40 protein-coding genes, 15 tRNA genes, 2 rRNA genes and 1 riboswitch (1 of these 58 cut by a window edge) are annotated in these 57,671 nt (G+C 57.6%); of the genes, 7 read left to right on the top strand and 50 right to left on the bottom strand.

The window, feature by feature from the left end; translation table 11 throughout:
- From GZH47_RS20575 to GZH47_RS20545, 7 genes are all read right to left on the bottom strand, one after another.
- Window positions 1-630, bottom strand: the beginning of a protein-coding gene (locus tag GZH47_RS20575; RefSeq protein ID WP_162642795.1) for an outer membrane protein assembly factor BamB family protein. The gene continues 1,083 nt to the left of window position 1, outside the view; 630 of the gene's 1,713 nt are visible here — the first part of the coding sequence; the start codon lies at window positions 628-630; its stop codon lies off the left edge, out of view.
- A 177-nt stretch (window positions 631-807) separates the two neighbouring features.
- On the bottom strand, window positions 808-1,656 hold the full coding sequence (locus tag GZH47_RS20570; protein WP_162642794.1) for a bifunctional 5,10-methylenetetrahydrofolate dehydrogenase/5,10-methenyltetrahydrofolate cyclohydrolase: 849 nt from the start codon (window positions 1,654-1,656) through the stop codon (window positions 808-810).
- A gap of 66 nt (window positions 1,657-1,722) precedes the next feature.
- A riboswitch (ZMP/ZTP riboswitch) is annotated at window positions 1,723-1,801 on the bottom strand.
- Window positions 1,802-1,883: 82 nt separating this feature from the next.
- A complete protein-coding gene (gene coaD, locus GZH47_RS20565) occupies window positions 1,884-2,360 on the bottom strand; it encodes a pantetheine-phosphate adenylyltransferase (protein WP_162642793.1) in 477 nt (158 codons plus the stop codon).
- Window positions 2,357-2,869 carry a phosphoesterase gene (locus GZH47_RS20560; protein ID WP_162642792.1) on the bottom strand — a complete coding sequence of 171 codons (513 nt, stop codon included), beginning with the start codon at window positions 2,867-2,869 and terminating at the stop codon, window positions 2,357-2,359. The genes coaD and GZH47_RS20560 overlap by 4 nt, the downstream gene beginning before the upstream one ends.
- Window positions 2,870-2,937: 68 nt before the next feature.
- On the bottom strand, window positions 2,938-3,270 hold the full coding sequence (locus GZH47_RS20555; RefSeq protein WP_162642791.1) for a cupin domain-containing protein: 333 nt from the start codon (window positions 3,268-3,270) through the stop codon (window positions 2,938-2,940).
- A complete protein-coding gene (locus GZH47_RS20550; RefSeq protein ID WP_225446147.1) occupies window positions 3,270-4,355 on the bottom strand; it encodes a zinc-dependent alcohol dehydrogenase in 1,086 nt (361 codons plus the stop codon). The genes GZH47_RS20555 and GZH47_RS20550 overlap by 1 nt, the downstream gene beginning before the upstream one ends.
- An 80-nt stretch (window positions 4,356-4,435) precedes the next feature.
- The gene (locus GZH47_RS20545) at window positions 4,436-5,005 is read right to left on the bottom strand and encodes a GNAT family N-acetyltransferase (RefSeq protein WP_162642790.1); all 570 of its coding nucleotides are present in this window, start codon (window positions 5,003-5,005) and stop codon (window positions 4,436-4,438) included.
- Window positions 5,006-5,271: 266 nt separating this feature from the next.
- Between GZH47_RS20545 and GZH47_RS20540 the strand changes: the two genes are divergently transcribed.
- Complete coding sequence (locus tag GZH47_RS20540; RefSeq protein WP_162642789.1) at window positions 5,272-6,117, top strand: alpha/beta hydrolase; 846 nt, start codon at window positions 5,272-5,274, stop codon at window positions 6,115-6,117.
- Between the two features lie 318 nt (window positions 6,118-6,435).
- Here GZH47_RS20540 and GZH47_RS20535 read toward each other — a convergent pair whose 3' ends face one another.
- From GZH47_RS20535 to GZH47_RS20460, 16 genes are all read right to left on the bottom strand, one after another.
- The gene (locus GZH47_RS20535) at window positions 6,436-7,614 is read right to left on the bottom strand and encodes a peptidylprolyl isomerase (RefSeq protein WP_162642788.1); all 1,179 of its coding nucleotides are present in this window, start codon (window positions 7,612-7,614) and stop codon (window positions 6,436-6,438) included.
- A 67-nt stretch (window positions 7,615-7,681) separates the two neighbouring features.
- Window positions 7,682-10,279 carry a sugar-binding protein gene (locus GZH47_RS20530; RefSeq protein WP_162642787.1) on the bottom strand — a complete coding sequence of 866 codons (2,598 nt, stop codon included), beginning with the start codon at window positions 10,277-10,279 and terminating at the stop codon, window positions 7,682-7,684.
- Window positions 10,280-10,374: 95 nt separating this feature from the next.
- Entirely contained in the window at window positions 10,375-11,283 is a 909-nt protein-coding gene (locus GZH47_RS20525) for a phytanoyl-CoA dioxygenase family protein (RefSeq protein ID WP_162642786.1), read from the bottom strand.
- A 90-nt stretch (window positions 11,284-11,373) separates the two neighbouring features.
- Window positions 11,374-12,993, bottom strand: a complete 1,620-nt coding sequence (locus GZH47_RS20520) for an ABC transporter substrate-binding protein (RefSeq protein WP_162642785.1) — start codon at window positions 12,991-12,993, stop codon at window positions 11,374-11,376.
- A gap of 59 nt (window positions 12,994-13,052) precedes the next feature.
- Window positions 13,053-14,012, bottom strand: coding sequence for a carbohydrate ABC transporter permease (locus tag GZH47_RS20515; RefSeq protein WP_162642784.1), 960 nt, complete (start codon window positions 14,010-14,012; stop codon window positions 13,053-13,055).
- Window positions 14,013-14,033: 21 nt separating this feature from the next.
- Window positions 14,034-14,987: an ABC transporter permease gene (locus GZH47_RS20510; protein ID WP_225446146.1), complete on the bottom strand. Its 954-nt coding sequence runs from the start codon at window positions 14,985-14,987 to the stop codon at window positions 14,034-14,036.
- Between the two features lie 185 nt (window positions 14,988-15,172).
- Window positions 15,173-16,795: a response regulator gene (locus tag GZH47_RS20505; RefSeq protein WP_162642783.1), complete on the bottom strand. Its 1,623-nt coding sequence runs from the start codon at window positions 16,793-16,795 to the stop codon at window positions 15,173-15,175.
- Entirely contained in the window at window positions 16,788-18,566 is a 1,779-nt protein-coding gene (locus tag GZH47_RS20500) for a sensor histidine kinase (RefSeq protein WP_162642782.1), read from the bottom strand. Before GZH47_RS20500 ends, GZH47_RS20505 begins: the two co-directional genes overlap by 8 nt.
- 64 nt (window positions 18,567-18,630) lie before the next feature.
- On the bottom strand, window positions 18,631-18,831 hold the full coding sequence (locus GZH47_RS20495) for a hypothetical protein (protein ID WP_162642781.1): 201 nt from the start codon (window positions 18,829-18,831) through the stop codon (window positions 18,631-18,633).
- Window positions 18,806-19,930: a foldase protein PrsA gene (locus GZH47_RS20490; protein ID WP_162642780.1), complete on the bottom strand. Its 1,125-nt coding sequence runs from the start codon at window positions 19,928-19,930 to the stop codon at window positions 18,806-18,808. The genes GZH47_RS20495 and GZH47_RS20490 overlap by 26 nt, the downstream gene beginning before the upstream one ends.
- A 184-nt stretch (window positions 19,931-20,114) precedes the next feature.
- Entirely contained in the window at window positions 20,115-23,024 is a 2,910-nt protein-coding gene (locus GZH47_RS20485) for a golvesin C-terminal-like domain-containing protein (protein ID WP_162642779.1), read from the bottom strand.
- A gap of 191 nt (window positions 23,025-23,215) precedes the next feature.
- A complete protein-coding gene (locus GZH47_RS20480) occupies window positions 23,216-26,395 on the bottom strand; it encodes a sugar-binding protein (RefSeq protein ID WP_162642778.1) in 3,180 nt (1,059 codons plus the stop codon).
- A gap of 1,387 nt (window positions 26,396-27,782) precedes the next feature.
- Entirely contained in the window at window positions 27,783-28,454 is a 672-nt protein-coding gene (locus tag GZH47_RS20475; protein WP_162642777.1) for a TerC family protein, read from the bottom strand.
- Window positions 28,455-28,527: 73 nt separating this feature from the next.
- Window positions 28,528-30,375, bottom strand: coding sequence for an ABC transporter ATP-binding protein (locus tag GZH47_RS20470; protein ID WP_162645345.1), 1,848 nt, complete (start codon window positions 30,373-30,375; stop codon window positions 28,528-28,530).
- A 4-nt stretch (window positions 30,376-30,379) separates the two neighbouring features.
- Window positions 30,380-32,128, bottom strand: coding sequence for an ABC transporter ATP-binding protein (locus GZH47_RS20465; protein ID WP_162642776.1), 1,749 nt, complete (start codon window positions 32,126-32,128; stop codon window positions 30,380-30,382).
- Between the two features lie 210 nt (window positions 32,129-32,338).
- Window positions 32,339-33,208, bottom strand: coding sequence for a VOC family protein (locus GZH47_RS20460; RefSeq protein ID WP_162642775.1), 870 nt, complete (start codon window positions 33,206-33,208; stop codon window positions 32,339-32,341).
- 282 nt (window positions 33,209-33,490) lie between these two features.
- Between GZH47_RS20460 and GZH47_RS33865 the strand changes: the two genes are divergently transcribed.
- A complete protein-coding gene (locus tag GZH47_RS33865; protein ID WP_192043529.1) occupies window positions 33,491-34,849 on the top strand; it encodes a ParB/RepB/Spo0J family partition protein in 1,359 nt (452 codons plus the stop codon).
- 268 nt (window positions 34,850-35,117) lie between these two features.
- Here GZH47_RS33865 and GZH47_RS20450 read toward each other — a convergent pair whose 3' ends face one another.
- Window positions 35,118-36,011, bottom strand: coding sequence for a phytanoyl-CoA dioxygenase family protein (locus GZH47_RS20450; RefSeq protein WP_162642774.1), 894 nt, complete (start codon window positions 36,009-36,011; stop codon window positions 35,118-35,120).
- A gap of 328 nt (window positions 36,012-36,339) precedes the next feature.
- Here GZH47_RS20450 and GZH47_RS20445 point away from each other — a divergent pair, with 328 nt between their 5' ends.
- The 3 genes from GZH47_RS20445 to GZH47_RS20435 all read left to right on the top strand — a co-directional run bounded on the left by GZH47_RS20445 (window position 36,340) and on the right by GZH47_RS20435 (window position 38,578).
- Window positions 36,340-37,338 (top strand): NAD-dependent epimerase/dehydratase family protein, encoded by a 999-nt coding sequence (locus GZH47_RS20445; protein ID WP_162642773.1) that lies wholly within the window; start codon window positions 36,340-36,342, stop codon window positions 37,336-37,338.
- Between the two features lie 137 nt (window positions 37,339-37,475).
- Window positions 37,476-37,724, top strand: a complete 249-nt coding sequence (locus tag GZH47_RS20440; protein WP_162642772.1) for a hypothetical protein — start codon at window positions 37,476-37,478, stop codon at window positions 37,722-37,724.
- Window positions 37,725-37,750: 26 nt separating this feature from the next.
- On the top strand, window positions 37,751-38,578 hold the full coding sequence (locus GZH47_RS20435) for a sugar phosphate isomerase/epimerase family protein (protein WP_162642771.1): 828 nt from the start codon (window positions 37,751-37,753) through the stop codon (window positions 38,576-38,578).
- Between the two features lie 132 nt (window positions 38,579-38,710).
- Here the strand turns inward: GZH47_RS20435 and GZH47_RS20430 are convergent, their stop codons facing one another.
- The 9 genes from GZH47_RS20430 to GZH47_RS20390 form a co-directional block, all read right to left on the bottom strand.
- Window positions 38,711-39,280, bottom strand: a complete 570-nt coding sequence (locus GZH47_RS20430; protein WP_162642770.1) for a GNAT family N-acetyltransferase — start codon at window positions 39,278-39,280, stop codon at window positions 38,711-38,713.
- A 232-nt stretch (window positions 39,281-39,512) separates the two neighbouring features.
- A complete protein-coding gene (locus tag GZH47_RS20425; protein WP_162642769.1) occupies window positions 39,513-40,847 on the bottom strand; it encodes an LLM class flavin-dependent oxidoreductase in 1,335 nt (444 codons plus the stop codon).
- Window positions 40,848-40,930: 83 nt separating this feature from the next.
- On the bottom strand, window positions 40,931-43,153 hold the full coding sequence (locus GZH47_RS20420; protein ID WP_162642768.1) for an ABC transporter ATP-binding protein: 2,223 nt from the start codon (window positions 43,151-43,153) through the stop codon (window positions 40,931-40,933).
- A 12-nt stretch (window positions 43,154-43,165) separates the two neighbouring features.
- Window positions 43,166-44,059, bottom strand: a complete 894-nt coding sequence (locus tag GZH47_RS20415) for an ABC transporter permease (protein ID WP_162642767.1) — start codon at window positions 44,057-44,059, stop codon at window positions 43,166-43,168.
- 15 nt (window positions 44,060-44,074) lie between these two features.
- The gene (locus GZH47_RS20410; RefSeq protein WP_162642766.1) at window positions 44,075-45,004 is read right to left on the bottom strand and encodes an ABC transporter permease; all 930 of its coding nucleotides are present in this window, start codon (window positions 45,002-45,004) and stop codon (window positions 44,075-44,077) included.
- Between the two features lie 12 nt (window positions 45,005-45,016).
- Window positions 45,017-46,711 (bottom strand): ABC transporter substrate-binding protein, encoded by a 1,695-nt coding sequence (locus GZH47_RS20405; RefSeq protein WP_162642765.1) that lies wholly within the window; start codon window positions 46,709-46,711, stop codon window positions 45,017-45,019.
- A gap of 54 nt (window positions 46,712-46,765) precedes the next feature.
- Window positions 46,766-48,157 carry an LLM class flavin-dependent oxidoreductase gene (locus GZH47_RS20400; protein WP_162642764.1) on the bottom strand — a complete coding sequence of 464 codons (1,392 nt, stop codon included), beginning with the start codon at window positions 48,155-48,157 and terminating at the stop codon, window positions 46,766-46,768.
- 73 nt (window positions 48,158-48,230) lie between these two features.
- Window positions 48,231-49,502, bottom strand: a complete 1,272-nt coding sequence (locus GZH47_RS20395; RefSeq protein WP_225446144.1) for an MFS transporter — start codon at window positions 49,500-49,502, stop codon at window positions 48,231-48,233.
- Between the two features lie 62 nt (window positions 49,503-49,564).
- On the bottom strand, window positions 49,565-50,110 hold the full coding sequence (locus tag GZH47_RS20390) for an OsmC family protein (RefSeq protein WP_162642763.1): 546 nt from the start codon (window positions 50,108-50,110) through the stop codon (window positions 49,565-49,567).
- 359 nt (window positions 50,111-50,469) lie between these two features.
- On the opposite strand from GZH47_RS20390, the gene GZH47_RS20385 reads away from it, so the two are divergent.
- On the top strand, window positions 50,470-51,864 hold the full coding sequence (locus GZH47_RS20385; RefSeq protein WP_162642762.1) for a helix-turn-helix domain-containing protein: 1,395 nt from the start codon (window positions 50,470-50,472) through the stop codon (window positions 51,862-51,864).
- A gap of 31 nt (window positions 51,865-51,895) precedes the next feature.
- The gene (locus GZH47_RS20380; protein ID WP_225446143.1) at window positions 51,896-52,399 is read left to right on the top strand and encodes a VOC family protein; all 504 of its coding nucleotides are present in this window, start codon (window positions 51,896-51,898) and stop codon (window positions 52,397-52,399) included.
- A gap of 192 nt (window positions 52,400-52,591) precedes the next feature.
- Here the strand turns inward: GZH47_RS20380 and GZH47_RS20375 are convergent.
- The 17 genes from GZH47_RS20375 to rrf all read right to left on the bottom strand — a co-directional run bounded on the left by GZH47_RS20375 (window position 52,592) and on the right by rrf (window position 57,614).
- Window positions 52,592-52,662, bottom strand: a tRNA-Gly gene (locus tag GZH47_RS20375).
- Between the two features lie 12 nt (window positions 52,663-52,674).
- Window positions 52,675-52,751: transfer RNA gene (locus tag GZH47_RS20370), tRNA-Pro, on the bottom strand.
- 28 nt (window positions 52,752-52,779) lie between these two features.
- Window positions 52,780-52,856: transfer RNA gene (locus GZH47_RS20365), tRNA-Arg, on the bottom strand.
- 6 nt (window positions 52,857-52,862) lie between these two features.
- A tRNA-Gly gene (locus tag GZH47_RS20360) sits at window positions 52,863-52,937 on the bottom strand.
- Window positions 52,938-52,940: 3 nt separating this feature from the next.
- Window positions 52,941-53,027: transfer RNA gene (locus tag GZH47_RS20355), tRNA-Leu, on the bottom strand.
- A gap of 13 nt (window positions 53,028-53,040) precedes the next feature.
- Window positions 53,041-53,113 (bottom strand) — tRNA-Lys (locus GZH47_RS20350).
- 11 nt (window positions 53,114-53,124) lie between these two features.
- Window positions 53,125-53,200, bottom strand: a tRNA-Thr gene (locus GZH47_RS20345).
- Between the two features lie 45 nt (window positions 53,201-53,245).
- Window positions 53,246-53,322 (bottom strand) — tRNA-Asp (locus tag GZH47_RS20340).
- Window positions 53,323-53,364: 42 nt separating this feature from the next.
- A tRNA-Met gene (locus GZH47_RS20335) sits at window positions 53,365-53,441 on the bottom strand.
- Between the two features lie 26 nt (window positions 53,442-53,467).
- Window positions 53,468-53,543, bottom strand: a tRNA-Val gene (locus tag GZH47_RS20330).
- A 76-nt stretch (window positions 53,544-53,619) separates the two neighbouring features.
- Window positions 53,620-53,694: transfer RNA gene (locus tag GZH47_RS20325), tRNA-Glu, on the bottom strand.
- A gap of 19 nt (window positions 53,695-53,713) precedes the next feature.
- A tRNA-Ser gene (locus GZH47_RS20320) sits at window positions 53,714-53,804 on the bottom strand.
- A 4-nt stretch (window positions 53,805-53,808) separates the two neighbouring features.
- A tRNA-Asn gene (locus GZH47_RS20315) sits at window positions 53,809-53,884 on the bottom strand.
- Window positions 53,885-53,901: 17 nt separating this feature from the next.
- Window positions 53,902-53,977: transfer RNA gene (locus GZH47_RS20310), tRNA-Ala, on the bottom strand.
- A 13-nt stretch (window positions 53,978-53,990) separates the two neighbouring features.
- Window positions 53,991-54,067 (bottom strand) — tRNA-Ile (locus tag GZH47_RS20305).
- Window positions 54,068-54,182: 115 nt separating this feature from the next.
- Window positions 54,183-57,107: ribosomal RNA gene (locus GZH47_RS20300) — 23S ribosomal RNA — on the bottom strand.
- 390 nt (window positions 57,108-57,497) lie between these two features.
- Window positions 57,498-57,614 (bottom strand): 5S ribosomal RNA (rrf, locus tag GZH47_RS20295).
- Window positions 57,615-57,671: the final 57 nt, after the last annotated feature.

Here is a 57,671-nt window from a genome sequence, read left to right as displayed (position 1 = left end):
GTTCACCGTGATCGCGCCCGACTCGAAGGTGCCGACAAGCAGCATGCTGCCGAGAATGGTCATTCCGTTATGGCCGACCGCATCGCTCCCGGCTGTCCAATTCAATTTGCCAGTCGCCAAATTAATCGATGCCAGCCCGCTGTTCGATGACGCGTACAGCGTAGAGCCGTCCGCCTTGAGCGAGACGAGCTGCTTCTCTTTCGACTGATAGATGCGGGTGCCCGAGCCCGTCGACGGATTCACCTTATACACGCTGCCATCGGCGCTGCCCGCATAGACGAAGCTCCCGGCAATGACGGCCGAGCCCGGCAGCAGCTTGGCGCCGAACGACCACAGCGTCTTGCCGGAAGCGATGCTCCGCGCAACGAGTGCGCCGCTCTTGATGTAATAGAGATTGGTCTCGCCCACGGCGGGCGGATATTGGATGCGTTCCGTGCCGGAAGGGAGATCAAGCTCCGCGCTCCAGAGCGCCTTGGCCGTCGGTACTTTATTTTCGAAGCCGTAGTTCGTCTCCAGGCTGTAGCTCGGCTCGCTGCCGTATTGCGCGGAAGCCGTGCCTCCGGCCCCTAGCGATGCGGCGACCAGCCCGGCTGCAAGCACGCCGAGCAAGGAATGTTTAAATTTGCGCATAAGGATAAGCCTCCTTCGGAATTCGACTGCTGTCCACTCCTAGACGGGCAGCCGTTCCGAAAGGTTTCATCTCTTCCCGGGAAAATCCGGCTTCCAGCGTTCATGACAGCGCAAAGAAGCCAGCTTGAACCCCATCGGGAACAAGCCGGCTTCTGACCTTTGCAGCTCTCCTGCTTCTTAACCCCCGAACTTCTCCGCCGCGTCCACCGTATGCTTCAGCAGCGTCGCGATCGTTACCGGGCCGACGCCTGCCGGCACAGGCGTGATCGCGGAAGCATTCGCCATGCACGCCTCGTAATCTACATCGCCGACATTGCCGGGATTATATCCGGCGTCCAGCACGACGGCACCGGGCTTAATCCAGTCGCCCTGCACGAATTTCGGCTTGCCTACGGCAGCGACGACGATGTCCGCAAGACGGACGATGGAGGCGAGATCCTCCGTTCTGGAATGGCAGGTCGTCACCGTCGCGTCCGCGTTCAGCAGCATGGCGGAGACGGGCTTGCCGAGAATGGGACTTCTGCCGATGACGACGGCATGACGGCCCCGGATCGGAAGCTTGTAATGCGCCAATATCGCCATAATCGCCGCCGGCGTGCAGGATGGATAATCCGCGAAGCCGAAGGCGTTCTGCGCGAAGCCGAGCGTGGTCACGCCATCGACGTCCTTCTCGATCGCGATCGCCTCGAACGCCGCGCGCTCGTCGATCCCGTGCGGCACCGGATGCTGCAGCAGAATGCCGTGCACCGACTTGTCGTCGTTCAGTTTACGAATGGCGGCAATGAGCTCCTCCGTCGTCGTGCTCGCCGGCAGCTCCACGCGAATCGACGAGATGCCAAGCCGCTTGCACGCATTGCCTTTCATCCTGACGTACGTGGCGGAGGAAGGGTCCCCGCCGACCAGAATCGTAGCCAGACACGGCGTGATCCCCCGCTCCGCCAGCCTTGCGATGCGCGCTTCCAGCTGTTCCTTGATGCCGGCCGCGACCGCGTTTCCGTCCAAAATAAGCTTTTCCGCATGAGACATGTTCCATCATCCTTTCGGTTGTACGCTGCTAGAAAAACAGAAAGAGGCAAGGGAATATTGCTCCCTTACCTCTGCCCAGGCGTACGGCCGTATGAACGATGTGCTCCCCCGCGGTTCGCCGCGTTACGCCAGTCACACTCGCTATTGAATCGTTGGTAGTATTATACGCCAAGCCGTCCGTTCGGGCAACTGCCCGCCGTGCCTTGCGCTGCCCTCGCGCCGCTCCCTTACACCGTGAACGTCACCATTCGCGCATACGCATCCCGGTGCATGTATGCCTGTGCCAGCTCGGTTTTGTTCGATTGCAGGAACATGCGCACGAGCGAGCTGCTCGTCTGCGTGTCTTTCACGTACGGCGACAGGTAGACGGTGTCCGCCTTCGTCGTGCTGCGCATGTATTGCTCCAGCTGCAGCTCGTATTCAAGGTCCGTGGAATTGCGGATGCCCCGAATAACGGCTTTCACGTCGTTCGCGTTCACGTAATCCGCCACGATGCCCTCGAACGGCACGACGACCGTATTGCTCATATGCGCGATCGACAGCTGCACGAGCTCGGTGCGCTGCGCGATGTCGAAGTAATGCTTCTTGCTGCGGTTGTTCGCAATAATGACATGGACCTCGTCGAACAGGCTGCATGCCCGCTCAATGACCGAAATATGCCCCAGCGTGATGGGATCGAAGCTTCCCGCATAGACGACTTTCATCCCTGTTCCTCGCTCGGCACGACGGCATCGCGGATCTGCTCGAAGGTGAGCGGCGTGTAATCCCAATGCTCCACGCTGACGTTGAAGTAATTGACGCTCTCGTATTTCTGCCCATGGATATGCCCGTGCACGTTGACGTAAGGCATATGCTTGTTCATGTACATCGGCTCGTGCGAGAGGAAGAAGAAGTCCTTGTAGATGACCGGATGCTCGCTCACCTCGTCGAAGCCGACGTCCAGCCACCATTGGCGCGAGCGGCCCCGGTCGTGATTGCCGAGAATGAGATGCTTGTAGCCGTTGAGCCGCGATACGATGGCCGCCGTCTTGTCCCGGTTCAGAAACGAGAAATCGCCGAGATGAAACACCTTGTCGTCCTTGCCGACGACCGCATTCCATCGCTCGATCATCGTTTCGTTCATCTCGTCGACGTTCGAGAACGGCCGCGTTTCAAAATCGATAATATGCTTATGGCCGAAATGATGGTCGGATATGAAAAATACCTTTTGCAAGAGAGAACACGCTCCTTGGATGTACGCTGCCGCTAAGCTTCTGCTCGTACGTACGTTTCTACAGTACGTTACTCGCTGTCCGTAATGGTCGCCAGCAAATCCGCGCGCAGCGGAGTGAACGTTTCGACGACGACCGTATCTTCCAGCGCCGTCACCTCATGCACCGCGTCGCCGGGAATGACGAACTGCTCTCCCGCTTCGGCCACCGAGAATTCACCGTTCATCTCCAGCTGCAGCCTGCCGCTGACGACGTACGACAGCTGCTCGTGCGGATGCGAATGCGCTTTTCCGATCGCGCCGGACTTCATCGTTACCATCATGCTCATGATCGTCTTGCCCGGCTTGAAAATCTTCCGTTCGACGCCGGGACCCGACGTATGCCATTCCTCAAAACGCGGCATTATGCCCCACCTCCTGGTATAAGTAACACTTTCGATACATGGCCCGGCTGCTTCAGCAGCGTCTCGAACCAGCGGCCGCCTTCCTCAAGCGGCGCTTCGATCACGCCCTCGGCAAGCCCGATGCGTCCTTCTTCGATCCACTTGAGCGCCGTCCGGAAGTTCGTGGCGGAGTAGGCAAAAGCGCCCGTCATCGTCACTTCGTTCCGAATCGCGATATTGATCGGCAGCGTCGATTCTTCCTCGTGCAGCCCCGTGAACACGGTGCGTCCGCCGCCTTTGCAGGCAAGCACGCACTGCTTGCGCGTCGCGCCCGAGCCAACCGCGTCGATGGCGGCGTTAACGCCCGCTCCGCCGGTCAGCCGTTTCACTTCTTCCAGCGTATCGACGCCTGCTCCCGGACAGACGATATGCCTCGCGCCGAGCTTGGAGGCGATCTGCAATCGGTCCGCGTTCATGTCGACGGCGATCACGTCCTGCACGCCATGCTGGCGCACCGCTTGCAGCGCGAGCAGCCCGATCGGTCCCATGCCGACGATCAGCACCGTATCCGACGGTTTGAGCGCCGCCAGCTCCGCCGCGCGGATCGCGCAGGCGGCAGGCTCCGTCATGGCCGCTTGCTGCAGCGTGATCGAATCCGGCACGGCGTATACGAACGCCGCCGGGATCTTGACATACTCCGCGTTGCTGCCGGGCAGCGCGGCGGACAACAGCTTACGAGAGGCGCACAGCTGCTGCCTGCCTGTCGCGCAAGGTTCGCATTGTCCGCAAGTCACCAGCGGATTAGCCGTGACGCGCTGGCCGATCCGCCAGCGGCCCTCCGCTTCGGCCCGGCTGCCGATCTCCGCAATCGTGCCGGAGAACTCGTGGCCGAAGATAAGCGGCGGCTTGCGGAGCGAGTTCCGCCCTAAATATCCGCTGAGCTCCGATCCGCAAATCCCGGAGTACGCGACGCGGATCAGAATCTCGTCTTCGCCGGGTACGGGCTTGTCCGTTTCCCTGATGGCCATTTCTTGCGGTCCTTCATAGATGAGCGCCTGCATGTAATGATCTCCCCTCGACGATTCGATTCGTGCGGTTCGGTTCATTTGTGCATGATCCCTGTTGGCTTCAAACCCATATTGTGCATAATCGTTCAATGATTCCATGGTAGCATTCCGCGGGGAATCTAGAAAGTCCCAAACCCGTTTCGCAACAACTTATAGTGATGATACGTCTCGCCGTCGATCGCGATGTCGCCGACCGGCTGGAAGCCGCATTTGACGATGACCCGGTTGGACGCCGCGTTATGCGTGAGGGCGATGGCGTTCAATTCCTCCGCCAGTCCCTGTCCGAACAGATACCCGATCATGCCGGAAGCCGCTTGCGTCGCGTAGCCTTTGCCGCTGTATGCGGCGGAAATGCCGTACATGATCTCCCGGTTCGGCGGCGGCAGCTCCTCCTTGACGGACGTGCAGACCCAGCCGATGAAGGCGCCCGTCTCTCTCAACGCCATGACCAGTCTCAGCTGCCGATCCCCGATCTCCCTGCCCTCCCGAACGGCTTCAAGGAATCGTTCATTGCCCGGAATTTCGTAATTGATCAGCCAATCCGCGCGAATATCCTTAGAATCGGCGTTCCAGCCAGGCAAGTAACGGACGATCTCCGGCTCATGCGTGATCGCGTGAAAGTCATCCAAATCCTCGGGCCGAAAAAGCCGCAATACAATGTCTTCGCACGGAATGCTGAATTCGTTCATGGATCCTCCGATCTTGATCTTTAGCAGCCCCTTCACTAGTCGAATACGTATAATTTACCATGAAATAACAAACCGGGGTAAGACGAAACATTGCCGCCGAAGGCGAAAACCCGTGCACGTCCGTTGATTCCGAGCCGCGATAAGACTCACGGCATGCATGCGGATACAATAAAAATAGTGTAAGCGGAACCAATGCATTTCATAAATCTGACATCAGTGTGGTAAAGTTTAAATAGAGAATATCGGAATAAGGAGGAAGCACGACAATGAAGGAGCGCATATTCGAGCTTCGGTGCAAGGATGGATCGCGGCGGTACGCGGCGGAATGGGAAGCGGAGGAATCGCGGGACGTTCACGCCGTCATTGCCCTCGTGCACGGCATGGGCGAGCATATCGGCCGCTACCGGCATGTCGCCGAAATGTTCACGCATGCGGGATACGCCGTCTTCGGCTTCGACCAGGTCGGTCACGGCCAAACCGCAGGCAAGCGCGGGCACACCAAATCGTATCCGGCTTTGATGGACGGCATCGACGCGATGCTGGCCGAAGCCGCTGCACGGTTTCCCGGGACGCCCGTGTTTCTGTACGGACACAGCATGGGCGGCAACGTCACGCTGAATTACGTCCTGCGGCGCAAGCCGGATGTTGCCGGCGTCATCGTAACAGGCCCTTGGCTGCGGCTCGCCTTTAATCCGCCGCCGCTCCAGCTGATCATCGCGCGTGTCGTGAACCGGCTGTTTCCGGCGTATACGAACGACAGGCCGATGGTCGGCGACCATTTGACCTCCGATCCCGAGATGGTCAAACGGTATCAGGAGGATCCGCTCGGCCATGGCGCCATCACGGCGCGTTTCTTCCTCAGCGTGCAAGGTGCCGGATTATGGGCGATCAAGCATGCGCCGGAATGGCGCGTCCCGCTGCTGCTCATGCACGGCGGTACGGACAAAGTGACTTCCATCCTGGCCAGCAGGCAGTTTGCCGATGCCGCCGGCTCCAGGTGCACGTTCATGGAATGGCCCAGCCTCAAGCACGAGCTGCACAACGAACTGGACCGCGAAGAAGTGTTCGACGTCATGCGGGATTGGCTTAAGGAGCAGCTTGAGGATGCTTGAGCTTAAGGGCAGCGAGCAATAAGCCTGCATCCATGCAAATCAGCTCCTTTCTTGTACGACGGGCCGCCCTCCCAACCAAAAAAGACCCGTGAAAAAACAGCCTTCCTCAAGGCCATTCTTCACGGGTGCTTCCCGAGCGATATTGCAGCGTCTCCGCATTATTCCATTGAGTCGTTGAGAGGGCAAGCCCTAGATCCCAACCTATCGCGCTTGAATCTAACGCATCGCCCTAGTTTCTAACGTATCACGCTTGTTTCAAGCCTATTATTTTCTAACCCAGCCCGCAACTCCCCGCCTCCTGCCTCTATTCGCACCGCGCTATTCCGCTTCCAGCTTGTCGTACACGCGATGATCAATGACGATATCGGCCTGTTTCGTCCGTGCCGCGATCAGCTTGGCGTACGCTTCGTCCGACAACTGCTTCCGAATTTGGCCGCTGAACTCCGATACCGGAACAGCCTTCGGCTGCTCGACGGACAATACCTTTACGACATAGAGTACGCCATTCTCCTCCACAAGCCCGCTGACCTCATTCCGATGCAGCTTCTTAGCAGCCTGCAGCAGCAGCGGATCCATCATCGTATCTTCTTTCGCGGAAGCCGCGTCGAAGGTCCGGGAAGCAAACTGAACCGCGCTGCCGCTGTTCTTATACCGTTCCTCTAAGGTCGTCCAATCCTCTCCGGCTGCCAACCCGGCTCTCACTTGCTCCATCTGCTTGCGCGCCGACGAATCGGCGGCCTTGCAGTCCTCCGGCTGGCATGTCAGCGAGACCACTGACGTCCGGATCGTTGCTTGCCCGATATAGTCGGCGATATGCTGCTCGTAGTAAGCATTCACCTGCGCCTCCGTAAACGCATCCCGCTGCGCCAGCTTCGCCTTAAGCCGCTCCACGTTCTCCGTCAGCCATGTATCGTAATAGAAGGCCGCATCCAAATGCGCCGGACCGTAAACGAGACCGCCCTTCTTCAGCGTCTGCGCCCTCCGCTTGTTTTCCGATTCCCACTGCTTCAGCACGGCCTCGTAGGTAATGTCCTGCACGATGCCTTCCTGCTTGGCCAGCATAAGCTGCACCTTATCGCCCGCGATAGCCGTCATCGTCTCTTCGCGCAGCTTATCGGCCGGCCGTTCGCCGCCGTATGCGCTCGTCCAGAAGTCCGGCGTGTCGCCAAGCTTATAGGTTTGTTGAAAATAATCATAAACGCCGGCGCGCTTCGTCGTCTGCATGCCGAGAAATTCGGCCGCCGTCACGGGCTCCCCGTCGATCGTGGCCACGACTGCCGTATCCGGTACTGACGGTATCTTCGCAGCCTGCGCCCGATAGACGGATACGCCGATCAAGATGGCGAGCAGCGCGAGCAAGCCTGCGCCTGCCAGCTTCAACTTGCGTCCCGATTGGCCTGTTCCGCGGCGGCGGGGAGAACCCGCTTCCTCTTTCGCTTCCGTGCGGACCTGCTTCCCTTTGCGCCTGCGCGCCTGCTTGTTCGATGCGATCGTCATCTACCTCCCTGCCAAGGTGGAATAAGAAAGCAAGCGGCCGAATCAACAAGCCGCTTGCCAGGCCAAATCATGGCACTTGAACGAAGCTCCACTGCTGGTTCTGGCCGCCGTTGTCGTAATATTGGATCGCGTCCCCGCCGTCGACGAGCGACACGCCGGACATATCGAGCAGTTTACCGCTTTGGCGGTTCACCAGTTTGTAATAGCCGCTGCCCGCGCTTGTCAGCGACCAATGCTGGTTCCAGTTGCCGCTGTCCGAATAGATGGCGCAGCTCGCGCCGTCCGCCAAGGAGGCTCCGTAAATCTCCATGATCTTGCCGTTCGCCCTGTTCTTGAATTTGAAATACCCGCCGCCAAGATCGATGGCCTGCCACTGCTGATACGTCGAACCGAGATCCGACCATTGCTCGACCTGCGTGCCGTCCGTCGAAGCGCCGCTTTCCGGGCCGAGAATTTTGCCGCTTTGGCGGTTCACGATCTTGTAGTACGCGTTGTTTACAAGCGGGCCGCCCGCGGTTAAGGTCAGGTTGCCGAAGGCGGACGTATCCGTCCAGTTATTGCCCGTACCGCTCCACATGAGTTGGCTGTTGCGGTCGCCGCCGTCGTCATCGTCGTTGTTGGCAATGTCCAGCCCGATCACGGTTCCGGCGGCCGGCGTAATCCCGAGATTACTCCACGGAATGGCGATTTCGCCGCTGAAGCCGCCCGTGATATTGGCTACCGCGTGAAGCACGCCCGTCGTATTCCCGCTCCGCTCGAACAGGCCGGCGGAATCGTTCCAGCGGATCGCGAACTGCCGGTCATGCGAATCGTAGCTCGTGCCTTTGTTATGATCGGCATCCACGTAGATATCGAAGGAATCGTCGTTGTACATGTCCGTCGAATCCTTGTACAACGCGGAATCGAGCGCCTGCACGCCGACGTACAGATATGTGCTGTCCCACGCCGCGCCGAATTTGACCGTATTGTTGGGCACGCCGCTGATCGTTTTCGCGACGTTCGCGGCAATCGACCAGCTGGCTTCGCTCAAGCTGCCGTCGATCGTCATCGGCGTTGCCGTTTGCGCTGCCGACAAGGAAGCCGAGGTCGTCGTCGATCCCGTATATTCGCTTGCTCCGATATCCGGCGAGCCGTTATAGAGCGCCGCGCCCCAGAAATCGAGACCGCCGTTGCCCGTAATCGTCTTGCCGCTGTCGATCGCCGGCGAACCGGATTGCAGCTTGTAGCCGTCGACGGTCGAACGTCCGTCTCCGCCGGAGCCTCCGTTTACGAACAGCGGGTTGCCCGTGACCGCATGCGTATCGCCGGCCGGAGCCGTGAAGCCGTAATACAGGTTATGATCGTACTGATGCACGGAAGGAAGGCTTACCGTTCCGCCGCCCGATACGAAGAAAATATTGTTCTCGTACGAATTGTTCAGCGTATCGCCGTCCCAGGAAGCGATCTTGTTGCCGTGAATGACGAAGCCGGAGCCGTCGCCGTTATAGAAGGTGTTGTTATAGAAATGCGCCGGATTGCCGTCGACGATCGTGGCCGTGCTCCAGTGCTGATGATGGTCGTTCTGGCTGATGTTGTAGCGCACGATATCCTGACCGTTCTGCAAGTTGCCCGTGCTCATGAAGAAGCCGCCGGTGTTGTCGTGGGAGTAGTTGTATTGGTAGAGATGCGTGCCGTAGGTGTTGAGGTCGGTGTCGAACGCCATGGAATCGTTGTCCACGCCGGATTGAAAATGCGTTCTCGCCACTTCGTTGTATTGGAACGTGGAGTCCTTGGACGACCAGGACCAGACTGCGGCGATCCAGCGGTGATTCGTGCCGTTCACGCCCGCATTGTACACCGTGTTGTGGTCGATGACTGCGCCGTTGCCGTAACCGACCACGATGCCGTCGGCCCCCGTCCGGTTGATGACGTTGTTGCTGATTTTGAGGTTGGTATACCAGGTCGCGGCCGTTGAGTCGTTATACTGCGTGCCGGTCCCGTTGGAGTAGATGCCGATCGTGGAGATGTCGTGAATTTGATTGTTCTCGATGCGCAAATCATTGAAACGCGAGAGCGTAGAACCTGCGGCTCCATCCCACACCGTAATGTAAATGGCCGCGTTATAGTACATATTCTCCGGCGAGGCGTCGCGGTCGGAGATGCCTTTGACATTATGGATGTTCAGATTGTTCAAGTAAATGCTGTTCAGCGTGCCGACCCCCTGGCCTGCAACCAGGATGCCGTGCCGTTTCGCGACTGCCGCGGCGTCGTTGGTAATCTCGAGATTCTGCACGGTCACGTACTGCACGTTGAACAGCTTGATCGCTTCTTCCGCGCCGCCTCCGTTGATAATCGGATCCGCGCCCGTACCGTACTTGCCGAACGTGATCTGGCCCGTGCTGCTTCCGGAGCTGATCGGACTGAGCGTGCCCGTCCATGCGCTTCCGGCTTTGAACAGGATGCTGTCGCCCGCGGTGAAGGACTGCCCGTTGATCTTGGACAGCGTCTTCCAAGGGGTGCCCGTGCTTGTGCCGTTATTGCCGTCGCTGCCCGACACCGAGTCGACGTAATACGTCGTTCCCGCCGCCGCGGCAGGCTTCGCCGGCAATCCTAGCGATACAAACACGAGCAGTAAGGCCATGCACAAGCTTAAAGCCGCTTTCCTTCCGTTCCATTCAACCAACATTTGAAAACCTCCTTGTTTTTGTCGTTCCGACAAATAAACAACGCGGTCACCGTCAGTTGCCGAACCGGCCTCACCCCCTTACGAACGGACGACTCCTACTTCCTTCCCAGCGCTCCCCGAATACTGATTTCCACGGGCGAGTAGTCATCGGGATTCATGCGGTCGAAATGCATGCGCTCCTTCAGCGGGGTCTTCTGGTTGCACATGAAGCGCGGATTGCCGGAGTGATTCTGGGATGGCGTGTGATACAGAAAAGGATGACATAGGATGATGTCGCCCGGGGAAGCCGTCGTTTCGGCAACGCGCAGCCGGAAGCCGTCGGCATCGGTATGCCACTCGTCCATGAACCGCTGGACCCGGTCGGGATCCTCCGTCCCCGCTCCGGTCAGCCCGGTCAGCTCCGACAGATACGGATGCTCCAGATTCAGCATGTCGATGCCTTCCTGCGGTTCAAGGCCTTCGGGATGTTTCTCTAGAAATTTCGCCACGACCTTGTGCGATCCCTCTATGATCAGCGTTCCGCCGCCATGTTTGCCGATCTCCGAGAAGATGCACAAGCATAGCAGCCCTTGATCGGGACTGTCCACGAAATGGCGGAAATGGCCGCCGTCCCAATGCCAGCCGCTTGTCGGCACCGTCCACGGCCGATCGGCGCCGAGCGCGAAGTTAACCGGCCACCAGCCCCAAGTGGCGACGACCTCTTCCTTCCCGTACACGCCCCGGTCGATCCAGCGTCCGTGCCCGGTCAAATCCTCGATGGCATCGGCCATCCGCTCCGTGTTGCAACGGTCGAAGGCGCCTCCGCTGTAAGCTTCCCGCAGATAGTACATCGGCTCTTCCCAGGTGCTTCGCTCTTCCCGGCCAACGCCGAATCGGGCCAGCTTATCCCAAATGAATTGCTGGCATTCCAAGGCCAGCTCGCGCGGGAACGCCTCTTCGACCTTTACCCAGCCGCGTTCGATGAAATGCTCGATTTGTTCCTTCGACAACACTTTGTTTTCCACTGCGTCCATCTCGCTTTCGATATGAAATATGGATTTGAACTAAGGAAGGGAAGCCAGCGCCGCAAGAGCGCTGACTTCCCGGCTTGCGCATTATTGGCCTTTCGCTGCCCGCCATGCGTCGAGCTGCTTCTGCTCTTCGGCAATAACTTTCTCGATGCCGGCCGCTTTCATCTTGTCGATATACTTCGGCAGGTACACGTTCGGATCCAACGTGCCGGATTGGAGCCCGGAATCGAACTCCTTGCGGACGTTCGCAATCGTTGCCGTCTCCGTCTTCACGTTCGTCGGATCGAAGACGAAACCGAGCAAAGTGTCGTTCTTCGCCGCTTTATTGAAGTCCATGAACTTCTGCCACTTCTGCGGATCCTCGTTCGTCCACAGGTAATCGTTGAACTGGTTGCCGAACAGCCAGGCTTGGTTCAGGTTGTAGCCCGAGGTTTGCGCCGTCACGCCGTCCGCGAAATCGATCGTGTTGTCGTCGACTTTCTTGTAATGCTTGCCTTCGATGCCGAAAGCGATCAAGTTGACCAGGTATTTGTCCGTATACAGCAAGTTCAGGAACATCATCGCGCGGTCAGGGTCTTTGGACGTTCTGGAGATCGACGTCATCGCGCCTTGCGTGTCGCCGGTTCCGATGATCGGCTGCGTCAGCTCGACCTGTACCCATTGCACGCCCGTTGCCGTGCTGGCTTCCGCGTCTTTGCCCGGCTTCAGCTGCTCCGGATAAGCGAATGCCTTGCCCGCTTTCAGACCGCCGCTCAAATCTTGCAGCGTTGCCGCGTCTTTGTTGACGTAGCCTTTTTGATACCAGGAATGAATGAGATCGTATCCGGCCTTCGCCTGAGGCGTTTCAAGGCCGTCGACCAGCTTGAAGTCCGATTGCCCGAGCGGAAGCGTTCCGGCGGCGATGTCGTAGTGATCGAAATTATTGCTGTTCCATACGCTCAGCAGCGAAGTGTCTTTGTTCAGATAGAACGGCGTAACGCCGGGCTCTTTATCCTTGATCGTATCGAAGTAAGGCTCAAGGTCTTCCAGCTTCTTGATCGTCGTAATGTCGATGCTGTACTTGTCCACGAGGTCTTTGCGGAGCATGACGCCCCATTGGGTGGCCATTTCCTTATTGGTCGGCATGCCGTAGTTCTTCCCGTTCACTTTGGAGCCTTCGAGCAGCGCGGGCTCGATGACGGCTTTCGCTTGCGGCGCATCCTTATCGATCAAACCCGTCATGTCGATGATGTTGCCTTGGGAAATCTTCGTCGTGAAACCGTTCCAAGCTGCCGTGTACAAGAGATCGAACGGTTCGCTGGAAGCGAATTTCAAGTTCATCTTGTCGTCCCAGCTGCCCCAGTCGATGACTTCGAGGTCGAAGGAGGCATTGATTTTGTCCTTCAAGTATTTGCTGACTTCCTCGTTGACCTCCGCTTGATCCTTCTGGGCCGCAGCGCCCGGCACGAACCATTTGATCGTGTACGGCTTCAGATTCGCCGCGCCTGTCGCGCCGCCGTTGCTGTTCGTCGCTGTATTCGCGCCGTTGCTATCCGTCCCGCTGCCGTTCGCGTTATTCGCTGCCGCGGCGTTATTGCCGCCGGAATCGGAGCTGCCGTCGGCAGTGCTGCTCGAATTGTCGTTGCTTCCGCAGCCCGCCAGCAGCAGCGAAACTGCGAAGGCGGCCGTTAATACGGATACTCCCTTGCGTTGTAGGCCTTTCATATGAACCCTCCCGTTTAAAATGATGCTGTAGTTCTGTATGCTAACCGGTTGAACCGGAACTAGCCCTTCACTGCGCCGACCGTCAAGCCGGCTACGAAATAACGCTGGAAGAACGGGTAAGCGAGCACGATCGGCCCCATGCCGACAATGCACATGGCCATCCGGACCGTTTCGCTCGGAATCTTGGCGATCTCTTGCGCGCCGACGGCCGAATTGCTCTGGGCGTTCGACTGGAGAAACTGCAAGTTGCGCATCACCCGGTACATCATGTACTGGAGATTGACCAATTTGTCGTTATTGATGTACACGAGGCTGTTGAACCAGTCGTTCCAATAGCCCAGCGTGTAGAACAAGCCGACCGTTGCCATCACGGGCAGCGACAGCGGCAGCACGATGCCGAAGAAGATGCGAAACTCGCCGGCCCCGTCGATCTGCGCGGACTCCAGTATCGACGGATGAATCGTCTGCTGGAAGAAGGTCCGCGTCGTCAGCACGAGGAACGCGCTCATGAGCAGTCCCGGAATAATCAAGGCGAACAAGGTATCCTTCAAGTGAAGGATATTCGAATAGACGAGATAACTGGGAACGAGACCGCCGCCGAAAATCATCGTGAAGAAGATGAAGAAGGAGAAGAAGCCCCGGAATTGGAAGTCCATGCGCGACAGCGGATACGCGTACAAGGCCGTCATCAGCATGCCGGCCATGCTGCCGATGATCGTCGTGGCGATCGAGATGCCGTAGCCGACCAGGATTTTATGCATATCGTAGCTGAGGTAATGATAAGCGGCCGTGCTCCACACCTTGGGAATAATCGAGTAGCCGTGAAGCGTGATCGCATTCTCGTCGGACAGCGAAGCCGAGATGACGAGCAGGATCGGAAACAAGCAGGCGATGCTATAGAGAATGAAGAACGCGTTGACGACGAGGTTGGAACCGCTCGAGATGGAATTGATGCGTTTGGCTGCCGTTTTGGAGACGCCGGCAGCGGCTGCCGGAGCCTGTACGGTTGTTGAACTCATTTGCGGTTATCGCTCCTTTCCCTAGAATAAGGCGCTCTCTTTATTGACTTTGCGAACGATCAGGTTGACGGTCAAGACGAGCACGAAGCCGACCGCGGATTGATATAAGCCTGCGGCGGAAGACATGCCGATGTCGCCCAAGGAAAGCAAGGCGCGATACACGTACGTATCGATGACGTTGGTCGTCGGGTACAACGAGCCGGAATCGAGCGGAACCTGGTAGAAGAGACCGAAGTCGGCGTTCAAGATATGTCCGACGGCCATCAGCATGAGAATGACGATGATCGGCCGGATCTGGGGCAGCGTAATGCTGATCACCTGACGCCATTTGGACGCGCCGTCCATCAAGGCCGCCTCGTAATACTCGTTGTCGATGCCGATGATCGCTGCCAAGTAGATCACCGTCGAATACCCGATGTTTTTCCAAATATAGACGAGCGGCAGAATGTACGGCCAATACTTCGGCTCGTTGTACCATGCGACGGCATCCATGCCGAGCGGTTCGAGAACATGCGTATTGATGAAGCCGAATTCCACGCTGAGCATGGAGTAGCCCAGGTAGCCGACGACGACCGCCGAGAGGAAGTAGGGCAGGAACATGATGTTCTGATAGAATCGGGCGGCGATCCGGTTTCGCGTCTCATTGAGCAGAATCGCGAAGGTAACGGCAATGATTGGCGTAATGGTGATAAACAAGGCGTTGTACAATACCGTATTGCGGGTAATCACCCAAGCGTCCGACGTTTTGAACAGAAACTTGAAGTTGTCGAAGCCGATCCATGGACTGGTGAGCCACCAGTAATGCAAGGTCATATCGATCTTCTTAAAAGCGATGAGCGTGCCGAACATCGGCAAATAGTTGTTGATCAGCAAGTAAAGCGTTCCGGGAAGCATCATGAGCAGCAAGTAGCGGTTCTTGGCCACCTTGCGGCCGAAGGAGAAGCGTTTTTTTCCCAATTCCGTGTTCAGTTCCATCACCTCTTGTTTATTTCGACATCGAATTCGTTCTTAGGTCTATTGTAAGAGAGAACCGACGGAGCAGATAGGAACAGAGATGACATAGATAACGTTATTATGACAAACCCCCGCCAAGAGACTTGGCAGGGGTTTGCGCGGGATCAGTCCCGCAGCTGGACGATGAGAGGAAGCGGCCGAGCGGGTCAGCCGACGATGCCTTGATAGCGCTTGCGATACTCCTGAGGCGTAATGCCGACCGTCTTCTTGAACACTTTGCCGAAGTACGAGAAGTTCTCGTAGCCCAAGGATTCGCCGATATCGCTGATCTTCTGGTTCGTTTCCGTCAGCAGAATCTTGGCTTGGTTGATCTTGGCCATGATGATGAAATCCATCAGCGACTGGCCGGTCTCCTTCTTGAAGAGGCGGGACAGATAGGCGGAATTCAAATAGACATGCGCGGCGATATCCTCCCGGTTGACATCCCGGATATGGGTTTGGACGTACTTCTTCACCTTCTCGATATTCGCGCGGTGATCGCCCTCGTGGTGGCTGAAGTAATCCATGCCGGCCGCGAGCAGCCGTTCCGCCCAGCTCTTCAGGCGGGAGAGCGACCTCGTGGCCGCGCGTTCGTCTCCGAGCAGCTTGCCGCCGACCACTTCTTTGGCCGGCCAGCCTTTCCGGTGGGAGACATGGTACACCATATGCAAGAGCAAATAGTAGACGGCCTCCAACGACTCGTGCGTGACCGGCTGCGCGGCAAGCTCCTTGAACGCCGCGTTCAGCCGATCCATTAGCTCCGTCTTCTTCCCCGATTCGAACAGCACGGTCCATTCGGCCCAGTCGATATAGGACGGCGCCTGCGCCTGCCGCATGCCGCTCCGCTCGAAGCCGTAATCCCGCAGGAACAGCAGCGTTTCCGGCGCCGCCACGTTGCTCTGCTCCATCTCGAGCAAGGCATGGTAGGTCTCCGTCAGACCGCCGATCGCCGCCGGCTCGCCCACGTAACAGGACAAGCGGCAGTAGAAATACGTGGACGACGCTTCCATATACGTTCTGCAAATCCGCGTTAGTTCACGATCGTCCAGCGTCTGCTCATCCTCGTAAAGCAGCACGAACAGAATGCCTCCCGCATCCCTGAAGACGGCTCCCCGGCGGGATTCCAGAAACATCTCCTCCGCGCTCTTGAGCAGCGCGTACTCCAGAATCTCCTCGTCCCGCTTGCTGAATGCTTCGCGGAATTCCTCCACGCTGAGCAGAATCGGCCTGACCCGCGTCTCCGGTTGAATCGGCAGTCCATACGTGCGGATGGCCTGCCCGAGCCGCTCGTCGTTCATGATCACGCGCGCGCCGAGCACGTCCTGCCAGAACTTCTCCCACAAGAGCGGCTTCTGCGTTTCCCATAGCTGGGCGTATTTCTCGTATCGCTCCGAATAATGCCGCTTGTCCCGCTCCTGCCGCAGCTTCTCGCATGCCCGCGAGACGACTTCGGCGATCTGTTTATGTTTGACGGGCTTCAGCAAGTAATCGAAGCTGCCCAATTGAATGGCCTGCTGCGCGTAAGCGAAATTAGCATGTCCGGTGAAAAATATCGTCAGCGTGTCCGGCTTGTGCTCGTTGACCCATTCCAGCAGCTCGAGACCGTTGCTGCCGGGCATCTCGATATCGCACACGATGATATCGATCGGGTTCGCAAGCAGCTGCTCCTTGGCGCTTTCGACGCCATAAGCGCTGAACAATCCGGTTACGCCGGCGGACGGCCAGTCGATGCAGTTCAGAACCGCTTCAACGGCATATTTCTCATCATCGACGACGAGCAAATTATACATCGTTGTTTCCTCCTTCGTTATCGCTGTCTATGGGCAGCCGAATGGTAATTACCGTGCCGCCCGCATCCCCGGCGGAGAATCGAACATCCGCGCGGTTCCCGTAAATCATCCCAAGCCGTCGTTTGACGTTCCAGATGCCAAGCCCGCCGGCGCCCTTCCCCTCGCCTTCTTCGGCCATGCCGGTCTGCAGCTGCTGCAGCTTCTCCGGCGAGAGTCCGCGGCCGTTATCGGCAATGACGATTTCGCAGTCGCCGCTGCCGTCCTGCAGCGGTTTGACCGTAATCGAAATGACGTAAAGCCGCTCGCCTTCCGGCATGCCGTGTATGACGGCGTTCTCGATAAACGGTTGGATCGTTAGCGGAGGCAAGGAGCAGCCGGCATAACGCTCAGGCAGATCTACCTCGAACGCAAGCTTGTCGGGAAACCGCAGCTTCTGAATTTCCAGGTAGTTGGCGATATGATCGATTTCCTCCGACAGCGTAATGAATTCGCGATGCGCCCGCGTAATGAATCGGAAGTAATCGGCCAGATGCTCCGTCATCTGCTCGACCAGGTCGTTCTTGCGAAGGGAGGACAGGCTGTAAATGATATTCAGCGAATTCAGGTAAAAATGCGGGTTGATCTGCGCCTGCAAATGTTTGAATTCGGCTTCCTGCTTCTTCAGCATGCCTTCGTAGACGTCGATTTTGAGCCTGCTGATCTGTCCGGCCATGCCGTTGAACGTCTCGATCAGGAAGGCGAATTCGAACGAAGAGCCTTCCTTCAGCCGGACGCTCAGATCTCCGTGCATGATCCGCCTCATCCCGGACATCAGCGCCTGCATCGGTTTCAGCAGCGTCCGTTTCAGGAAGATCGAATAGAACAGAATCACGATCAATCCCAAGACCGGAATCAAATAAATGGCCCATTGAAAATAAAACAGCTGCTTCAACAGGTTGTTCTCGGGCACGATGGCGACCAAATGAATCGGCGCTTGCTCGAAATCGGCGCTGACCGCCAGATAACCGAGCCCGCTCGAGCGGTTGAACTTGCGATACGCTTCGCTGCCGGGCTTCTTCAAGCTGTCCTCGATGTTCGCGACGTCCTCGTTCGTCAGCGTGGTTGCCGTTAAGGGCACTCCCGCGTTGGAGACGAGCAGCTGCTCCAGCCCGGAATCCGAAGAGGCCGTGTTCAAATCGTCGATTAATTTCTCCGCCTTGATCAAGGCGCCGACGAATGCCGTGCTGCCGGGCACCTGCTCGATGCGGACGAAATAATTGACGTTATCGGTCTCAAGGATGTCCCACTCATGTACTTTACGGCTCTTCGCATCGGCCATATACGCGTCCAGCACCTCATGGTACCGTTCGATTTCCCAGTACGTCCGCTGGCTGGTAATCAGCCTCTTCGGCTTGTCCAGGTAGACGAAGAACGTGTCCACTTCTTTATAAGCGCCTTGATCCTGTTCGAACGAAGTGAGCAGGGACTGCTTGGCGAAGAAGTAGTCGCCGCTTTCCTCCGGGTACGATGAGAGCGTTAACAAATTCGGATACGACGGATTGTTGGTCACTTGCCTGAGCAGGTAATTGACCGTTTGGCCCATGGCGATGTCCTTCTTCGCCGCCTGCGTGGAGATCAGATTGCTGTTGGATTGCGACACCTGTTCCCGCACGACGTTCATCGCATAATAGTTGTTATAAAATAAAAACAAGATAAGCGGCACCGTGACGATGATGAAGCCGATGAAAAATTTGTAGCGCAGCGTTCGTTTCTTCCGGACGATGATATTCAATCCGCACCCCCGTGAATCCCACTCTATTTTCCATTTTAATATAAACATAGAGTAGCACTCCGAATTAAAAAAAAACAGCCCGTTCCCAAAGGGAACGGACTGCTCTCGTGCGCGTCGGGGCAGCTAGCGGGTTGCTGCTTGCGGACTGCCGCTTGCGGATTGCCGCTTGCGGATTGCTGCTTGCGGACTGCCGCTTGCGGACTGCCGCTTGCGGATTGCTGCTTGCAACGGCAAGCGGTTTATTGATTATCGGGGCCGATGCCATCGTAAACCTCATGGTCAATGGCGATCGCGGCGGTGCGCACGGCCTTGTCGACGAGCGCGCCGTAGGCTTCGTCGGCCAGCTGAGCCGCGATGCCCTCCTTGACCTCTTCGAACGAATGCGTCTTTCCTTCTGCGCGTTCCGTCACCACGGCAATAACGTAGGCGCCGTTCTCGCGGAATATGCCGGTGTGCTGACCCGCTTGAAGCCGCTGCACCTTCGACAAGAGCATCGGCGTCTCGAGATTCGCCGCCCTGGCCGTATCGGCGTCAAGCTTGACTGTCGCGACGGCCGCTTCTCCCTGGAACGCAGCCGCGGCAGCGGTCGCGGACATGCCCGTATCGAGCTTCTCCGCGATAGATTTCACCGCCGTCTCCGCTTCCGTGGCATTCATGGCTGCGCCGTCGCCGTACGGGACGGAGATCGTGTCGGCTTGAATCGCCGCCCGTTCCGTAAACTGTTCCGCCGCATGCGCATCATAGAAGGCGCGAAGCTGATCGTCCGACCACGTCATGGCGGCTTCGAGCTTGTTCTTCAAGGCGCCGAGCAAATCGGAATTGATCAGGCTGTAGTAAGCGGCCTCGCTGTACTGCTTCGGCCCGTATACGCCAGGCTGATCATCCTCTGCATTCGCCCTGCGCTTGTTCTCCGCCTTCAATCGTTTCAGAAACGAGGCATACGCAATGTCGTCCGTCAGCCCTTCGCGCTTCGCCATCGCCTGCTGGACTTTAAGCTGCACGGCTTGCGCGAGCGCGTCCTTCTTCAGCTTCTCGAGCGGCACTTCGCCTCCGTACGCTTTGGTCCAGAAGCCCGCTTCGTCGTCCGCGCCGTACTGGGCTTTGAAATACGCCGCCGTCTTCGCCTTCTGCAGCGCCATCGCTTGCTGGAGTTCTTCTCTCGCGATAGGCTCTCCGTTAACGGTCGCGGTAACGCGGGGCCCGGAATCGCCTCCCCGCAGATGCAGCAGCAGCGCCGCGGCGATGACGGCAAGCAGCAGCGCGGCAGCGGTCATGAGCATGACTTGAAGCCGCTTCTGGAAGAAGAATGCGGGCGTCCGCGCAGCCAGCGGACGCGCCGGTGATTTCAAGACAGCGTTTCTCATCGTCGCAAATCTCCCTTCGGATAGACGGCTTCAAGCCGAATTGAAACAGGCTGGAATCAGTTGCATTTAGGTGGATCATTTTGTTTCCGTACGGATCGGTTTCATCCTTGCGGATCAGTTTGTTTCCGGACGGATCGGTTTACATCCGACCCGATAAGTTTGCATCCTTGCGGATCGGCTGCGATCAGTGCGGGAACAACGTTTTCCCCGCCAGCGGGTGCAACGTCGATTTGCCGTCCCATACGAATGCCTTGATGCTCACGCCGTTCGTATTCGCCGGCAGCACGATCGTCGCCGTCAGCGTACGGTTCGTGAAGGACTTCACGTTCGCATTCTCCGTCGTCGACAGCAGCAGACCGTTCGAATTGTACACGCCAACGATCAGCGTCACGCCCTGATCGGCGTCCGTGGAGTTGACGATCGTCGTCGATACCTTCACGATGCCGCTCGGCTGGAGCGTCGTGATCGGCGCGCCTTCGCCGTTCGTGAAGACCGGCGCCGAGACGGTCAACCCGTTGCCGACGATAATAGCCGCCGCATTCGAGGCAATGTCATGGCCGTTAATGGTGACGACCGCTTGAATATGCGCCGTCCCCGCCGCGACTGCGGTCACGACTCCTTGAGCCGAGACGGATGCGATCGTTGGCGCATCGCTATGGTACGCAATGGCGACGCCCTCCGTCTTCAGATCCAGCGTCTTGCCGGCAGCGTCCGCTCCGATGACGGACAGCGGCGTGCTGTCTCCGGTCTTCAACTGCTGCTTGCCGGGCGTTACCGTCACCGAAGTCATGCTCTCCGGCCCGAAGTCGGCCAGATATTGGAACCTCACCGCGTCTGCGACCACTTTATCGTTGGCGTTATCGCTGAGCGTAACGGAACCGCCCGTGCCGGCCTCGAACTTATGGTTGCCGAGCAGCAGCCACTGCCCTGTCGCGGACGTGTATTCATTGACCGTGTACGACTTCGTACCGCCGGCGAATTGAACGGTAAACACGGCGTTCGTCGCTCTGCTCTCGTTGGATGCCCGCGGCGGCAGCCAGTAGTACACGCCATAGTAACCGCCGTTCGTTAAGTTCGGCGTCCACTGGATCGTCTTCGCGCCGCTTCCCTTCGCGGCGTATACGAACCCGTTCGCATTCCCGCCAGTGGCAGCCGTCCACGTACCCGTCTTCGCGGCATCCGCATCGTCCACGATGATCGACGCGCTCGTCGTCCGAACCGCAAGCGTGCTGCTGGCAGGCGAAACGTTGCCCGACAGATCCCGCGCCTTCACGTAAAACGAATAATCCGTGTCGGCAGTCAGTCCCGTCAACGTGGCCGAATTCGCCATGATGACCGAAGCGACCTTCTCGTTCGTGGACGCGTTATAGATGTCGGCATCCAGCGGCACGCCGTTCTCGGCTGCCGTCCATGCCAGCTTCAGCGTCGAATCCGTCCGTTCCTGCGCCGTCAATCCGGTCGGCGCGGAAGGTGCGGCCGTGTCGTTCTTCGTACTGGCCGGGTCTTCGAACATCCCGATATCCGGCGATCCCGTATAGAGCGCGTTGCCCCAGAAGTCTTTGCCGCCGTTGCCCGCAATGACGCGGCCTTCGCCGATCAACGGAGAATTGGCGTTCAGCTTAAATCCGTCCACTTTATCCATGCCGTCGCCGCCCGACGGGGCGACGAATTTCGGATCGACGTTCAAGTTTCGAACGCCTTGGCTCGGCGGCGTCGCGCCGTAGAAGTCGTTGTTGTAGAATTTCGGACTGGCCGGATACGGCTGGCTGCCCTGCGACGTGTAGAAAATATTATTGATGTACGTCGACTTCGGATTGTCCGACAAGAGGAAGCCTTCTCCGTTGTCGTTGTAGAACACGTTGTTGTAGAACAGCCCGGTATCGTGCACCTCTACCGTTTTGCCCGACGAACGGTGATGCTGGTCGTTGCGGCTGACGTTATACCGGTAGTAGTTCGTGCCGTTCTGCAATTGCCCCATGTCCATGACGAACCCGCCGGCATTATCGTGCGAATAGTTATATTCGTACACATGATCGCCCTGCGCGCTGATGTCGGTGTCGAAGGCCGAGGAGTCGGTCGATGCGGCGTTCAAATAATGAACCCGCGCCACTTCGTTATGCCGGAAGATAGCCCCGTCCGTTTTCCATACCCAAATGCCGGCAATCCACTTGAAGTCGTACGAGTTGATCGCGACATCGTACACGGCGTTGTTCTCGATCAGCGGGTTCTTGGCCACGCCGACGACGATGCCGTCCGAACCCGTCCGCTCGATCGTATTGCCCCGGATGACGACGTTCTGATGATACTGCGACGTGTCGTTCGCGAAGCCGTCCATGTTGAGGCCGATCGTTTGGACATCGTGAATATGGTTGTTCTCGACCAGCAAGTCCTTGAAGTACGCGTGCTTATCCGCCGGGACGTTCGCTTCCCACTCCCAGGCGTTGATCATGATCGCCGCGTTGTGGTTCTTGTTGACCGTCTCGCCGTCCGTGTCGGTGACCCAATCCTCCCCGCTCACCGAGATGCCCGCAACATCGTGGATATCCAAGTCTTTCAGCTGGATACCGCTCATCGGGCCCTCATGATGGGAGATGACCCATACGCCTGAACGCCTGTGGAACTCCGTCTTGTAATCGTTCGGTTTCGCGGCGTTGAAGTTCGTGATCTCAATGTCCTGTACCGTAATATATTGCCGGTTCTCTATCCGTACCGCGTAACTGCCGCCGCCGCCATTAATGATCGGTTTGACTTCGCCGCCATAGGAACCGATCGTAATTTGTCCGGCCGCGCTGCCCGAGAACGCAATATCGAGCGACGCGTTCCAGACGCTGCCCGATTTCAGCAGCACCTGATCGCCGGGATGCAGCTGCCCCGAGAAGCCGAACGAACTGATTTTGCCCAGCGTCTTCCAAGGCTGCCCCGTGCTCGTGCCGCTGTTCGAATCGTTGCCCGAAACGGAATCCACATAATAGGTCGTGCCGGCCGCTTCGGCCGCTGCCGTACCGGACGCGAACGTCCCGACGTCGGCCAACTGCAACGTTAATGCGCCTAAGGCTGCCAATAGACATGCCTTCCATCGCTTGCTCGCTTTCATCTCCCTTATCCTCCTTGATTCATCTTGGCATCGTACAACCTGTAAACGGCCTGCCGCCCTCTTCCCCTATGCTCTGCGCTGCCTGCCCGAAGCGGAACGCGCTTCATGCGTCCCGCCCGGGGCAAACCAGCCGCGGCTTGCCGATTTCGGTATTCGTTTAACCGGCTTCCGTATTCGTTTAGCAGGCTGCGCTATTCGTTCAGCCAGTTGTTGGTAATCAATTGGGCGATCGCGGCGAGCGAGCGGATCGTGATCTCGCCTTCGTCGAACATATCCGCCTTCTCGATGCTCGACCAGTTCGGATCCTCCGATGTCATGCCGAAGAATTTGGCAAGGATGGAGAGATCCTGGATCGTAATATGCGTTGCGCCCGGTACAAGCGAGATGAATTGTCCCGTGAACGTTTGAACGGCCGCTTGCAGCGTCGTAACTGCCTGATCGACAACCGCTTGAAGCGCGCTTGCGTTGTGGAACACTTCGTTGGCTTGGCCGATTGCCGCCGCCAGCGCTGCTTTAGCCGCTTGCGGATATTGGCCGACCTTGCTGCCTTCCGCGGCTGCGTCATACGTCGATTGAGCTGCGTCGATCGCGTGACCAAGCGCTGTTTTATCCGCATCCGCTTGCGGAATATTGACGCTGTTCAAGAACGCCGAGACCGCGTCGTTCAGCCCGGTTATCGCAGTTGCAAGCTCTTCTTGGCTCGCAGCCGCGTTATCCGCTACCGCCTGCGCCGCGTCGATCGCGCTTTGCAGCCCGCTTATGGCGCTTGCAGGATATTGACCCGCTTCGCTGCCCGCCACCGCCGTATCGTGCGTATGCTGCGCATCGGCGATCGCCTCGATCAGCGCGGAATGGTCGGCCACGGTCAATTGGATGACGGCCGAGCTGTCCGCCGCGTTAATGATCGTCGTCTCGTTCGAGAGCTGGAACTGCTGCATCGAAACCGTAGTCTCGCCTGCGGCGGCATCCGCTTTCACCGTAGCGTTCAAGTTAAACAAATGCCCTTGCGCGGCAAAATCCGGATTCGTGCTGCCCAGCAGCACCAGAATTTGGCCTTGGTCCGGCTTGATCGCGGCATCGAGCACGCTTAGTCCCGATACGGCGGAGGTGATAACACCCTCGGCGAGCCGGTCGGCATTCTCCGGATCAACGGCGAAGGCCAGCTTATCCTTGTCATAATGAATGACGGCCTGCATCATGTTGAGGCTTTGATCGCTGCCGAGGAAGCCCGCTTCCAGCTGAATGCTGCTGCCTGCTGCGGCGCTTGCCGGGCCGCTGAGCGTTCCTCTCGGTTCGCCCAAATCGATCGGCCCCGGTTCGCCCGGCGTGAACGAGAACGTCGCGTTCGTCGGACGTCCAATGCCGTCTCCGCCGACGGTCGCCGTGTAGAGGCCGCTCGCATAATTGGTGCCCGTAATCGGGAACGTGAAGGAATAGCGTCCTTCATCGTCGCTCGGCGCTTGATCGATATAAGCGATCGCGCCGTTCGGATCGGTGACGAGCAGCGTAATGTCTTTGCCCGTTACGCTCGCCGCTTGGCCGGAAACCGTAATCCGGTTCGTGCCGCTATCGACGCTGACATCGACAGAGACGTCTTGCGCGGGGGCCGTGCCGGCTTCCAGATCGGCTTTTCCCCACTGCCCTCTGTTCTTCTTCACGGATTCGCCCGTTGTCGTCCAGCCCCACTGTCCCCGGCCGCTCGAGCTGCCGTCGTTCAGCACGGAATTGAGCAGCATGCTCTTGTGGTCCCACGGGTTCGTAATGCCGAGCTCGCTGAGCGGAATCGCCGCTTCCAGCGTGTAGCTCAGGCCGTCAGCCGCTTTCGTTCCCGCAAGCGGAATCGTTGGATAGGAGAAGTTCGAGTTGCGGTACACATAAGATTGCGGGCCGTTGCTGATGCTTCCGCTGATGACGACCTGCACGTCGCTCTCGAGCATCGTGTTCTTCTTGTCCGGATGCTGGCTGTAGTCCAGATCCTCCGTGCCGAAGAACAGCTCGAGATTATCCCCGGCCCAGATGCCGTTGCCGGTGCTTTCATTGATCATCGGCGTCGGATCTTGAATGACCGCACCGACATACAGATTGTCGGCATCGTATTTGAAATACACTTTGGCGCCATGATAATTGCCGTTCGTATCCGTAATGCCCGTCAGCGTAATGGCGTTCGCGCCCTGCCATTCGCCCGTCGGGCGTCCTTCGTCGTCCAGGTCGATGGAACCGTTAATCGAGATCGGTCCGGTTCCCTGCTTGATCGTCGTCTGTCCCGGCGTCTCAACCGGCGTGCTGTCGCCCGACGGATCGCCGTAGCCGATGGCCACGCGTGTCATCCGAGGATGCTTGATGCCGTACAGCTCGCCCGACGTAAAGGCAGGCATGCGGACCTGCACGAAGCGCGTGCCCGCAGGCAAGCTGCCGATATCGATCGTTGTCGGCAGCCAATCAGAGTTATAGGCTGTAATCGGTTTATGATAGGAGCTGCTTTGCGTCGCGTTCGTGTACGTCGCGCCGTCCGGCGAGGTCCAAACCTCAAAATATTTCGACGGCACGAAGTTGAAGTAACCTTCCGCGTACACGCTCTTGACCTCTTTGCCTTCCGGAACCTCGTACGTCAGCCCTTGATCGGCCTTCGTCGCGTCAGCGCGTTCGACGATCGCCAGATTGCTGAATGTTCGCGCGTCCCAGATCGAGCTGGCGAAGCTGACGACGCTCAAATTGCTCGTATCCGCGCCGGGAGCAAGCTTGCTGAGATCCCCCAGCCTGTCCGAGATGTAATCGTTCGCCGCCGAAGACGACGCCGTGCTCGTCAGCGTCACGTTATCCAAAGCGAAATTGGCATAGCTGCCCGAATCGATAAAATGGCTGGCCAACGGTAAACGGATATGTAGATACTTGGTTCCCGCCGTCATCTTCCCGGAGACGTACGAAGCTAATAATTGTTCGTGGGAAGTCACCAGATCCGGTTTCAGCTTCCGCACCATCGTTACTTCGTTGCCGTCCGTAAACGTCCCGGTGCCGCTGTCGTACGTAGCCTCGAACACTTTCAATTCGTCGGAGGCCGTGAAATTCAGCGACCATTTGTTAGCGTTTACATCAATGGCCACGCCTTTAAAACTCGTGCTGCCGGCATAGTAATACAGATCGCCGGGTCCCGTCACCAAGCCCCCCGTCGCGTTTACTCCTGCTTCCATGAACACATTGTCCAGCGTATCTAAGGTGTCTTTGAATTTGCCCGTTCCGTCGAACGTTACGGCGCTTCCCGTCCCGCTCCCGGCATCCGCGCTTGCCTGGCCTGCTGCGAACAGCCCGTTCGCGCTGCCCAGCAACAAACTCATCAGGCTCAGCGTCTTCAGCCATTTGAACTTCCTGCTCATTCCTTCATCTCCTCTCAACCCTGTTTGACATAACATGACACGCACCACTATGATACATTCCGTATCTTAATATGTCTATGCTGTAATGTGCCTTTGTTAGTGTTTTTATGACTTCCTGTATGACGGCGTTTATAGCGTTTGATTCCTTCCGCACTTGCGTTCCGCGAGTGTGCGGAACAGGTATGCCTGCTGTAATCGAGAGACATTTTGTAGCGATATGTATCGGCATCCGGATTCGATGCGGGCAGGAGGCCCGGGTGCCGGGTGCTTTGCCGGGTGCCGGGTGGCTTTCCCGGGTGCCGGGTGCTTTCCCGGGTGCCGGGTGGCTTTCCCGGGTGCCGGGTGGCTTTCCCGGGTGCCGGGTGGCTTTCCCGGGTGCCGGGTGGCTTTCCCGGGTGCCGGGTGGCTTTCCCGGGTGCCGGGTGCTTTCCCGGGTGCCGGGTGGCTTTCCCGGGTGCCGGGTGGCTTTCCCGGGTGCCGGGTGGCTTTCCCGGGTGCCGGGTGGCTTTCCCGGGTGCCGGGTGGCTTTCCCGGGTGCCGGGTGGCTTTCCGAGAGGCGGTTGGCTTCCAGGTGCCAACACCTTGTTCGCATTGAGCGATAATTACTTTGTCGCGGCGGAGCTTCAAACGTCGCAGCAGCCTATGCACGGGCCTCCGCATTCCTAACGAATCCTATTAGCCTTATCGCTGGCTTAAGCGGCTATTTTGAATTCTAACGAACCCTACAAGCGCTATTCGGCCTCACCTCGCTTGTTTCCGCTCGATTTCGCATGTATAAGCGCTCTGGGATTCGTTAGCTTAGAACATGATGCTAAAACTTGAAAATAAAGCTTCCTGGGTTCGCTACGTTTATGTAGGAGCGCAGCGCAAAGCACAGAGTGCAGGACGCAAAGCGCAGAGCGCAGAGCGCAGGGCGCAAAGCTCAGGGCGCAGATCACCAAGCGCAATTCGCGAAGGCACCAAGCGCAGGACGCGAAGGCACCAAGCGCAGGGCGCGAAGGCACCAAGCGCAGGGCGCGAAGGCACCAAGCGCAGGGCGCGAAGGCACCAAGCGCAGGGCGCGAAGGCACCAAGCGCAGGGCGCGAAGGCACCCAGCGCAGGGCGCGAAGGCACCAAGCGCAGGGCGCGAAGGCACCAAGCGCAGGGCGCGAAGGCACCAAGCGCAGGGCGCGAAGGCACCAAGCGCAGGGCGCGAAGGCACCAAGCGCAGGGCGCGAAGGCACCAAGCGCAGGGCGCAGAGCACCAAGCGCAGAGCGCAAAGCGCAAGCCACGCAGCGCAGGGCGCAAGAGCGCGCAGCGCAGATCCGTATAGTGCCTGCTTACAACAAAAAAGACATGCCGCTTGAAACTCCGGCATGTCCGTTTTGTTGACGATAGATAATCCTTTACGCTTCCTGCACCCGCGAACGTTCCCGCTTCTGCAGTAAATATCCGATTGCGATGACCAACAGTCCGCAGACAATAGGGAACGCGTTATCTGCCCAATCCGCTACCTTCAAGATCGTGGATGCCAGCCTGTCGTTCTCTTGCAGCATCTCCCCGGCGGTATATCCGAGAATGCCCGCGCCGAGGTAGATGAAGATCGGAAACTTATGCAGGACGAGCATGATCAGCTGGCTGCCCCATACGATGATCGGGATGCTGAGCGCGACGCCGATCGCCATGATCCAAATCCGGTTCTCGGCGATGGACGCGATCGCGAGCACGTTGTCGAGGCTCATGATGAAGTCAGCCACGACGATCGTGCGAATGGCCTTCCAGAGCGAGCTGGCTCCCTTTATATCCTTGCTCTCTCCATCGTCCTTCAGCAGCGACACGGCGACCCAGAACAGCAGGAGCGCCCCGGCGATTTGGATAAACGGGATTTTGAGCAAATATACGGCAACCACCGTCAGCACGATTCGCAGTCCGACCGCTGCCAGCGCCCCCCACCAGACCGCCTTCTTGCGGTTCGCTTCCGGCAGGTTGCGGCTGGCCAGCGCGATGACAACGGCATTATCGCCGCTCAGCACGAGGTTGACGAGCAATATTTCCAAGATTAATAAAAGCAAATCCATTCTTCAAACTCCTAACTGTAGCCATAATTCGACAGCAGCTCATTATCGCACAATTCGCTCGGGATTGTCTATTTCATCCCGCTTCAATGGCAGGGGCGCCGGATCCAGGCTTGCCGGACGCTTCGATGCGGCCCTGCGAATGCCGATAGAGCTCCTCGTAATACCCGCCTTGCTGGAGCAGCTCGCGATGCTTGCCTTCCTCGACGATTTCGCCTTGGCGCATGACGATAATCCGATCGGCGCCCATAATCGTCGACAGGCGATGCGCGATGACCAGCGTCGTCCGTCCTTCGGAGACGACCGCCAAAGCGCGTTGAATGAGCTGCTCGGAATGGGAATCCAGGTTTGCCGTCGCTTCGTCCAGAATGAGCACCTTCGGCTTGAACACGATGATTCTGGCAAACGAAATCAGCTGCCGCTCGCCCGCCGAAAGCCCGCTGCCCCGCTCCGACAACAGCGTATCGTAGCCGTCCTTCAGGCTTTCGATCAGCACGTCCGCGCCGACCAGCCTGCACGCCTGCATGACCTCTTCCCGCGAAACCGCATCATCGAACAACCTTACGTTGTCGACGATACTGCCGGAATACAAGTACGGCTCCTGCTGCACGAGTCCGATCAGCCGGTGCAGCTTCTCCTGCGGAATGTCGCGGACATCGGTCCCGTCGATCGTTACGCTGCCTTCCTTCACGTCGTAGAACCGGCAGAGCAGGCTGATCAGGGAGCTCTTGCCCGCCCCCGTCGTACCTACGATACCGATCATTTCGCCCGGCTGGATGTGCAGGTCGAGATGATGGATGACAGGCTGATCGTCCGTATAAGAAAATTTTACCCCATTGAAATCGATTTGACCCTTCACGCCGGAGATATCGACCGCAGCGCCCGGTTTATCCTGCACCGACGGCACCGTGTCGAAAATCGACCAAATCCGGTTCATCGACACCGATGCCGACAACAGCGTGTTCCACTGCTGCGTGATCGTGTTGATCGGCTGGAAAAACTGCCGGATATACGTAATGAACGCGAACAGGACGCCGAACGGCACGGAATGCCCCAGCACCGCATTTCCGCCCAGCCACGTGACGAACGCCACGGACAAGTTGCCGAGCATATCGAACGAACGGTTGAACAGGACGTTGGTGCGGATCTCCCGCAGATTGGAACGGAAGTAGGTTTGATTGCGCTCGGAGAACTGCTTCTGCTGCTCCTTCTCTTGATGGAAAACCTGGATGATGTGCATGCCGGCCAGATTCTCCGCCACGAACGCCACGAGCCGGGACAGGTTCGTCCGCGCCATCTGGTACGTCTTGCGCATGTACGACCGGAATGCGATGGCGTTCAGCGCGATGATGGGCAGCAAAATCAAGCAATACAGCGTTAGCCTCACGTCGAGTTGGAACATCAGGACGATGATGAACACGAGCGTCAGACCGTCCCGCAGCACGCTCAACAGAACCTGGCTGAAGAATTGATTGATCGTCTCCGTGTCGCTCGATACATGCGTAATCAAGCTGCCGCTCGGCATCCGGTCGAAGTACGACATGGACTGCTTCGTAATATGACGGAATAAATGCTTGCGGATAGAAGCGACGATGCTCTGGCCCGCATATTGGAGCAGATTGTTCTGCAGATACGTGAATACGAAGCCGCCCACCGACAACAAGAGATAAATGCCGGCGATGAGGAAGAGCGTGTTCGCGTTCTTGTCGCCCTTCGTCAGATGGTCGTCGATCGCGACCTTAACCAGGTATGGCTGCAGCAAATCCGCCGCGATTGCCACGATGATACAGCCGAAGACGCCGAGAAACGTCCATAGGTGCGGCTTCGCGTATTGGTACAGTCCCTTATAGGCGGAGCTGTTATTGGTTTTGGGCTGATCCGGCTGATGGCCGTCCGCCTTGCTTCCGTTCCGTAGGTCTTCCATCGTTCTAGCCAACGCTGCTTCCCTCCTCCTGAATCGCATGCAGCATCGCGTAGATGCCCTTCTGTCCAAGCAGCGATTCATGCGTGCCGCGCTGCACGATGCGTCCTTCGTCCAAGACGATGATTTCGTCGGCATGTTTCAGCGCGCTGATCCGGTGAGCGATCAGAATGGTCGTCTTATCCCTGCGTTCCTTCCGGATGGTATCGATAATTGCCGTCTCCGTCACCGCATCGACCGCGCTGACGCTGTCGTCCAGAATAAGAATCGGCGCGTTCATGAGCAGCCCGCGCGCAAGCGCCGTCCGCTGCCGCTGGCCGCCGGAAAGCGTCACGCCCCGTTCGCCCAGCTTCGTCTCGAAGCCGTCCGGGAAGCTCTTGATGCTGTCATGAATCTTCGCCTGCTTCGCGGCTTTCTCCACGAGCGGCAGCTCGGAGCTGCGGCGGAAGAAGGCGATATTGTCCCGAATCGTCGTGCTGAACAGGAAACCGTCCTGCGGAACATAGGCAATGCCGCCGCGCAGACTATCCATCGTCAGCTCATTAAGCGGCGTTCCCCCGATATCGATGGTGCCTGCAGGAGATTCGAAGACGCGGAGCAGCAGCTTGACGAGCGTCGTCTTGCCGCTTCCCGTCTTGCCGATAATGCCGAGCGTCTTGCCCGGCGGCAGCGAGAACGACACGCCTTTAAGCGCTTCCTTGGACGTGCCGGGGTAGGAAAAGGATAAATTCCGGACAGTCAGCGCGGAATGTGCCCAGTCGACATCGACCGCATGCTCGTGCTCGACGATTTCCGGCTCCTTGTTCATCAGATCGTTCACGCGCTCAAGTGACGCACGGGAACGCTGGATCGTATTGATGACGTTTCCGATCGCCTGCAGCGGGTTGACCATCATCCGTACATAAAGCGTCAGAGCGACGAAATTACCGAGCGAAATCTCGTTCTTGAGCGTCAGATAGCCGCCGTAAGCGAGCGTAATAATGAGGGACAATGCCCCAAGGAAAGGAATGAGTGCTTGGAAAAACGACGAGACTCGAACCAGCTTCAGCTGATTCTCCTTAATGACGTCGACTGTCGTGCCGAACCGATCGTTCATGATGTCTTCTACCGCGAATTTCTTCGTCACCCGGATGCCGCCGAACTGTTCCTCGGCAGCTTCCGTCATTTTGCCGAGCGATTCCTGTACCTTATGCGATCGCGCGCGGATGGCCGGACCGAACTTCACGACGATCCAAGGGATCGCGACCAGCGGCGAAATACAGACCAGAATGAGCACCATCGGGATATCGCTGAGTACCATCATGACGATGGCCGACACGATCAGCATGAGCGCATTGGCCGTCTGGTTGACGCCCATGGAGATCGATTCCCGCACGGTCGTCACGTCGTTCATCACGTAGCTGAGCAGCTTGCCGACCCCGTTCTTGGAATAAAACTGCTCCCCCAGCTTCGTAAAATGCTTGAACAGCCGTTTGCGCGTATATTTCTCGAACAGCCGTCCGACATACATGATATGAAATTGGCCGATGCCGCCCAATATGCCGTATGCAAGGCCGATGAACAACAGCGACAAGCTCGCGTCCAGAACGGCCGTCTGCGTCAAGCCCTGATTCTCCAGCTGGTCCGTGAATTTGCCGAGCACCTTCGGATAATACGATTGAAAAAGGTTCGCCGCTAGCGTAAAGGACACGCCGGAAGCGTAAATGTACCATTTGGAACGTATGAACGATATAAGTAGTCCGCGTCTGCTTACCATGTAGCTGCTCCTTTCCATGTCTATGAATACGCCTCGGGACAGTCCTGCTTGCCTTGCCCGGAGGCTGCTATCCTGCCGGCTTCCGCTGCTCCGCGATGCGGTCATCGCGGTCCGAAACCGTCAATTAAGAATCTGCGGCCGAAAAAGCCTCCCGCAATGCCGACGATTGCTGGAGGCGAACGTTTGCCGCCTGCAGCACGCGCATTGGCGTTATGCGGATCCGCGGACGACGATATGAATTTGTATGCCGGAAGGGTCATGTACGATGACGGTTCCCTGGTTCGTTCGAAGCGGAACGCTTGCCGCCTGCAATCTGGCGAAGACGGCCATTTGGGCCTCCTCGTCGGGCAGCGCGATTTCGAAGTAATCGAGTCCCGGCGCCGTATCCGGCGTAAGCGTCGCTCCGACGCCGGCCCATACGTTAAGCCCGATATGATGATGGTAGCCGCCTGCCGAAATAAACATCGCGGAATCCGCCATGTGCGCGACCAAATTGAAACCGAGCACGTCGACATAGAAGTGCTCCGTCGTCGGCAGCTCCGTTACGTGCAGATGAATATGGCCGACCGTCGTACCCGCGGGCAGTCCGTTCCACGGTGCATCGCCGGCCTCCGCCAGCAAGCCGTCCCAGTCAATGGGATCCACGGCCATGCGGACATGACCGTTCGCATCCCACTGCCATTCATGGCGCGGACGGTCGCGATAAATCTCGATGCCGTTATTGTCCGGATCCGAGATGTACAGCGCTTCGCTGACCAGATGGTCCGATTGTCCGACATGTATGCCGCTCGCAATGAGATTGCGCAGCGCCAGGCCGAGCGATCGGCGATCCGGCAGCAGCAGGGCCGCATGATACAGTCCCGCCCCCGATCTGCGCGGACGCGGTACCGCGTTCGCGATTTCAATTAGCCTCAGCAAGGGCCGTTCCGAATCCGGAACGCCCAGCTCCGCGCTGGTCCGATCCTGCGACAGCAGCCGAAGTCCGACGACCGATTGGTAGAACTCGAGCGACTGCTGCAGCTGGCTGACCCGCAATTGCACCGTTCCTATTGATGTCCGTGCAGCGATTTCGTTCGACAAAACAACACACCTCCTTCTTAAGTATGGCGACGCGTCAACGCACGAAAGCTTGTGCCCAAAGCTGGCAACCGCGCGCTCCGCCCGCAGGAAGTTCTGGAAAAAACAAGGTACTTGTAAACCCAACAGGTAGATCGTAACACATTGCGCCGCAGAACCCAATTTCAACGTAAGCGGTTACGGGGGCATTTTCACGGGTAGAAGGGCTGGTATATAATACGGAGATACCGCTAGCGCCATCTTACGATCATTTTGACCACCTTCTGAGAAGATAGGAGTATTGATATGGATATTATTCACATCGACATGCATTTAATCGATGAAGATACCGACCAGCCGCGTTACCAGTTCGATCAAGAAGCGCTGGAGGAGCTGATGAAGAGCATCGAAGAGCTCGGCCTGCTCTCTCCGATCAAAGTGCGGACAACGCCGGACGGCCGGTACAAAATCATATACGGCAACCGCCGGTACAAAGCGAGCAAAATGCTGAACAAACCGACCATCCCCTGCATCGTCTCGACGGCGACGGACGAGATGGATATTTACTTGGAACAGATCGCGGAAAATCTGACGCGCGAAGGCTTCTCCCCCATCGAGGAAGCCGAGGCGTTCCATAAGCTGATGAACGAATCGAAATTCAACAGCTCCCTGAAATTCCTCGCGAGCAAGCTCGGCAAACCGGAGAACTACATCAAGAACAAATGCGAGCTGCTGAAATTCGGGAACGCCGTCCGGAAGCGCATCGTCGGCGGCACGCAGATCCGCAAGGACAAGCTGACCGAGGACCAAGTGCTGCCGATCAAGGATCTGCCGATCGAGCATCGCGATCCCCTCGCCCTCATCGTCGCGCGCGACGAAATGCCGGTCAGCGACGTGAAGAAAATCGTGAAGCTGTTCAAGGACAAAGACATCTCGGACGCCACGAAGGACAAGCTGCTCTATAAGAACGGTTTTGAGCTGCTGCAAACGTGGTCGACCGTGCAGCAGAACAAGAAGGAGCGCGAGCGGGCCGCGGAGCTGAAAGCGGAGCAGGCCGAGCGCGCGGCAGCCGCGAAGGAGGAGAAGGCGCGGCTCGCCGCGGAAGCGGCCGCTGCGGAGGGCGCCGGGGGAGCGAAGGCCGGTAGTGCGGGTGCCGTTAGTGCAGGTGCCGGTAGTGCGGGTGTGAGCGCCGATGGCGGAGGCGCCGGGGAGAGCAGCGCCGGCCTCTCGGGTGAGAGCGGCTCTAGCGGCCCGGGTGCCGGCGGTACGGATACGAGTGCCGCTGGCGCTGGCTCGAAAGCCGCGTCCGCTGGTGCAGCAGCCGTGCCAGGCGCTGGCGGAAAGGCTGCAGCGTTCGGGCTCGGGCTGCTCGGCGCTGCAGGTGACGCGCTCGCGGAGGCGACCGCTTCCGTCCTCGGCACGAGCGAAGCGCCGCCGACAGGAACGGCTTCGCTGGCCGCCGGCCTGCAGCAGCTGCTGCAGACGCTCGCGGCCGTCGGCACGCCGACACCGGAAGCGCTGAGCGCCTATGCGGCCGCATCGGTGCCGGACGCCGGTCATGCGGGCTTCGCCGCCGGGGTCGACGCCCTGATTCTCGGTCTGGAGCAGCAGCTCGCCCAATGGCGGGAAGTCAAAGCACTCTCCGAAGCAAAGTCGGGAACGTAAGCCGGCAGGCTTACTTCAATATGGTTAGTAAGCGATGTTGATTTAGGAGGTGCACCTCTTTGCGCGATTTCGTCGGGTTTCCGGCGATGTCGTGCACGGGGTGCACCTCTTTGCGCGTTTTCGCCGTTTCGGCGATGTACTGTACTGGTGCGATCAAACACCCGCACAGCCAAATAACCCCGCCCGTCACTCCGCATACTGCCAGAATGACGGACAAGGGCTCCATCCAAGTCCCGCTTACTCTACCGAAACCTGCTAACCATCCACCCTAGCCCATGGCTCGAACGGTACTTAACTCCAACGGTGAATAGTCGGCCGCGTCCGGGCGATTGAGATTCATCCGTTCCTTGAGCGGAACCGTCTTCGTCATCAAGAACCGAGGAATGCCAAGATGGTTCTGGGAAGAGTTATGAATAAGGAACGGATGCGCCAAAATCACGTCTCCCACGGTGCCGGTAGCTTCCACAACCTTCATTCGGTATCCCTCGGGGTCCGTATAGTCCGCGTTCATGTAGCGCTCGATACGATCTTGGGCCACTTCTTCCGCGCTTCTCGACTCGTCGACCGGCGGATCGGTAATGCCCGCAATCCACGGATGTTGAAACTCCAGGCGCATCGCATCGAATACATCCAGCCCTTCCGGATGCTGCTTCAACACTCTGGCCACGACGTTATGCGACCCTTCGATCACGAGAGGCGCCCCGCCATGGGAGCCAACCTCCGAGAAGAAAGCCAGCTGCAGCAGCCCTTGATCGCCGCTGTCGATAAAATGGCGGAAATGCGAGCCGTCTTGATGCCATCCGCCCGTCGGCAGGCTCCAAGGACGATTGGCGCCGACCGAAAAGTTCATGACCCAATAGCCCCAGCCGGCATTCGCCCGGTTAATTGCCCGATCGGCGCCGATCAAGTCCTCAATGGCTCCCCACAGCCGCTCCGTGTTGCATGCCCGAAATTCCGGCGTGTCGTAATCCTCGTTCAGTCGGATCATCGGCTTCGTCCAGGTGGCAGGATCATGGCGAATCGCACCTTGCTCCTCTACCTTATCCCACAAAAAATCGGCCGCGGCCAGTGCCTGCTTGCGCGGAATGGCCTCTTCCAGCCGAATCCAGCCCAGCTCCATGAATTGCTCGATTTCCGTTTTGGACAATACGTTCAGCTTCATTCGCATCCACAACTCCTGCCATAGTTTATACAAGCGGCTAGTCCTCTACGATTTCGCTTTCCGGCCTTCATCCCCCTGCATGTTCGCCGCCTTATTCATCCACATCCATCGCTGACGACGACCATTACTACTTCTAGCATACTCGCAATGGAAGCGGCCGCAAGAAACGAATCCGACTCTTTTGACGTAATTATGACTTCTTCCTTCCAAAACCGCCCATCCAGTCCCCGTGCACAACTCGGAAAATGATTTCCGCTTTTGCTGCTTACACAGGAAGTCAGCTCGCCATGGCGAATAATAACTACTAGAAAGCGAGGGAGTTCCAATCATGAGAATCGTTATTCTTGGCGGTACCGGCACCATCAGCACAAGTATCGTGCGGCTCCTGCTGCAGCAGGGGCATGATGTAACTTGTTACAACCGCGGTCAAAGCGGCAGGGAATTGCCGAACGGCGTACGAGTCATTCACGGCGACCGCGGTGACCGCGAAACGTTCGAACGCGTCATGCAGGAGGAACAGTTCGATGCCGCGATCGACATGATCAGCTTCGGCCCCGAAGATGCCCGGAGCAGCCTTCGCGCCTTCCGCGGCGTCAAACATTTCGTGCAGTGCTCCACCGTCTGCACGTACGGCGTCGACTACGACTGGCTGCCCGTGACGGAAGACCACCCGCTTCGTCCGACGACCGGTTACGGCCGAGGCAAAGTCGAAGCGGACACCGTGCTCATGGAGGCTTATTACCGGGAAGGCTTCCCGGTTACGATAATGAAGCCATCGACCACGTACAGCTCGCAAAGCGGCATCCTGCGCCAAGTCGCGTGGGATTTCAACTGGATCGACCGCATCATGAAAGGCAAGCCGCTGCTCGTCTGCGGCGACGGCAAGGCGCTGCATTCGTTCCTCCACGCGGACGACGCGGCCAAAGCGTTCGCCGGCGTGCTCGGCAAAACGCACTGCATCGGCCAAACCTACAACGTCGTGCCGCGCGGCTTTACGACATGGGAGCAGCATCACAAGCTTGCCATGCAGGTGCTCGGCCGCGAAGTGGAGCTCGTCGGCGTTTCGCTCGAGACGCTCAAATCCACCGACGCGGAACGATTTAGCATTTGTGACGAGATCTTCGCGCACAACGTCATCTACAGTCCCGATAAATTGATGCGGGACGTGCCGGAATTCGTGCCGACGGTCTCGCTTGCGGAAGGCATGCGCCAGGCATTCGCCGCGATGGTGGCCGAAGGCCGGATTCCGAACTCGGACGATGCGGCGTGGGAGGACGAAATCATCGAAGCGCAGCGCGAAGCATTCGCGAAGCTTGCGAACAAATAAGCTTAAGCAGCGTGCATGATGCCGTCGGAGAGCGGCGCGAACGTCGTGTCCCTCCCACCGATTGAGCTCCGGGCCGGTCATATGCCCTGCCCTGCCTTGCAACCTGCTACTTTCTTCGAAGATTGGAGTTGAAAAACTTGATTGAAGTGATGACGATCGAGGATTTCACAACGTACAAAAGTCAGCAAGGTTATTTCATTATCGCCGATTCGACGGGAAGAAAGCTGCATTCCACGCGCTGTGCCGCCGTCGATAGCTCGTCCTTCAAAGACAAGGCCGGCGACGCTGCCAGCCACAGCAGGCGCTGTTTCTATACCGATGATTTTTTTGAGGCCAGAGAGTATCCGAAAGTGAAGAAATGCGAAGAATGCAGAAGGCTTTTATAAACTAATCGTGGAGCGTGATCGTTGAAATGAGTTACCTGTCCCTAAGCACCTGGAGTTTGCACCGCAATCTTGGCCCCCTGCGCTGGACGCAGTGGGATGCCGATACCCGTACCCATGTTTCCGTTGAAACTCCGCAGCCGGAACTGATGAAGCTTGTCGACCTGCCGGCTTTTCTAGCCAAAGAAGGCTTCGGCGCGCTGGAAATCGGCCATTTCCATTTCCCGTCCACGGACGATAGCTATCTGGCCGAGCTGCGCGGCGCATTCGAGCAAGCGGGCATTTCGTTCGATACCGTCCTGCTCGATTACGGCGACCTTTCCACCGCGGACGAAGTCCGCAGACAAGCCGACATCGGGTATATTCGCCAATGGATCGACATTGCCCAGAAAGCCGGCGCGAAGAATATTCGCGTCGTCGCTGGCGAAAGCGAACCGACAGACGAGGCTGCTCTCGCCCGTTCCATCGCGGGCCTGAAAGAGCTGCACGCCTACGGGCAAAGCCGCAGCGTCCGCGTGATCACGGAAAACTTCAAACCGCTGACGTCCACGGCCGCGAACTGCTTAGCGATCATCGAGGCGTTCGACGGGAAGCTGAACATCGTCGACGATTTCGGCAACTTCAAAGGCGAAACCAAATACGAGCAGCTTGCCGCCATTCTCCCGTACGCCGTCTCCATTCATGCCAAGGCGCAATACGACGAGAACGGCATTGCCGATGCCGAAGAGTATACCCGCTGCCTGGAACTGCTGAAGGAAGGCAGCTACAACGGCGCGATTTCCCTCATTTACGACGGGCCTGGCGACATGTGGGAAGGCATTAACCGCGTGCGCCGCATCGTGGAGGCTTATTTGTAAGAAACCGAACGACGCATATGCAAAAGGGACGAAGCAGATCGCATTCTGCTCCGTCCTTTTTTATTTGGCGGCGAAGTACCGCAAAGGGCCGGCTCCCATTGCGGGAACGCGGCCCTCCGATCGACGGGCAACTCAATTGCAAAGCAATGCCATCACCGCGATGTCCAGCAGCTTATGCGTCACCTCATGCATGAGATAGGAACGCAGTACGCCTTCCTGCTGGAAGCCGAGCTTCTTCAGCAGCTTGAGCGAAGCCGTATTTTCCGGGGAAACCTCGGCTTGGATACGGTACGGGCGAAGCGAACGCCTCGTAAAATCCAGCACGCCATTCAAGGCTTCGGACATAATGCCCTGATTCCATTGCTTCGGGGTCAAGTCATAGCCCATCACAAGCGGATAGCGGGATTCTTCGAAAGTCCCCCGCGTCGGCATAAGCGTAATCGTGCCCAGAAGCTCCGATTGCTGCCGATAAGAAATTCCCCAGGGCAGGAGCCTGCGTTCCTGATACGCCTGGTTCCATGACTCGATCAACTGGCCGGAATCCTCTACGGAGCCCGGACCGTCCCAATCCAAATATCGGGTCACCTTCGCATCGGCCCAAAATGAATACAGGTCCTCCGCATCCTTCGTCTGCAGCTGCCGCAAGTTCAGCCGTTCGGTCTGGATAGCCGGAAAAGAACCAAACACCGCCTCGATATTCACCGTGACCACTCGCCTTATCCAATATTGAAAACTTCAACTAAGGCCTAGTTTAAACGGCTCGGCTTAAAACGACCTTAAAATCAGCTTAAACGCCGAAGAATCCAGGTGTCCGAACGCTGCACGTACCGAAGGCCTCTACTTCAGCAAACATGCAAAACATGCAACCATACAAACCATGTAAACAAAAGCAAAAAGAACGTCCGATCTGACTCGGACGCTCCTTCCGCTGCCATCAACGGTTCGACAATGCCGCAGCATGGCGGTTAACCGGGGTCGGGAGACCCAAATTGCCGCGCAGCGTGTCGGCCTCGTATTCCTCGCGGAATAAGCCGCGGGCTTGCAGAATCGGCACTACGTGGTCCACGAATTCCTCCAGCCCGTTCGGCGCAGCCGACCCGACGATGAACCCGTCTGCCGCTCCGGCCTCGAACCAAGCCTGCAGCTTGTCGGCGACCGACTCCGGCGTCCCGAGGAACGTCGGCTTCGGCGTCGCCACTTGCAGCGCGACCTGACGAAGCGTCAGCCCTTCTTCTTTTGCCCGTTCTTTCATGCGGTCCGTCGCGCTCCGGAAGCTGTTCCGTCCAAGCTCGCCAAGCTCCGGGAACGGTTCGTCAAGCGCATATTGGGTGAAGTCGTGATACTCGTAGAAGCGCCCCAGGAAATCCAGCGCCTTGTCGATCGAAACCAGATTGGCGATCGCTTCGTATTTGCGTTCCGCTTCTTCCTGCGTGCGGCCGATGATCGGTCCGATTCCCGGCATGATGACGATTTCCTCCGGGTTCCTGCCCAGCGCCGCGGCCCGGCCTTTCACATCGTCATAATACAATTTCGCCTCTTCCGCCGATTCTTGCCCGGTGAAGATGGCGTTCGCCCATTTAGCCGCGAATTGCTTCCCGGATTCCGATGCCCCCGCTTGGAAAATAACCGTCTCTCCCTGCTTGGATCTTGCGATATTGAGCGGCCCTTTGACCGAGAAGTAACTTCCTTTATGGTCCAGCGTATGCATTTTCGCCGGGTCGAAGAAGACGCCGGTCTCCTTATTTCGCACGAATGCGTCTTCCTCCCATGAGTTCCACAAGCCTGTCGCGACTTCCAGATATTCGTCCGCGATCCGGTAGCGCTCGGAATGGGCGGGATGCTGCTGCTCCGTCTTGCCGAAGTTAAGGGCAGAGCCTTCCAGCGGCGATGTCACGACATTCCAGCCCGCCCTTCCCCGGCTGATCATATCCAGGGACGCGAATTGGCGGGAAACCGTGAACGGCTCGCTGTAAGAAGTCGACAAGGTGCCGACCAGCCCGATTTTCGAACTGACGCCAGCCAGCGCGCTCAAGATCGTTAACGGCTCGAAACGATTCAAGAAATGCGGAATCGATTTCTCCGTAATGTACAACCCGTCGGCGATGAAGACGAAATCGAACTTGCCTGCCTCCGCCTTCTGCGTCCATTGCTTGTAGAGCTCAAAGTTCACGCTCGCATCCGTAACGGCATCCGGATGCCGCCATCCGGAGATATTGCCTCCGACACCGTGCAAAATCGCCCCCAGCTTGATCTGTCTCTTCGTTCCCATGATCATTTCCTCCCTTTTTAATCCCGAGACCGGGCATTGCCCAGTTGACGGGCAGTTATTATTCAATCGCGGCGGTACGGCGCTTATATCCGCCAATCGGCGGAAACGGGGCGCCGGCCGGCCTCGATATTCAGCACTTGATCCAATGGATCGTGGCAGGCAACGAAATGGCCGCGGTCGATTTCGCGCATTTCAGGCTGTTCCGCCGCGCATCTGGCGGTCGCGGCCGGGCAGCGGGTACGAAACCGGCAGCCGGAAGGCGGATTCGCCGGCGACGGAATTTCTCCATGAAGGGCGGACAGCTCCCGATGCCGATCCGGGACGGGAACTGGAATCGACGCGATAAGCGCTCTCGTGTAATGATGCGCCGGCCGCCTGAATAACTGCTCGCTGGGCGCGATCTCGACCAATTTCCCCAGATACATCACGCCAATGCGATCGGATACGTACCGTACGATATTCAGTCCGTGCCCGATAAACAGAGAGGTCAAATTCAGACGCTGCCTGAGATCCTGAAGCAGGTTGACGATCTGCGCCTGAACCGAGACGTCCAGCGCCGATACCGCCTCGTCCGCCAGCAGAAATTTCGGCCGGAGCGCGATTGCCCTGGCGATGCCGATCCGCTGCCGCTGTCCGCCCGAGAATTCATGGGGGAAGCGATCGTAAGCGGTCGGATTCAAGCCGACCAGCTGCAGCAGCTCCTGAACGGCCTCCCGTTTCTCCCCCGCGCTCAGCTTGCCATGCACGGAGAACGGCTCGCCGACGATATCGCCGACTTTCCAGCGCGGATCGACGGAACCGTACGGATCCTGGAAGATCATTTGCATATGCTTGCGCTCCTCCCGCAAGCCGGCCGAAGTCAGCGCTCCCAGCTCCCTGCCCTCGAATATGACAGAGCCCGAAGTCGGCTTCTCGAGCTGAAGCAGCACCCGGCCGAGCGTCGACTTGCCGCTGCCCGACTCGCCTACCAGTCCGAACGTTTCGCCTTTTCGGATCGCGAACGAGACGTCGTCGACAGCCTGAACCGCCTTCTTCGTCCATGAGAAAATCGAACGGTCAAAGGGGTAATGCTTGGTCACATGCCGCAGTTCGATCAGGCTATCCGCGACTGATTCCGCGGGCGCGGGCGCCAGGGCTGCCGCCATTCCCGATGCCTCTAACGAGGCCCGAGCCACGCCTTGTTCCGGCTCCGGCTCCATGAGCGCCCCTGCCGACGCAGCCGGCGAAGCCGGCGCATCTGGCGAAGCCGATGCGGAAGCTGCTTCCCCAGACCATTCAGCATGGAATGCGGCCTCGGCCTCCTGCGCAGGCTGCCGCTCCATTGGGTCGGCGACAAACTGTTCAACATGCCAGCAAGCCGCTTGTCTCTCGCCCCGATCGTGCAGCGGCGGCGCCTCGTTCAAGCATTTCTCCGTGGCAAACGGACAGCGGGGATGGAAGCGGCAGCCCGCAGGCAAATCGGCCAAGCTCGGAATCGAGCCCGGAATCGTGAACAGCTTTTGCGAGCGGTCGCTGTCCATCGTCGTGATCGACTGCAGCAGGCCCATCGTGTATGGGTGATGAGGCTCGGCGAACAAGTCCGCGGCGGAGGCCTGTTCCACCACTTGTCCCGCGTACATCACCACGATGCGGTCGGCGATGGCAGCCGCGACGCCGAGATCATGGGTAATGAGCAGAATCGCCATGTTGAACTCGCTCTTCAATTCCTGCAGCAGCTGCAGGATCTGCGCCTGAATCGTCACGTCGAGCGCCGTTGTCGGTTCGTCGGCAATGAGCAGCTCGGGCTGGCAGCTTAAGGCCATGGCGATCATCGCCCGCTGCAGCATCCCGCCCGACAACTCGTTCGGATATTGCTTCATCCGGAGCTCCGGCTCGGGTATGCCGACGCGCCGCAGCAGATCCACCGCCCGCTGCCGGGCTTCGCTCTGCGTCCTGCTCCGGTCATGGCGCCGTATGGTTTCGACGATCTGCCGGCCGATCGAAAACACCGGATCGAACGCCGACATCGGCTCCTGGAACACCATCGCCATCTTCTTCCCGCGCAGCGACCGGAGCGCCTGATCCGGCAGCGCGGCGATATCGACGCCGTTCAGATGGATTGCGCCCGCGCTGATTCTGCCGTTCTCGTCGTCGATCAGACGCATGACGGCTTTGGAAGTGACCGTCTTCCCGCTCCCCGACTCCCCGACCAGGCATACGGTTTCGCCGGCTTTGATCGAGAAGCTCACGTCGCTGATCGCTTCCAGTACGCCTCGGCCATTAGCGAATTCCACGCTGACGCGCTCTATGTCCAACAATTGACTCACATGCGTCTCCCCCTATGCACGGCGCTTCCTCGGATCGAGCGCATCGCGCAGCTCGTCGCCGATGACGTTGACGGACAAGACGAACAACGTGATCGCGAGCCCGGGAAACGTGCAGATCCACCAAGCAACCGTTAAGTATCCTCTTCCTTGAGACAATAGCGCGCCCCAATCCGGAATTTCCTTGATTACGCCTAGCCCGAGAAAGCTTAAGCCCGAGCCGGTCAAAATCGAAGTTCCTACGCCGATGCAAGCCATGACGAGCAGCGGCGACAACGAATTCGGCAGCACATGCTTGAAGAAGATCGGCAACTCCGAAGCGCCGATGGAACGGGAGGCCAGAATGAACGGCCGGTTCTTGACGCTGAGAATTTGCCCGCGCATGATTCTGGCGTAGTTCGGAATCGATGCCAGCGCAACCGCCAAAATCAAGTTCCATAGGCCGGGTCCGAGCACCGCGGCAACCGCGAGCGCAAGCAGGACGCCCGGAATCGTCATGAACACGTCGATGACTCGCATCAGAACGCCGTCCACCCATCCGCCGAAGTAGCCGGCCGATGCGCCGATCAGCGTCCCGGCCAAACCGCCGACGATGACCGAAGCGAAGCCGATGAACAACGATTCCCGCGTTCCGTGCACGACGACGCTGAAGATGTCGCGTCCGAAATAATCGGTGCCGAACCAATGGGCAGCCCCTGGCGGCAGCAGAATCCGGTCCGCCTGCATATCCGTGGGCGAATAGGGGGCGATCCACTGCGGCACGAGCGCGCAGGCAATCAGAAACAGGACGACCAAGCTTGCGGCGTAGACCATCAACCGCGTAACGGACACCTTCGGCATCCTGCGCCGAAAGGCCGAGGAAGCGGCTTTCGTTCGCCATACCGTTTTAACCGAGGCGGCTTCCCTCATCTCTTCATTCCCCCTTTAATGCTGCAGGCGTCTAACCCGCGGATCGATGTACGAATACGAGATGTCGACCAGGGCGTTAATGGCGACGTAGACGATGGCCGTGAACAGGACGACGCCCTGCACGACCGGCAAATCCTTCGACATAATGGCATCCGAGATGATCCGCCCGATGCCCTGCCGCGAGAACACCGTTTCGATGACTACCGTGCCGGCCAGCATTTCGCCGACGAGAATGCCCATCATCGTGACCGCCGGAATGAGCGCGTTGCGCAGCGCATGACGATACATAACGGACCTCTCCAACAACCCTTTGGCGCGCAGCGTCGTAATAAACGGCTCGCCCAGCACCTCGAGCATCGAATTGCGGACCATCCGGACAATGAAGCCCGCACCGAGCAGACCGAGCGTAAGCGCGGGAAGAACCAGCGTTTTCCAACCGTCCGAGCCCATCGCGGGAAGCCACCCGAGCGTAACCGAGAAGATGAGAATCATCAGAATGCCCGACCAGAAGGTCGGCATCGAGATGCCGAACAAGCCGATGATCCTGGCCGCGATATCGATCGGTTTATTCCGATGAATGGCCGACAGCACGCCCAGCACCACCCCGACGAGAATGGCAATCGCCGAGGCAGCGGCCGTCAGCTCGAGCGTAGCCGGGAAATGAGCCATGATTTTCGGCAGGACCGGCTCCGAGTTCACGAGCGAATGCCCGAAATCGCCATGCAGCATCGCGTTGAAATAATGCAGCAGCTGTTCATAGAAGGGCCGGTCGACGCCTAGCTGGTGCCGGAGGTTGGCGATCGCCTCCGGGCTCATCGAGCTCGGGTCGATCATGTTCATCACGACATCCCCTGGCAGCACGTACAGGATGCAGAACACCAAGATCGACGAGCCGGCCACGACGCCCACGGAACTGAGCAAGCGAACCGCTATGATTTTGAGCATCTTCCGACCTCCTTATTTCTGGGCGAGCGATGCGTCATTGAACAGCGGGTAACCGAGCGAATCGAATTTCAGGCCGGACAGGTCTTTCGTAGCCGCTACGGTGTAAGGGAACACGTAGATCGGCAGGATAGCGGCGTTGTCGATAATCGCATGCTGGACTTTCACGTAAATCTCTTTGCGTTTAGCGGGATCCGATTCAATGGCTCCTTGCTCCAACAGCTTGTCGAGCGCCGGATCGGCGAGATGGCTGAGCGACGGACGGGCATCCGGAGCCGTCGTATGATAGAACGAATTGAGTGCGGCAGGATCCGAATTCACTTGGCTGTTGCCGTACAGATCGTAAGCCCAGTTCGTGTAAACCACGGTCGCAACGTCTTTGGTAATCTCGACCTGAACGTCGATGCCGACTTTCTTCAATTGCTGCTGAATGATCGCGGCGATGTCATTGCGTTTCTCCCGGTTCGGCGAGCCGTCTACGTAATGGAGCGTGAGCTTCTTGCCGTCCTTCTCGCGAATGCCGTCCGATCCCTTGGTCCAGCCCAGTTCGTCCAGCAGTTGGTTCGCTTTGTCGAGGTCCGGCTTGATGCCGTTCTCCAGCGACGGATCGTAACCGAACGTATTAGGCGATAAAGGCGACCAAGCGCGTTGGTACGTGCCGAGGTACAGGCTCTTCACGATCGAATCGATATCCACGGCGTACTGGACGGCTTGCCTTGCCTTCAACTCGTTCCATGGCGCATGCGCCGCGGTCTGGTTGAAGAACAGCGTGTACGGCAGGCCGGCGGTGTTGACCTGAAGCACTTGGAGCTTGTTATCGCTCTTGAGCGAAACGACGTTTTGCGGCGGCACCGTTTCGATCGCCTTCACTTGACCGCTCTGGACGCTGCCGATGCGCGTCGCTTCTTCCGGAATGATTTTGAAATCGATGGTATCCAGATGCGCGGCTCCTTTGTTCTCCACCAGTTCGGGAGCCCAAGCGTAATCCGGGTTGCGCTTGACTTGAATGTCCGTGTTGTCTTCCCACTTCACGAACGAGAACGGACCGGTGCCTACGGGATTCTTGCCGAACTGGTCGCCGGATTGTTTCGCAGCCGTCGGCGATACGATTCCCAGCATCGCTTGGCTCAGATTGCCGAGGAAGGCGACGGAAGGCGTCTCCAGGTTCAGCTTGATCGTATAGTCGTCGATGATTTCGGACGATTGGTAAGGTTTGAGCAGCGCCGAAGCGTTCGCCGCCTTCGTCGCCGGGTCGAGGATACGGTCAAAGCTGTATTTGACCGCCTCCGCGTTGAACGGCGTGCCGTCCTGGAACTTGACGTCCTTGCGAAGCTTGAACGTGTAACTCTTGCCGTCCGGCGAAATCGTCCACTCCGTAGCCAGCCATGGCTTGATCGTGTTATCCGGCAGCTGCGCTACGAGACTGTCGTAGATAGTGCGGAATACCCGCACGGATACGGCCAGCCCGCTGCGGGCAGGATCGAGGGAATCCGGCGAGGTGGCCAGCGCGTAAGTCAGCTCGCCGCCGTCGGCGGCCTTCGTCTCGGCGTTCTTGTCTCCTGCCGCATTGGTTGCGCCCGCGCTGCCCTTATCTCCGGCAGCGTTCGCCGAGCCTGCGTTATTCTTTGCTCCGGATGAATCGCATGCCGATAAAAGCATAACCGCGATGACCAGAAGCACACTCATTTTGACCCCTAAACCTTTACTCATATCTATTTCCCTCCCGAATGTCTATCTCGTCTTCATTAACGGTGCTGCAGGTTTCTATTCATGATCGGCAGTCGCTCCGACTCTTGCGCCGTCTTCGATGCTTGCATTGTCTTTGATGCTTGCAGCCGTTTCGGCTCCCGGCGCATAGCGGTTGCGCGGTATCGGCAGTCCGAGATTGCCGCGAAGCGTATCGCTCTCGTATTCCGTCCGGAACAAGCCCCGTTCCTGCAGAATCGGCACGACCAGGTCGACGAAGTCGGCCAAGCCGTTCGGCACGACCGTGCGAACGTTGAACCCGTCCGCGGCGCCTCCTTCAAACCATTGCTGAATAAGGTTGGCCACCTTCTCCGGCGTGCCGATGAACGCGGAACGAGGCGTGGATGCCTGCAGGGCTACTTGGCGCAGCGTGAGTCCTTTGGCTTTGGCTTCGCGTTTGATTTTGTCCGTCCCGCTGCGGAAGCTGTTGCTGCCCAGCTCTCCGATCTCGGGAAACGGCTCGTCAAGCGGAAATTGGGAAAAGTCGAAATGCTCGAAATAGCGGCCCAAATAATTCAGCGCTTGCTCGATCGCCACCAATTCCGTAATCTCCCGATATTTGCGTTCGGCTTCTTCTTCCGTTCTGCCGACGATGGGGCCGATGCCCGGGAAGATCAAGAGCTCCTCCGGCTTCCTTCCGTACGTCTCCGCCCTTGCTTTCACGTCCGCGTAGAACGCGCGCGCTTCATCGAACGTCTCGTGCGCCGTATAGATCGCATCCGCCGACTTGGCCGCAAGGTCCTTGCCGGATTCCGACGAACCGGCTTGAAACACGACCGGATGGCCTTGCTGCGATCGCGCCACGTTGAGCGGCCCTTGCACGGAGAAATGCGTTCCCTTATGATTCAGCGCGTGCATCTTGGACGGATCGAAGAAGACGCCGGCTGCTTTATCCCCGACGAATGCGTCGTCCTCCCAGGAATCCCACAGTCCTCTGACGATCTCCAAATGCTCTTCGGCGATTTCGTAGCGAAGCGCATGGTTCGGATGCTCGCCCTTGCCGAAATTCAATGCCGACCCTTCCAGAGGCGAGGTGACGACGTTCCACCCCGCTCTTCCGCCGCTTAATTGATCGATCGAAGCGAACTGTCTCGCCACCGTGAACGGCTCGCTGTAGGAGGTGGATAATGTCGCGACGAGACCGACATGCCCGGTTGATGCCGCAAGTGCCGACAGCAGCGTCAGCGGCTCGAAACGATTCAGGAAATGCGGATTGGACTTCTCGTTGATGAACAAGCCGTCCGCGATAAACAGCAGGTCGAATTTCCCTGCTTCCGCTATGCGCGCCTGCTCTTGGTAGAATTTAAGGCTGACGCTGGCGTTGATCGGCACATCGGGATGCCGCCAGAACGAAATGCTGTTGCCGACGCCGCTCAAATTCGCACCCAGTTTTAATTGTCGTTGAGACATGGTTGGCCGCCCCCTATTCATAAACTAATTATTCATATTTGTTTAATCGGAATTGAGACATAAGTAAGCAAAGTCATGGCGGCGAAGAACGAAGCTCGGCGGTTTGGCCAGCCTCCAGATCGCTTCGTTTGCCGGTGCCGATCGCCCTGCCCGCCCAAGCGGCGCCCAGCAGCGCCATGCCCGTTAGGAGAAACACGTACGGAATGCCGATCCACCCGCCCAGAAAGCCGCCGAGCAGCGGACCGATGACAATGCCGAATTGGCTGGCGGATTGGCTCAGACTGACGGCTCTCCCTCGAAAATCCTTATCCGCGTATTGGATAATCAGCGCGTTCAGCGCCGGATACACGGCGGCGAAGAACAGGCCGTAGCCGAAACGCAGCACCCCGAAACCTACCAGGTTGTGAATGACCGCCTGCAGCAGATTGCCGATTCCGCCGCCGATCAGGCCGATGAACAAGGTTCGGCCGTACCCGAGCCGCCCGCCGATCCTTCCCCACCGGGGACCCATGATGACCGTCGCCACGCCGACCGCCGAGAATACGATACCGGAGCTGATCGCAGCGTTTTTGGCGCTGCCTCCGATTTGAACCACGTAGATCGTCAACAAAGGATCAAGAATCATAACCGACGTCGAAACGAGCAGGATGAGTCCATAAACGCGCAGCAAACTGGAATCGAGTGCCGCCCGTTTCAAATCTTGCCATACGCTCGGGCGGTTCGCGGAGCGGCGCTTCTCGGCTTCCTTCACCCCCAAGACAATCATGGCGGAGCAGATCGTAATGATACCCGACGCGATGAAGCATCCGCGCAGTCCGACCCAGTGACTCAATACGCCTCCGACAAGCGGTCCGATGATGCCTCCCGCCGCTGTCGAGGTGGACATCACGCCAAGCGCGTAGCCGACATGCTTCTCCGGCGTATTCGTGCCGACCAATGCCATGGATGTGGGGCCGAAACCAGCCATCAGCCCCTGGAAGATCCGCACGAGAATGAACGTATAGGGATCATGGACGAAATAGTTGGCCAAATGGGCAACCCCTAGCCCGATACCCGATCGAACCAGCATCAGCTTGCTGCCGTACTTGTCGCCCAGCGAGCCCCAGAAAGGCGCGCAGATTCCGCTGATCAGGAAGCTGATTGAAATGGAAACGCCGGCCCAAGCTTCTACTCCGCTTCGTACACCGAGGTCTTGCTGCAGGAACAGCGGGAAGAATGGGACGGAGAGCGTGTAGGCCATGAAATTGAAAAACAGTCCGAGCCAGAGGATACCCAAATTCCGCTTCCAGTCGGGCAGCGAATTCATTTTCCATGGGGACGGCATTTTACGCTTCCATTGGGACATCGTTCACATCCCCCGCCCGTTTGCGGGACGACTCCCGCCGCCGTCCGCTGCCTTGCGATAAGCTACTCATCCGTCGCCTTGGGACGATGGATAACCAACTGCCCTTCGATGTGCTGAGGCTGGCGAAGGAGGTTGAAGATCGGACAGACCCGTTCGATCACTTCATGCAGCGCCTGCAAGGTCTCCTCCGATTCGTCGGATTCCAGAACCAGCTTGTAGCGCAGGTTATGCGGGTAGACGGGTATCTCCTCATGGCCGGGACGGCCGGCTAGCGGATGCATCTCCCCTTCGACTTCCACTTCAACGGCATGAAGGGAAACCTGACGTTCCGCGGCTTGAATCAATGCGATATGCGTCAGGCAGCTGCCGAGCACGCCGAGCTGAAGCTCCGGCGACGAGGGACCGAGATCATAGCCGGCAAAATCCGGCGGACTGTCGCTGATCACCTGAAAGTCCCGAATGCGAATTTCGCGAACGCCGCTGCGGCCAAGCACTCTTGCTTTGGCGCGAAGCTTGGCGACTGCCTGTTCCGGAGCCGATTCCGCCTTCGTTCGGCGGGCAAACAACGCGATTCGTTTCTGCCGTAAGAATTCGTTTAAGGAGCTCATCTCTTCTTTCCGCCTTTCTCCAGGGAGTATGTAATGAATATCGATTTCCCTATTGCGCATGCATTGTTAATAATTCCTATGAGAAAAGTAGGTTATTAATAATATAGTTGAAGCACCGCCCGCTGTATAATAGAAAAAGCCGATTGGTGTATTCAAGATTCCGATGAAGGGGCTATCGTAGAACGCGCGGTTCGCGACATTAGCAGAGATTTTCGAGCATTTCCGAGCATTTCCGAGCATTTACGGGACCTCGGACAGGCATTGCCTCGCCCTTATGAAACTTGATAATTTTGAACCTATTCGTTCGTTTTCGCTCTGCTATAATAAGGCCAAGACATCATCGATAGCAGGTGAAAACCATGAGTTATGCGGATGCCGTGCAGCGGGCGCTCGACTATATCGAAGACTATCTCGACGACGACGAAGCGCTCGACCTCGCCGCGCTCGCGGAAGAGGCTTACGCATCGGTCGCGCAGCTGTACCGGATGTTCTATGCACTGACTGGGCACCCCGTGAAGGATTACATCCGCAAGCGAAGAATGAGCGTCGCCGCCAATCACCTGCGCTATTCGAAGCGCACCGTGGAAGAACTCGCAGGGGAGAGCGGTTTTGCCTCCTACCACGCCTTCGCCAAGGTGTTCAAGAAGATCGTAGGCTTGACGCCGGCCGCCTACCGTTCCGCCGGCATCCATTACAGCTTCGAACCGATCCGCCTCGGCGAGCAGTTCGCCTACATGGAGGATAAGGAGCAATCGGAACGATTCCCCGATATCAAAGTCATCCGGTTCCAGCCGGGTACGATGGCAGCCTATCTGCATATTTCGGAACAGGAAGCCGGCATGGAGAACGAAGCGTTTCGCATCGTTTACGAGAAGCTGGCGGTTAACGGCTCGGCCGTGAAGCGCAAGACGCGGATTTTCGGCTATAACGTGGACCTGCCGAACGTGGACGGCCATCCCCGATATGGGTACCGGGTGCTGGTGCTGACGAATGAGCCAAGCCTCCCTGACGGCGACTTTGAAGAAGAACCGTTCCCTGGAGGTCTGTATGCTGTTAGGAAGATCGCCGCAGCCTCCCCCGAAACCGTTCAGGATGGCTGGAATCGGCTCGTATCCGAATGGCTGCCGAAGAGCAGTTTCGAACTTGGCCGTCCTCCGTATATCGAGGAGTTCATTGCCTACAACGGAAAAGTGACGCGGATGCATCTCTTCCTTCCCGTTCTCCGCAAGCGCCATCGGGAGTCGATCGAAATCGTTCGGCTATCGGAAAGACGAGCGTATTGTTTCCGCGGATACGGCGAAGAAGCCCAGACTCTTGCCGAGCAGCGGCTCATGGATTGGCATGCGACGGGCAGAGCGGATTGCGGGGAGAGACGGGTGGCAAACGAAGATCGCTATTACATGTCCTTTCCGTACGGCGTGCGGGAAGCGGCAGACTACTGGTGGGAGAACGGCTTCATCTCGGCCCCGCAGGAGTTGGCCTTGAACACCGCACCGACCGCGTCGTGGGACGGACCCGAGGAGCGGCGCTTCGATGCCGGCGATTACGCGTGCTGCGTGACGAAGACCTACGGCTTATTGACCGGCGTGCTCGATAACATGCATCGCTGGATCGCCGCGAGCGAGAGCTATCGGCTGGACGAAGGGCGCCAATGGTACGCGGAATATCGCGCCTTGCCTGGCATGGATGTTGAACGGGATACCATTGTGAGCATTTATCTGCCTATCCGGCCATCGAGGGAGCATCACCCATGAACACCCAAAGAAAAGATAACGGAGGTCAGTCATGAGCCAACTGCCGAAGCATCGACCCGACCCGGAAAGTTACCGGCCGTTAATCGTGCCGGCTTCATTCAAAATCATTCAGGGAGGCATGTCCGTGAATCAACCGCATGCAACAAACGAAGGCGCCTTGCCCGTAAGTCCCGTGAAAAATAAAGTCGGCAGTTATTTCGTCCCCGTGCGCGACATCGAGAAATCCCGCAGCTGGTATTGTCGGGTACTCGCCTTAGACGAGAACAGCTGCGAAATTATCGGCGGCCACCTGTGCCCGCTGCCAATGGAAGGCACGGGACTCATCCTGGATACGATGCCAATGTGGGGCGGAGAAGAACCGGGCGGCGCGCCGTCCATCTCGACGCCGGCATTTATGCTGTTGACCGCCGACCTGCAAGGGTCGCTCGACTACATGAAACAGCTCGGCGTCGAGCTGGTGACGGAGATCATGCATGACCACTGGTTCGTAGTCAAAGATCCGGACGGCAATAAACTGATGATCTGCCGTGAATAAATGGTAGTGTTCACAGGTCCACTGACGGGTCGTCCAAGTCAGAAATAATTTGCCCCCTCTGATTGCAGCGACTTCCCCAACATCACACGCTCACGGACCGCACGTCCTCCACTCAGCTTTAAGCCGCCAATAGCAGCCGAAAACAACAAAAAGCCTTTTATCCAACGGGATAAAAGGCTTCTTATAAATGAAAGCGGGTGATGGGAATCGAACCCACGCTATTAGCTTGGAAGGCTAAAGTTCTACCATTGAACTACACCCGCATGATAAGGAAATGGTCGGGATGACACGATTTGAACATGCGACCCCCTGGTCCCAAACCAGGTGCTCTACCAAGCTGAGCTACATCCCGTTAACGCATGAAACGCTTGATTAAAAAATGGCGCGCCCTGAGAGATTCGAACTCCCGGCCTTTTGATTCGTAGTCAAACGCTCTATCCAGCTGAGCTAAGGGCGCAAAATATGGAGCGGAAGACGGGAATCGAACCCGCGACCCTCGCCTTGGCAAGGCGATGCTCTACCGCTGAGCCACTTCCGCAATTGGTGCGGTCAAGAGGACTCGAACCTCCACGTCATTGCTGACACTAGAACCTGAATCTAGCGCGTCTGCCAATTCCGCCATGACCGCAAAACAAGAAAAGTGAGTCATGTAGGATTCGAACCTACGACACCCTGATTAAAAGTCAGGTGCTCTACCAACTGAGCTAATGACTCGAACAAAAAAATGGTGCCGGCGATAGGAGTCGAACCCACGACCTACTGATTACAAGTCAGTTGCTCTACCAACTGAGCTACACCGGCATGATGCGAAACATATTGAAACGCCTATTGAGCAAGTGAATTAAATGGCGGAGCCGACGGGATTCGAACCCGCGGTCTCCTGCGTGACAGGCAGGCATGTTGGGCCACTACACCACGGCTCCGTATAAACATTCACTTCGGAACTTGTCCGAACTTGTCTCAATTGGTTGCGGGGGCAGGATTTGAACCTGCGGCCTTCGGGTTATGAGCCCGACGAGCTACCGGGCTGCTCCACCCCGCGTCATTTCAAGCCTAGCTATGCATTTATGGTGGAGGCTGACGGGATCGAACCGCCGACCCTCTGCTTGTAAGGCAGATGCTCTCCCAGCTGAGCTAAGCCTCCATAAAGTTTAACCCCGGGGTCCCCGAAAAGTACTCGGATTAACCTGCAGCGCATTACTTCACTTTTGGGGGTAAATTGGTGACCCGTAGGGGACTCGAACCCCTGTTACCTCCGTGAAAGGGAGGTGTCTTAACCACTTGACCAACGGGCCTTATTCCTTGAAACAAATCTGGCGGAGAAGGAGGGATTCGAACCCTCGCACCACTTACGCAGTCTAACCCCTTAGCAGAGGGTCCCCTTGAGCCACTTGGGTACTTCTCCATATTGGCTCCCCGAACAGGACTCGAACCTGTGACAACTCGATTAACAGTCGAGTGCTCTACCAACTGAGCTATCAGGGAATAGGTGAAACAAGTATTGGTGGAGCCAAGCGGGATCGAACCGCTGACCTCCTGCTTGCAAGGCAGGCGCTCTCCCAGCTGAGCTATGGCCCCGTAAAGGAAGATATGGTTGGCCTTAGTGGACTCGAACCACCGACCTCACCCTTATCAGGGGTGCGCTCTAACCAGCTGAGCTAAAGGCCAATAAAAAACCCACTGCAAGGTGGGATTCTCTTTAAATGGTTATAGAGATAACACCTTGAAAACTGGATACGAATCCTTGCAGAACATTTAGCTGGTTGTCTCTGGGTAGAGACGTTAGGATAAGCCCTCGACCGATTAGTATTCGTCAGCTCCACGCATTGCTGCGCTTCCACCTCGAACCTATCAACCTCGTCGTCTTCAAGGGGTCTTACATACTGGGAAATCTCATCTTGAGGGGGGCTTCACGCTTAGATGCTTTCAGCGCTTATCCCGTCCGCACTTGGCTACCCAGCGATGCTCCTGGCGGAACAACTGGTACACCAGCGGTGCGTCCATCCCGGTCCTCTCGTACTAAGGACAGCTCCTCTCAAATTTCCTGCGCCCACGACAGATAGGGACCGAACTGTCTCACGACGTTCTGAACCCAGCTCGCGTACCGCTTTAATGGGCGAACAGCCCAACCCTTGGGACCTACTTCAGCCCCAGGATGCGATGAGCCGACATCGAGGTGCCAAACCTCCCCGTCGATGTGGACTCTTGGGGGAGATAAGCCTGTTATCCCCAGGGTAGCTTTTATCCGTTGAGCGATGGCCCTTCCATGCGGTACCACCGGATCACTAAGCCCGACTTTCGTCCCTGCTCGACTTGTAGGTCTCGCAGTCAAGCTCCCTTATGCCTTTGCACGCTACGAATGATTTCCAACCATTCTGAGGGAACCTTTGGGCGCCTCCGTTACATTTTAGGAGGCGACCGCCCCAGTCAAACTGCCCACCTGACACGGTCCCTGTACCGGATTACGGTACCAGGTTAGAACTCCGATACGATCAGGGTGGTATCCCAACGATGCCTCCACCGAAGCTGGCGCTCCGATTTCTAAGGCTCCCACCTATCCTGTACAGATCGTACCAAAGTCCAATATCAAGCTGCAGTAAAGCTCCATGGGGTCTTTCCGTCTTGTCGCGGGTAACCTGCATCTTCACAGGTATTAAAATTTCACCGGATCTCTCGTTGAGACAGCGCCCAAGTCGTTACGCCATTCGTGCGGGTCAGAATTTACCTGACAAGGAATTTCGCTACCTTAGGACCGTTATAGTTACGGCCGCCGTTTACTGGGGCTTCGGTTCATAGCTTCGCCTTGCGGCTAACCACTCCCTTAACCTTCCAGCACCGGGCAGGCGTCAGCCCGTATACTTCGCCTTACGGCTTCGCACAGACCTGTGTTTTTGCTAAACAGTCGCTTGGGCCTTTTCACTGCGGCCCCCTCGGGCTATTCACCCTACCGAGGCACCCCTTCTCCCGAAGTTACGGGGTCATTTTGCCGAGTTCCTTAACGAGAGTTCTTCCGAGCGCCTTAGCATACTCTGCTCGACTACCTGTGTCGGTTTGCGGTACGGGCACCTTCCCTGGCTAGAGGCTTTTCTTGGCAGCCTGAACTCATGACCTTCGCTACTGCAATTTTCGCTCCCCATCACAGCCCAGCCTTAACGATGTGCGGATTTGCCTACACATCAGCCTCACTGCTTGGACGGACATCCATCAGTCCGCGTCACTATCCTTCTGCGTCACCCCATTGCTCGTAACGGCTTACGGTGGTACAGGAATATCAACCTGTTGTCCTTCGACTACGCCTTTCGGCCTCGCCTTAGGTCCCGACTTACCCTGAGCGGACGAGCCTTCCTCAGGAATCCTTAGTCTTACGGCGGACAAGATTCTCACTTGTCTTTTCGTTACTCATACCGGCATTCTCACTCGTGTACGGTCCACCAGTCCTTACGGTCTGACTTCAGTCTGTACACGACGCTCCCCTACCCCTGATGCAAAGCATCAAGCCATAGCTTCGGTGGTGTGTTTAGCCCCGTTACATTTTCGGCGCAGAGTCACTCGACCAGTGAGCTATTACGCACTCTTTAAATGGTGGCTGCTTCTAAGCCAACATCCTGGTTGTCTTTGCAACTCCACATCCTTTCCCACTTAACACACACTTGGGGACCTTAGCTGATGGTCTGGGCTGTTTCCCTCTTGACAATGGATCTTAGCACTCACTGTCTGACTCCCGGATATAAGTACATGGCATTCGGAGTTTGACTGGACTTGGTAACCCTTGGCGGGCCCCGCACCCAATCAGTGCTCTACCTCCACGACTCTCAATTCCGAGGCTAGCCCTAAAGCTATTTCGGGGAGAACCAGCTATCTCCGAGTTCGATTGGAATTTCTCCGCTACCCCCACCTCATCCCCGAATTTTTCAACATTCGTGGGTTCGGGCCTCCAGTGCGTGTTACCGCACCTTCACCCTGGACAGGGGTAGATCACACGGTTTCGGGTCTACGTCCACATACTCGATCGCCCTATTCAGACTCGCTTTCGCTGCGGCTCCGGCTCTTCACCTTAACCTTGCATGGGAACGTAACTCGCCGGTTCATTCTACAAAAGGCACGCCATCACCCATAGAGAGGGCTCTGACTTTTTGTAAGCGCACGGTTTCAGGTTCTGTTTCACTCCGCTTCCGCGGTGCTTTTCACCTTTCCCTCACGGTACTGCTTCGCTATCGGTCGCTAGGGAGTATTTAGCCTTGGCAGATGGTCCTGCCGGATTCCCACGAGGTTTCACGTGTCTCGCGGTACTCAGGATCCGTCTCGGAGAGTGCTGACTTTGGACTACAGGGCTTTTACCTCTTATAGCGGGCCTTTCCAGACCTCTTCGTCTAATCAACACCTTTGTAACTCCATGTGAGACGTCCTACAACCCCAAGAAGCAAGCTCCTTGGTTTGGGCTAATCCGCGTTCGCTCGCCGCTACTGACGGAATCACTATTGTTTTCTCTTCCTCAGGGTACTTAGATGTTTCAGTTCCCCTGGTGTGCCTCCATGCTACCTATGTATTCAGTAACAGGTGACTGGACATTACTCCAGCCGGGTTTCCCCATTCGGACATCCCCGGATCAACGCCTGCTTACGGCTCCCCGAGGCATTTCGTCGTTCGCCACGTCCTTCTTCGGCTCCTAGCGCCTAGGCATCCTCCGTGCGCTCTTAGTAGCTTAACCTATGCTCCGGTTTACAGTGTCTGTTTGGGCTCCCGTTGGTGCCGCCGCTTCAGTTCCGTCAACTTCGACGAGGCCTCCCGTTGTGCTGCGCACAAAAGTCGTTCTCATTCGAATTTGCCGGCGCTTTCGCTTCGTACCAAAGTTCGCCAAAAGACAAAACCATCGCTAACAACCGCTAGTCGCGATTGTATTTTTCTAATCCAGCTAAAGGATGTTTTGCAATTTCATATCCAGTTTTCAAGGTGCTAAGTGTTTTTCTGGACGCGCCTGCTTCCTGAATCACTTCAAGAAAAGACACTCCCATCAAAACTTGTTTTCTGGACGATTATGCTTCTCGAATCACTTCAAGAAAAGCAACATCCATCAAAAATGTAAGTGCTATTCGCACTCGCTTGGCAACGTCCTACTCTCCCAGGACCCTGCGGTCCAAGTACCATCGGCGCTGGAGGGCTTAACGGTCGTGTTCGGGATGGGTACGCGTGGTTCCCCTCCGCCATCGCCACCAAACGAATGTACGGGTTGGATTTACAAGGCAGCTGCGCTGCTTCGCAATCCGTATTTGAT

The organism is Paenibacillus rhizovicinus (assembly GCF_010365285.1).
Lineage (GTDB): Bacteria > Bacillota > Bacilli > Paenibacillales > Paenibacillaceae > Paenibacillus_Z > Paenibacillus_Z rhizovicinus.
The sequence above is the reverse complement of the archived record's forward strand: the minus strand, read 5'-3'. Positions and strand labels throughout refer to the sequence as shown.

What these genes read in the sequence shown, in the direction of transcription:
- GZH47_RS20570 (WP_162642794.1), bottom strand. Translation starts at nt 1,656, where the DNA reads ATGTCTCATGCGGAAAAGCTTATTTTGGACGGAAACGCGGTCGCGGCC.
- coaD (WP_162642793.1), bottom strand. Translation starts at nt 2,360, where the DNA reads ATGAAAGTCGTCTATGCGGGAAGCTTCGATCCCATCACGCTGGGGCAT.
- GZH47_RS20555 (WP_162642791.1), bottom strand. Translation starts at nt 3,270, where the DNA reads ATGCCGCGTTTTGAGGAATGGCATACGTCGGGTCCCGGCGTCGAACGG.
- GZH47_RS20550 (WP_225446147.1), bottom strand. Translation starts at nt 4,355, where the DNA reads ATGAACCGAACCGCACGAATCGAATCGTCGAGGGGAGATCATTACATG.
- GZH47_RS20545 (WP_162642790.1), bottom strand. Translation starts at nt 5,005, where the DNA reads ATGAACGAATTCAGCATTCCGTGCGAAGACATTGTATTGCGGCTTTTT.
- GZH47_RS20540 (WP_162642789.1), top strand. Translation starts at nt 5,272, where the DNA reads ATGAAGGAGCGCATATTCGAGCTTCGGTGCAAGGATGGATCGCGGCGG.
- GZH47_RS20535 (WP_162642788.1), bottom strand. Translation starts at nt 7,614, where the DNA reads ATGACGATCGCATCGAACAAGCAGGCGCGCAGGCGCAAAGGGAAGCAG.
- GZH47_RS20530 (WP_162642787.1), bottom strand. Translation starts at nt 10,279, where the DNA reads ATGTTGGTTGAATGGAACGGAAGGAAAGCGGCTTTAAGCTTGTGCATG.
- GZH47_RS20520 (WP_162642785.1), bottom strand. Translation starts at nt 12,993, where the DNA reads ATGAAAGGCCTACAACGCAAGGGAGTATCCGTATTAACGGCCGCCTTC.
- GZH47_RS20515 (WP_162642784.1), bottom strand. Translation starts at nt 14,012, where the DNA reads ATGAGTTCAACAACCGTACAGGCTCCGGCAGCCGCTGCCGGCGTCTCC.
- GZH47_RS20510 (WP_225446146.1), bottom strand. Translation starts at nt 14,987, where the DNA reads ATGGAACTGAACACGGAATTGGGAAAAAAACGCTTCTCCTTCGGCCGC.
- GZH47_RS20505 (WP_162642783.1), bottom strand. Translation starts at nt 16,795, where the DNA reads ATGTATAATTTGCTCGTCGTCGATGATGAGAAATATGCCGTTGAAGCG.
- GZH47_RS20495 (WP_162642781.1), bottom strand. Translation starts at nt 18,831, where the DNA reads ATGGCATCGGCCCCGATAATCAATAAACCGCTTGCCGTTGCAAGCAGC.
- GZH47_RS20490 (WP_162642780.1), bottom strand. Translation starts at nt 19,930, where the DNA reads ATGAGAAACGCTGTCTTGAAATCACCGGCGCGTCCGCTGGCTGCGCGG.
- GZH47_RS20485 (WP_162642779.1), bottom strand. Translation starts at nt 23,024, where the DNA reads ATGAAAGCGAGCAAGCGATGGAAGGCATGTCTATTGGCAGCCTTAGGC.
- GZH47_RS20480 (WP_162642778.1), bottom strand. Translation starts at nt 26,395, where the DNA reads ATGAGCAGGAAGTTCAAATGGCTGAAGACGCTGAGCCTGATGAGTTTG.
- GZH47_RS20475 (WP_162642777.1), bottom strand. Translation starts at nt 28,454, where the DNA reads ATGGATTTGCTTTTATTAATCTTGGAAATATTGCTCGTCAACCTCGTG.
- GZH47_RS20470 (WP_162645345.1), bottom strand. Translation starts at nt 30,375, where the DNA reads ATGGAAGACCTACGGAACGGAAGCAAGGCGGACGGCCATCAGCCGGAT.
- GZH47_RS20465 (WP_162642776.1), bottom strand. Translation starts at nt 32,128, where the DNA reads ATGGTAAGCAGACGCGGACTACTTATATCGTTCATACGTTCCAAATGG.
- GZH47_RS33865 (WP_192043529.1), top strand. Translation starts at nt 33,491, where the DNA reads ATGGATATTATTCACATCGACATGCATTTAATCGATGAAGATACCGAC.
- GZH47_RS20450 (WP_162642774.1), bottom strand. Translation starts at nt 36,011, where the DNA reads ATGAAGCTGAACGTATTGTCCAAAACGGAAATCGAGCAATTCATGGAG.
- GZH47_RS20445 (WP_162642773.1), top strand. Translation starts at nt 36,340, where the DNA reads ATGAGAATCGTTATTCTTGGCGGTACCGGCACCATCAGCACAAGTATC.
- GZH47_RS20435 (WP_162642771.1), top strand. Translation starts at nt 37,751, where the DNA reads ATGAGTTACCTGTCCCTAAGCACCTGGAGTTTGCACCGCAATCTTGGC.
- GZH47_RS20425 (WP_162642769.1), bottom strand. Translation starts at nt 40,847, where the DNA reads ATGGGAACGAAGAGACAGATCAAGCTGGGGGCGATTTTGCACGGTGTC.
- GZH47_RS20415 (WP_162642767.1), bottom strand. Translation starts at nt 44,059, where the DNA reads ATGAGGGAAGCCGCCTCGGTTAAAACGGTATGGCGAACGAAAGCCGCT.
- GZH47_RS20410 (WP_162642766.1), bottom strand. Translation starts at nt 45,004, where the DNA reads ATGCTCAAAATCATAGCGGTTCGCTTGCTCAGTTCCGTGGGCGTCGTG.
- GZH47_RS20405 (WP_162642765.1), bottom strand. Translation starts at nt 46,711, where the DNA reads ATGAGTAAAGGTTTAGGGGTCAAAATGAGTGTGCTTCTGGTCATCGCG.
- GZH47_RS20400 (WP_162642764.1), bottom strand. Translation starts at nt 48,157, where the DNA reads ATGTCTCAACGACAATTAAAACTGGGTGCGAATTTGAGCGGCGTCGGC.
- GZH47_RS20395 (WP_225446144.1), bottom strand. Translation starts at nt 49,502, where the DNA reads ATGTCCCAATGGAAGCGTAAAATGCCGTCCCCATGGAAAATGAATTCG.
- GZH47_RS20390 (WP_162642763.1), bottom strand. Translation starts at nt 50,110, where the DNA reads ATGAGCTCCTTAAACGAATTCTTACGGCAGAAACGAATCGCGTTGTTT.
- GZH47_RS20385 (WP_162642762.1), top strand. Translation starts at nt 50,470, where the DNA reads ATGAGTTATGCGGATGCCGTGCAGCGGGCGCTCGACTATATCGAAGAC.
- GZH47_RS20380 (WP_225446143.1), top strand. Translation starts at nt 51,896, where the DNA reads ATGAGCCAACTGCCGAAGCATCGACCCGACCCGGAAAGTTACCGGCCG.